Genomic DNA, 40,378 nt, shown 5'->3' on the forward strand with positions numbered 1-40,378 from the left:
CGGTGAAGTGTTACGACGGGGCCTACCGGCAGATCATCGTGCAGAACGCGGACGAGCACGGCCTCGAACCGGGCGACTTCGCCACGGTCGAGGTGACGGGCCACCAGACGATGTACGCCTTCGGCGATCCCGTCTGAGCGCGGCTATCAGCGGTCGCCGAGCAGGCGATCGGCGTCGCGGTCCTCCTTCCACTCGCCGATCTCTTTCGGGTCGACGTGGACGAAGACGTCGTCCACCTCGGACATCGCGCGGATGTCGCGGACGACCGCGGACTCGATCTCGTGGGCCTCGAAGAGCGTGAGGTTCCCCTCGACTTCGATGTGGAGGCTGACGTCGACCTCGGGGCCGACGTAGTGGGCGACGACGTCGTGTGCGCCCCGCACCCGGTCGTGGCGGAGCGCGCGTTCGAGGATCTCGCGGCGCAGCTTCTCGGGCGGGGCGGCGCCGACGAGGTAGTTGACGTTGTCGCGGACGATCTCGTAGCCCGTGTAGAGGATGCCGAGGGAGACGAGACCGGCGGCGATCGGATCGAGGAGCGGGTAGCCCGCCGCGGCGCCGACGACGCCGACGAGCGCGGCGGCCGCCGTGAGGATGTCGTTGCGGTTGTCGAGCGCGGCGGCGACCAGCGCCGGGGAGTCGTGCGCCTCGCCGACCCGACGACAGTAGCGATAGAGGCCGTACTTGACGCCGGCGGAGGTGAGGAGCACGGCGACGCCGGCCGTACCCGCCGACCCGCCCGAGGCGCCGGTGAGCACCGCCGTCGTGGCGTTGTAGAGGACGCCCGCGCCGGCGGCGAACACGCCGACGGCGACGAACAGCGAGACGAACGGCTCGATGCGCTCGTGTCCGTGCGGATGCTCGAAGTCGGCGGGCCGCGTCGTGAGGTAGAGGCCGCCGAGGACGACGAGGCTGTAGAGGGCGTCGGCCGCGCTGTTGACCGCCTCGGAACCGACGGCGAGGCTCCCCGTGTACCGCCAGACGGCGCCCTTGGCGAGGACGAGGGCGACGTTCGCGGCGAGCACGACCACGCCCGCCCGCCGCATCGCGGTCTTCCGATCCATCCGTCGGGGGTTGACCGTCGCGGAGTAAGTGCGTTGCGAAAGTTCGACTCAGTCGAAATCGAGAGCGACCGCGGCGTCCGGGTCGGGCACGCGCGCGTCCGGTTGGGCGGCGAACGCCTCGTGGAGTGCGTCGTACGTCTCGGCGAGCCCCTCGACGACGACCTTCGTGTCGGAGACGACCGGCATGAAGTTCGTGTCGCCCTCGAAGCGCGGGACGACGTGCGTGTGGAGGTGGTCGTCGATGCTTCCGCCGGCGGCGCCGCCGCCGATGTTCAGCCCGGCGTTGTAGGCGTCGGGCTCGAAGGCGGCGTCGAGGGCGTCGAACGCGCGCTGTTTCAACCGAGCGTGATCGAGGAGGGTCGCGTCGTCGAGCGCCGCGAAGTCGCCGCCGTGCGCGCGGGGGATGACCATCAGGTGGCCGGGGTTGTACGGCGCGTTGTTGAGGAGGGCGAACGCGCGGTCGCTCTCGGCGACGACGAGGTTCTCGCGGGCGTCGTCGCGGTCCGGGAGTTCGCAGAAGACGCACTCCTCGACGGCCGGGTTCTTGTCGTCGCGTTTCACCCACTCGATCCGCCACGGAGCGAACACCTGTTCCATACGGGCACGCTCGGCGGGCGGCGGGAGGTAGTTTTCGGAAAGCCGGGCACGGCGGAACAGGGCGGTTACGCGCGCTGAATAGAGAGGACGGGGTTTTTGTGTGCGTAGCGTATCGGATGCGACGAGGGTGGTTCCGATGGCAAGCAAAACTCCTCGTTCCGACGGTATGGCGGAAACGTGCGCGAACTGCGGTGAAGAGACGCCTCACGCTGTCTCCGTCGAACTCAAGACCGAGTCCGACAAGGAAGAGAACGCCGAGTTCTCGCGCGAACCGTACCGCGTTTCGAAGTGTCGCGTCTGCGGTGCGAAGTCGTCTACCCGGATGAACAACGCGTAACGCGACGCGACGATCCGTCGTCGATCCCCCTCACGATTTATCGACGGCGTCAGCGCTTCCCCCCGTTCGGACGATCGACCAGCGGCGCTTATCGGTCGGTCGTGATCTCGTAGCCGTCCTCGGTGACGATGATCGTGTGCTCGGCCTGCGAGACGAGTTCGCCGTCCGACTCGTGGAGCACCGGGTACGAGCGGAGGACGCCCTGCGTCTCGAGACGCTGGACCGCCATGTCCGCGCGCGGCGCGTCGAGCCACCGTTTGGCGAACGGGAGTTCCCGGTACTCCTCGCGGACCGTCTCCAGGACCTGACGGGCCCCGCGATCGCGCACCGAACGGTCGTCGACGAGGGAGTAGATCTCCGTCTTCGACCCCTCGGTGACCTTCCCGGAGCCCGTGGTCGCGAACGGCTCGATGGCGAGGACGTCGCCGGCCTCGAGCGTCGTCCCGCGGTCCGTCCCGCGGTTCGGCACGCTCGGGTCCGTGTGGGCGTCCCACGGTTCGAGGCCGTGCCCGGAGAGGTTCACGATCGGCTGATAGCCGTAGGCGGTGACGACGTCCGCGACCTCCGCGCCGATCTCGCCCGTGTGCGCGCCCGCCTCCACGACGTCGAGGCCGGCGTCGAGCGCCTCCTCGGCCGCCTCCTTCAGCTCGGGGTTGCCCGAGAGATCGACCGTGCGCGCGGCGTCCGCGATGTAGCCGTCGACGTGGACGCCGACGTCGAGGCAGACGATCTCCTCGCCGAACGCCGTCTCGTCGTCGCCGTGGGGCGAGGCGTGGCTCGCCTCCTCGTCGACGCTGATGTTCACCGGGAACGCGGGCTTCCCGCCGAGTTCCACGATGCGCGCCTCGGCGAACTCGGCGACGTCCAGTTGGCTCGCGCCGACCTCGACGCGCTCTGCGGCCTCGTCGAGCACCTGCGCGAGGATCTCGCCCGCCTCGTGATACTTCTCGTACGCCTCGCTTCCGGGCTCCACGGTGTCGGTCATGCTCGGGGCTTCGCGCGCCCGTCTTTTTACGGTGTCGGGTGGGCGCGCTCGGCGGCTCACCGCCCGTGCGGGCCGCGTGTCCACCGCGAGCGCCCGTCAGCGTCTCGAACTCGCGCCCACGCTCGTCGCTCGCTCCGCCGTCCGGAGCGCTCTCGGCGCGTCCGTCCTCCCCGCGACGCCCGGGCGTTCGCGGGGCGGCCCGGATCGGCGACGAGATATATACCCGTACGGTGTCCTATTAGTAACCGATTAACCCCGCACCCGGCTACTGACGGTCGAGCACCCGGGAAGCGGGGCAGTCCCGGCCCGACGCGGACGGCTCCACCCACACACCCCCGACCACACCATGCGCACGCCACCACGGTTCAGCGACGACGTAGAACCACACCACGACCGACTCAGCGTCCCCGACGACGCGTCCGTCTACGTCGTCGGCGACGTTCACGGGAGCCGCGAGGCGCTCGAACGCCTCCTCGACGAGCTCGCCCTCGCCGCGGACGACCGGGTCGTCTTCGTCGGCGACCTCGTCCGCAAGGGCCCGGACAGCCCCGGCGTGATCGACCTCGTACGCGGCGACGACCGGCTCGTGAGCGTGCGCGGGAACAACGAGCAGAAGATCGTCCGCGGCGACGAGGACCCCGACTGGCTCCGCGAGGGAGATCACGACTACTTCGCGTCGCTCCCGGTGGCGATCTCCTTCGACGACGCGCTCGTCGTCCACGGCGGCGTCGACCCCGAACGGCCGCTCGCGGCCCACACGCTCGAGGAGCTGTTGACGATGCGCGCGCCGCGCGGCGACGGGTACGACGGCCCGTTCTGGTACGACGACTACGAGGGGCCCCACCGGGTCTTCTTCGGGCACACGGTCCACGCCGAACCCGTCGTCCGCGAGCACGCCGTCGGGCTCGACACCGGCTGCGTCTACGGCGGCGCGCTCACCGCCTACGACTATCGAGGCGATCGGTTCGTCGCGGTCGACCCCGAGACGACCCACGAGGAGCGCAGCGAGTCGAAGATCGTCACCCCCGCGTAATCTCGCCCCTACTCCTCGCCCCGCGTCATCATCGCCCCCGCGTCGATCCGAGCGCGGGAGCGACCCGCGAGCGTGGCGGGAGAGACGGAAACAGCAGTCCTTTTACGCGTTCGCTTGAACGCTCCGAACGAGATGAGCTACGAGTACGAGCAGATCGAGGTCCCCGAGGACGGGGAGAAGATCACGTACGACGAGGACGCCGACGAGCTCGACGTCCCCGAGAATCCGATCATTCCCATCCTGCACGGGGACGGTATCGGCCGCGACGTCGGTCCGGCGACGCAGAAGGTCCTCACCGCGGCGGCGGAGGCGACCGGTCACGAGATCAACTGGATGCGCGTCTACGCCGGACAGGCGGCCCGCGACCGATACGGAGAGGACGTCAACCTCCCCGACGACACGGTGCAGGCCATCCGCGAGCACCGCGTCGCCATCAAGGGCCCGCTCACGACGCCCGTCGGCGCCGGCTACCGCTCGCTGAACGTCGCGCTCCGGCAGACGCTCGACCTCTTCGCCAACGTCCGCCCGACCTACTACCTCGACGGCGTCCCCTCCCCGATGAAGGCGCCCGAGGAGATGGACATGGTGACGTTCCGCGAGAACACGGAGGACGTCTACGCCGGCATCGAGTGGGAGGCCGGCACCGAGGACGTCGAGCAGGTCCGGGACTTCGTCGAGGACGAGATGGGCTTCGACGACGTCATGCACGAGGGCCCGATCGGCATCGGCATCAAGCCGATCACGGAGAAGGGCTCGAAGCGCCTCGTCCGAGAGGCCATCGACTACGCCATCGAGAACGACCGCGATAAGGTCACGCTCGTCCACAAGGGGAACATCATGAAGTTCACAGAGGGCCAGTTCGGCGAGTGGGGCATGGAGGTCGCCGAGGAGGAGTACCCCGACGAGGAGGTCTTCGCCGCGCCCGACTCGCTCTGGGAGGAGCAGGACGAAGTCGACATCCCGGAGGACGCCGTCATGGTCGAAGAGCGCCTCGCCGACGCGATGCTCCAGTGGATGCAGCTCCGCACGGACGAGTTCGACATCCTGGCGATGCCGAACCTCAACGGCGACTACCTCTCCGACGCCGCGGGCGCCCAGATCGGCGGCCTCGGCATCGCGCCCGGCGCGAACTTCGGCAAGGGGCGCTGTCTCGCCGAACCCGTGCACGGGAGCGCCCCCAAGCGCGCCGGTCAAGACCAGGCGAACCCGTCCGCGATGATCCTCTCCGGTCGTCTCATGTTCGAGTACATGGGCTGGGAGGACGCCGGGAAGCTCGTCCGCGACGCCGTCGAGGCGTCCATCGACGCCGGTGAAGTCACCTACGACCTCGAACGCCAGATCGAGGACGGCGTGAAGCTCTCCACGACCGAGTTCGCGGAGAACGTCGTCGAGAACATCGACGATCTGTCGTAATCCGGATCGTTTGACGGTCGGAGCGCGGACGCGTTCCGACAGTATCGAAGACCTCGCCTGAACGGCGCGTTCTTCTCCGCGGAAAATCTCCGATTTTCCGCTCACCGCCGAACTCACCCGTGAGTTCAGTGGTATCCACGATCTCGCGTAAGCGAGTCGTGGGGTAGTCGGGCCCCGCCCGACGCAATCGAAGACCTCGCGTACGCGAGCGTTCGCCACCGATTCTCTCCGTTCTTCCGACCGCGAAAGCGACGACCGCGGCGTTTGCCACCGGCTTCTTTGTCGTCGCGTCCCTACACTCGCGCATGGCTGACGACGATCCGTTCGCGGACATCCCGGGTATCGAGGAGGACCTCGCGCGCGCCGAGGAGGTGCTGTCGGTGCGCGTCGAGCGACGCACGTACGACAAGCCGGTCACGATCGTCGAGGGGTTCGACGAGGACTCGACGGACCTCGGCGACGTCGCCACGAAGCTGAAAAAGCAGGTGGGGGCGGGCGGGACGGTGAGCGACGGCGCGGTCGAGATCCAAGGCGATCACGCCGATCGCGTGCCCGACCTGCTCGAAGAGATGGGGTTCACCGTGGAGTGACGAGGGGTCGAGCGAGACGGGTGCCGGCGAAGACACCGCTCTGGAGGAGCGCCCGTGCGCGCGGTCCGCAGTGCGGTGTGGGGAGCGCTCGCGGCGGGGACGAGTTTTTACGCGATGGCGCGCGAGGGTGTGGTATGTACGCGGTCGTCGGGTGCAGCGAGTGTTCGATGCTCTGGGTGGTCGAGGGGCGACCGGAGCGCACGGAGTGTCCGCGCTGCGGGACGAGTAAGGCGCACGCGAAGCGCAAGCAGTTCGTGACGACGGACGACCGCGAGCACGCCGCGGAGGTGCGCGCGTCGATGCTGGCGACCCGCTCCGGGCACGGCGAGTCGTTCGCGGATCTCGACTCCTACGCGGCGATGGGCGACCGCGCCGACGACGACGTGGTGGGCGACGACGAATACCTCGAAGCGAGGGGCGTCGACCCCGCGACGACGCGCGCGGCGGACGAGCGAGCGGGGTCGTCGGGAGGGTCGGTCTCGCGGACCGAGCGGGTTCGGGAGGCCGTCCGCGAACTCGACGACCCGACGTCGGACGCCGTCGCCGCGTACTGCGCGGAGCACGGCGTGAGCGAGTCGTACGCCCGCGAGGCGCTGGATCGGCTCGCACGCCGCGGCGAGGCCTCCGAGTCGGGCGGCACCTACCGCCTCCTCTGAGCCGCGCTCGTACCGGCGGCTGAGCGGGCATCACCGGCGGCGTCAGGTGGCGTACCCGATGCCCACGCACGTCGGGTTCGCGGTCGTGCTCGTCGCCGGCGGGTGCGCGGTCGCACTCGGTCACCGGACGCACTCGATCCCCGACGCAAGCGCGCTCCGCGGGGCGTGACGCGTCGTGCGCGCCGTCGGCGCCTTCAGCGACCAAGCTCCTCGTGCGCGCTCGAGAGGTGACGGGAGGCGAGCGCGGCGAGCAGGGAGAGTTCGCCGGCGAGCGCGCCCGCGGCGATGACCTCGGCGAGTTCGTCGGCGTTCGACCCCGCGGGGTCGCCGCCGCCCCGAACCCCGAGGACGTCGAGGGCTTCGGCCTGTGTCGGGAGCTTCGTCCCGCCGCCGACGGTGCCGACTTCGAGCGACGCGAGGTTGACCGAGGCGTAGAGTTCGTCCTCGCGCGCCTCGACGGTCGTGATGCAGTTCGAGCCCTCGACGACTTGCGCGGCGTCCTGACCCGTGGCGAGGAAGACGGCCGCGACGACGTTCGCGGCGTGAGCGTTGAAGCCGAGGCTCCCCGCTTTCGCGCTTCCGACGAGGTTCTTCCGGGTGTTCACCTCGGCGACGGCCTCGGGCGCGACGCCGAAGCGTTCCTCGACGACGTCGCGTGGGATGCGCACGTCGGCGGTGACGGTCCGACCCCGACCCTCGACGGCGTTGATCGCGGCCGGCTTCTTGTCCGAGCAGAGGTTCCCCGAGAGCGCGACGAGGCTCGCGGGCGTCTCCGACTCGACGACCTCGCAGGCCGCGCGAGTGGCGATGGTGACCATGTTCATCCCCATCGCGTCCGCGGTGTCGTAGGCGAAGCGGAGGTAGACGTTGTCGCCGACGACGTAGTGCGTGATCTCGTCGAGCGTGCCGTGACTCGTCGTCGCCTCTGCGGCCTCGCGGAGTTCGGCGACGTTGTCCTCGACCCAGCGGGCGACCTCGGCGCCCTCGGTGACGTCGGCGACGCGGAAGACCGGCGCGCGCGTCATCCCGCGCTTCGTCACGCGGGCGTTCGCGCCGCCCGCGGCGGTGATCGCGGAGCACCCGCGGTTGATCGAGGCGACGAGCGCGCCCTCGGTCGTGGCGAGCGGGAGGCGGTAGTCGTCGCTCGCGGCGTCGCCGTCGACGGCGAGCGGCCCCGCGACGCCGAGCGGGAGCTGCGTGCCGCCGACGAGGTTCTCGACGTTCGCGTCGGCCGCGCGCTCAGGATCGAAGGCGTAGTCGGCGGTGGCGTCGAGGGCCGCGCCGGTCTCGCGTTCGAGGACGCGACGGCGGGCCGCGGCGGCGGTCGCGGCGTCCGCGTGATCGTCGAGTTCGTAGAGCCGGATGTCGCCGGCCCGCACCCGCTCCGCGAGCGCGGCGGCGTCAGCGTCGTCGGTCATGCCCGACGGTGTGCGAGCCACACGCCTATGCGTATCGGTGCGTACTTCCCCCGGCCGTCGATAGGACCGGTATGGGTCGCCCGGACGTCACCACCGTCTTCCGCGCGGTGCTCGGTTGTTTCGCCGCCGCGCCCGTCGGCTACGCGCTCGCCGCGCCGTTCGCCCCGCCGGACCCGTTCACCGCCATCACGTACGGTCTCGCGGGCGCGGCGCTCGCCGGCGCGTGCGGGGCCGTCGTCGCCGTCCGTCGCGCGCTCGCCCCGGAGCGGCTCGCGCGGGCGCTCGTCGTCTTCTACCTCGCGGCGTTCGCGGCGCTCGTCGCCATCCAGACGCTCGCGCGGGCGACGGTCGGCTGGGTCGAGGGCCCGTGGGCGGGCTTCGCAGCGCTCCTCGTCGGCGCCCTGCTCGCCTACGCGCTCGCGTTCCGCCGGCGGGCGTGAGGAAGCCGGGTTTCCGAACGTTCTTGCCGCCGCCGGCCCCCTGATCGCGTATGCACGCGGACGCGGACGTCGTCCTGACCGGTGGCGAGGTCCACACGCTCGGGGAGTCGGACGAGACGCACGACGCCGTCGCGGTGCGGGGCGGCCGGATCGCGCGACTGGACAGCGACTACGAGATGCAGTTCAGCGTCGGCGTCGAGACGGACGTGATCGACCTCGACGGCCGCGTCGTGCTCCCGGGGTTCGTCGACGTCGACGCCGCAGTCGGTGGCGGTGGGACGCGTCGCTCGCTCCGCGCGGCCGCACGCCGGACGACCGAGCGCGGCGTGACGACCGTCCACGATCGCGTCGAGGGGGAGAGGGCGGCCGCGTACCGCGAACTGGACGCGGACGGAACGCTCCCACTCCGCGTCGCGTTCGACTACGGGTACGAGGCGCTCGACGCCGTAGAGACGCTGGGCGCGCGCACCGGCCACGGGAGCGATCGGGCGTGGACGGGCGCGCTCGCGGTCCCGGCGGTCGGCGACGACGAAGGGGAGATCACGCCGGCGATCCGCCGCGACGTCCTGCGCCGCGCCGACGAGGCCGGCTTCCGGATCGCGGCGCGAGCCGCCGACTCGGCGAGCGTGGCGAGCCTCCTCGACGATTACGAGCGCGCGACCGCGGACCCGGGCGGGGCGCGCCACCGCGTCGTCGGCGTCGAGGCCGTCACGCCCGCGATAGCGACGCGACTCGCCGAGACCGGCGTCGTGACGGTCGTCCCGCCGGGGTCGGAAGCCATCGACACGCTCTTCAGCGCCGACGCGCGCGTCGCGTTCGGCGGAAGCCGAAGTGCGGGCGAAGGCGAGAGCGACGACGGGCGGGGGAAGGATAGCGAGAGAGCGAGCGAGCGCGGCGCGTACGATCCGCTCGCGGCCGCCGACGCGGCGGTGGAGCGCGGCGTGGGGACGACGGATGCGCTCCGCGCGGCGACCGACGGGGGCGCGTACGCGGGCGGCGACGAGGCGCGCTACGGGACGCTCGCGGTCGGCGGGGCGGCCGACCTCGTCGTCCTCGATCGCTCGCCGTGGGCGGCGGAGTCGATCGCCGACGTCGGCGTGGCGATGACGGTCGTGGACGGCGAGGTCGTCCACGACGCGCGCCAGTAATTCTTTGGCGGGTGTAGCCGTCGTGTGAGCGCCGCCCCCGCACTCCTGATCGTCCTCGCGTTCGCGCTCGCCGTCGCGGGCGCCCTCCTCCTCTACGTTCTCGTCGGGGCCGAGAGCAGCGAAGGCCCGAGGAGGGACCGCGAGGTCGCGGAGGCGGAGACCCGCGAACGCGTCGAGCGCCGTCGGAACGACCGAAAAGAGGACTGGGCGGTTGGTTCGTTCTTCGGGACGCCGCTGACGTGAAGAGATATCTCCTTCAATACGGGCTTGAAGACGAATCTTTTTCACATAAGAATCTCTATGGCGCTAGCAAGACAGCACCCCACTATGGTCCAGATGGAGACGACAGAAGTCGATAGCGAACTGAGCTTGTTCAAATACGGCAACCTCGAAGCGCTCCCGTCCGACTACCGCGACCTCTCGGAGACGGAACGCAGACAGCGCATCGCGGCGGCGCGCGAGGTGCTGGGCGACGATGTCCTCGTCCTCGGACACAACTACCAGCGCCGCGAAATCGTCGAGCACGCCGACCACGTCGGCGACTCCTACCAGCTGAGCGAGTACGCCGCCGACTCCGACGCCGAGCACGTCGTCTTCTGCGGGGTGACGTTCATGGCGGAGAGCGCGGACCTCCTCACGGACGACGAGCAGACCATCCTCCTCCCCTCGATGGAGGCCTCGTGCCCGATGGCGGGGATGGCCGAGGCCCTCCAGGTCGACGCCGCGTGGGAGCGCATCGAGCGCGCGACCGAGGGCGACGTCGTCCCGATCACCTACATGAACTCCTACGCGGACCTGAAGGCGTTCTGTGCCGAGCACGGCGGCCTCGTCTGCACGTCCTCGAACGCGGACGCCGCCTTCGAGTGGGCGCTCTCCCGGGGCGACACCGTGGTGTTCCTCCCGGACAAGCACCTCGGGCGGAACACCGCGAACGCGATGGGCCTCGACTCCGTCGTCGAGTTCGACCCGTGGGCCGACGCGTCGAGCGGCGACCTCGGCGACGCCGACGCCGTCCTCTGGGACGGCTACTGCCAGGTCCACGAGCGCTTCACCGCCGACCACGTCGCGGACGCCCGCGACGCCCACCCGGACGCGACCGTGGTCGTCCACCCCGAGTGTCGCCCCGAGGTCGTCGCCGCCGCCGACGAGACGGGGAGCACCGCGACCATCAGCGAGACCGTCGCGGATGCCGACCGCGAGGAGACGGTGGTCGTCGGCACCGAGATCCACCTCGTCGAGCACCTCGACCGGTGGCACGAGACGGACGTCGTCGCGCTCTGCGGTGACGCCTGCATGGACTGCAACGCGATGCGACAGGTCGACCCGAACTACCTCACGTGGATACTGGAGGGGCTCGCGGACGGCGTCGAGCGCAACGTCGTCAGCGTCGACCCCGACGTCGCGCGCAGCGCCGAAGTCGCCCTCGACCGGATGCTCGAACTATGACGCGGGTGCTCGTCCTCGGGAGCGGTATCGCGGGGTGTAGCGCCGCGCTCGCCGCTGCCGAGAACGGCGCGGAGGTCGTGCTCGCGACGAAGGCAACGCGGCCGGCGGAGACGACGACGCACTGGGCGCAGGGCGGAATCGCCGTCTCGCGGGGCGACCCCGAGGCGTTCGCCGCCGACGTCCTCGACGCGGGCGACGGCCGCTGTGACCCGCACGCCGTCGAGACGCTCGTCGCCGAGGCCGACGACGCCGTCGAGGCGGTGCTCGTCGAGACGCTCGACGTCCCCTTCGCGGACGACTACGGGCGCGAGGCCGCCCACTCCGCCGACCGCATCCGACACGTCGGCGCGGAGACGGGGCGACACATCCTCGCGCCGTTCCTCGCGCACCTCGACGACCACCCGAGCGTGACGATGCGCGAGGACACGGCGGCGCTCGAGTTGCTCACGGAGGAGGGGCGCGTTCGCGGCGCGCTCCTCGACGGCCCGGACGGGTCGAAGGCGGCCGAGCTCGCGGACGCGACGGTGCTCGCGACCGGCGGCGTCGGCGCGTGCTTCCCGCGCTCGACGAACCCCGACACCGCGACCGGCGACGGCCTCGCGATGGCGGCGCGCGCCGGCGCGGACCTCGCGGACCTCGCGTACGTCCAGTTCCACCCGACGGCGACGGTCGGCGAGGAGCCCGTGCTCGTCAGCGAGGCGGTGCGCGGCGCGGGCGCGGTGTTGCGAAACGCCGACGGCGAGCGCTTCATGCCCGCCGTCCACGAGGACGCCGAGCTCGCGCCGCGGGACGTGGTCGCGCGCGCCGTCTCGGACGAGCGCGAGCGCACCGGCGGCGTCGTCCTCGATACGACGCCCGTCGACTTCGCGAGCGCGTTCCCGGCGCTCCGCGAGCGCGTCAGCGACGCCGGCCACGACCCCGGCTCGATTCCGGTCGCGCCCGCCGAGCACTTCCTCTGCGGCGGCGTCGCCGTCAACGACCGGGGCCGCACGAGCCTCGACCGCCTCTACGCCGTCGGCGAGGTGTCGCGAACCGGCGTCCACGGCGCGAACCGCCTCGCCTCCACGAGCCTCCTCGAGGGCCTCGTCTGGGGCCGACGCGCGGGACGCGACGCCGCGACCCGCGAGCGCGTCACCGGCGACCCCGAGATACCGAGTCGCCCCGAGCGCGACCCCGCGCTCCCCGACGGCTTCGTCGACGGGAAGCTCACGCGCCTGCGTCGCGTGCTCGGCGAGCACGTCGGCCTCCGACGCGACCCCGACGGCCTCGGGCGGGCGTGCGCGGCGCTCCGCCGACTGAAGGGCGAGACGGACGCCTACGCGCGGACGCGCCCGTCGCGCGAGGTTGCGGAGCTCCGGAACGCCGCGACGGCCGGCCTCCTGCTCGCGCGCGCCGCCCGCGAGGCCGAGCCGGCGGGCTGTCACGCGCTGGAGGGGGTCCCGTGCCGGTGACGCGCGCGGACGCCGAGCGCTGGCTCCGCGCGGACCTCGGCCACGACGACGTGACGAACGATCTCCCGGGCGAGTCGACCGCGCGCCTCGTCGCGAAGGGATGCGGCGTCGTCGCGGGCGTGGACGCCGCCGAGCGCGTGTTCGACGTCGAGGTGGAGACCGTGGCGGAGGCCGAACGCGCCGCCGGCGCGGGCGCGGACGTCGTCCTCGTGGACAACGCGACGCCCGAGACGGTGCGCGAGACGCGCGAACGCCTCGAGCCGTCCGTGCTCGTGGAGGCGAGCGGGGGCATCGGCGTCGCGGACGTGCCGGCGTACGCGGCGGCGGGCGCGGACGTGATTTCGATGGGCGCTCACGCACTCCGCGCCGCCGCTCGACTGCTCCCCTCCTACTCGAGGAGGTCGGTGCCCGTCATCTCGTCGGGCGTCGGGACGTCGCAGTGTTCGAGCAAGGTCGGCGCGACGTCGCGCAGCGAACCGCCCTCGCGGACCTCGCGGCCGCCGTCGTCGCCGTCGGGCGCGAGGTAGACGAACGGAACGGGGTTGAACGTGTGCGCGGTGTGGGGGTCCTCCGGAGTACCCATGTCGTCGGCGTTCCCGTGGTCGGCGGTGAGGTGGACGTGCGCGCCCGCTTCCCGGAGCGCGGGGACGAGGCGGCCGACCTGCTCGTCGACGGCCTCGACGGCCTCGACGGCGGCGTCGAAGTCGCCAGTGTGCCCGACCATGTCCGCGTTCGCGTAGTTGAGGACGAGGAGGTCGGGATCCTCGGCCTCGACGGTCTCGATCGCGGTGTCCGTCACCTCGGGCGCGCTCATCTCGGGCTGGAGGTCGTACGTCGGGACGTCCGGGCTCTCGACGATCCGTCGCATCTCGCCCTCGAACTCGACTTCGCGCCCGCCGTTGAGGAAGTAGGTGACGTGGGCGTACTTCTCGGACTCCGCGATGCGCAACTGGGTCCGACCGGCCGCCGAGACGACTTCGCCGAGCGTGTGCACGGGCTGTCGCGGTTCGAAGGCGACCGGGAGATCGAACGTCTGGTCGTACTCCGTCATCGTCGAGACGCGGACCCCGGGAGGGTGGGTCTCGAAGCCCCAGTCGTCGGGGCGGATGTCCGCGAGGAGGCGGGTGAGCTGGCGGGCGCGATCGGAGCGGAAGTTGAAGAACACCACCGAATCGCCGTCGGAGAGGCGGTCGCCGCCCCGAACGACGGTGGGTTCGACGAACTCGTCGGTGTCGCCGCGGTCGTAGGAGTCGGTGACGGCTTCGACGGCCGTCTCGACCCGGTGGTCGGCCTCGCGGTGGACGATGGCGTCGTAGACCCGCTTCGTGCGCTCCCAGTTCTGGTCGCGGTCCATCGCGTAGTACCGGCCGGAGACCGTGGCGACGTCGCCCGTCCCGTAGCTCTCGACGACCCCCTCCAAGGTGTGGAGGTAGCCCTCGCCGCCCTTCGGCGAGGTGTCGCGGCCGTCCGTGAAGGCGTGCGTCGTCGCCTCGACGCCGTAGTCGGCGGCGGCCTCGATGAGCGCGTGCAGGTGTTCGTGGTCCGCGTGGACGCCGCCGTCGGAAACGAGGCCCATGAAGTGGACGCGCCCGCCGTGCTCGTCCGCGTAGTCGAACGCGCCGCGGATCGCGTCGTTCGCGGCGAGTTCGCCCGCCTCGACGGCGTCGTTGATCCGCGTGTACTCCTGCAGGACGACGCGCCCCGAGCCGATGGTGAGGTGGCCGACCTCCGAGTTCCCCATCTGGTCGTCCGGGAGGCCGACGTCCCGGCCGTGCGTCGTGAGCGTCCCGGACGCGCCCGCGGCGGTGTAGCGGTCGACGTTCGGCGTGTCCGCGGCCTTCACCGCGTCGAGTCTGTCGTGGTCGCCGAGTCCCCAGCCGTCCAGGATGACGAGTGCCGCTCGCATACGCTACCCTCGACCCCGACGCGTAACTAGGCTTTGGGATGTGCGGTCGCCTGACGGCGCGCGGACGCGACCGACGCGACTCGCGCCTCCGGCGGCGGTGTCGTCGGAGTCGACGAACCGAACGGCCCGTCGGGGGATCGCACCGCCGAGTTCAAGCGCGTCCGCGTCCACCCGCGAGTATGACCCTCGACCCCGTCCACTTCGCGGGCATCCCGGAGCTCGTCCGCGGCGTGGGTGGCGACGTCGACGAGGCCGAACACCGCGCTGACGCCGAGGCGGTGTGGGAGACGTACTTCGATCCGCTGTACGACGACGGGGCGGTCCTCAGACCCATCGGCGACCAGGGACGGTATCTCGCCGACCTGACCGAGGCGGGCGCGAGCGACCCGGCGTTCGACGCCGTCCACGGGCTGGACTCCGGGACGATCAACCCCCGGGCGTTCAAGAACGGCCTCGTCCTCGACGTCGCGCAGGCGGCGCTCGGCGCGGATCCCGGGAACACGGCGCTCCACCGCGAGCGCACCGTGATCGCCACCGTTCACGCGCGCGACCGGACGGTGACCCTCCCGGAGTTCGAGGAGACGCCGTGGACGCGACAGGACGAGGGGCACTGGCGCGGGAAGGCCATCGAGGCCCCGCACGTCGAGCGCCACGAGCGCGCCGTCGTCCACGCCCTCTCGCTCTACCTTGCGGAGAGCGAGCACGCCCACGAGCACTTCGAGGCGGTCTCCGACTTCCTCCTGCTCGACGGCCCGCTCTATCCGAAGGTCGTGACGAACTGGCTCGACCGCGACGAGGAGTTGGCCACGCTCCCCGCCGAGGACGGGCTGACGCGGCGCGTCATCCGGAACTACCTCGGCCTCGTCGAGCGCGCGGTCGAGACGGACACCGTCCTCGGGGGGTTCGTGAAGAACGTCTCCGCGCGCGGGGTCGTCCGCGCGCTCGACGCCAAGACGCACGCGCCGTGGCTCGACGACGCCGAGCTGTTCGGCCAGCTGCTCGAACGACGCGACGACGCGGGCGAGCGCGTCACGGACGATCTCGCGTACACGAACTGGTTCCTCTCCCGGGCGGGGTACGATCGGGAGTTCTCGACGCTCGGCGAGCGCCTCGATCTCGACCTCGAACTCGACGCGGAGGCCTACGAGGTGGCGTTCTGCGTCCTCCACGACCCGCGGACCGACACCGTCTACAAGGCCGAGCTGCCCCGGATATTCGCCGAGGACGAGGCGACGCGCGAACGCGTCACCGACCAGTTGGTGCGGGACGTCGCGGCGGCGGGCGGGCCGCCCGCGGCGGTCGGACGCGCGGACGAGCTCGCGCGGATCAGCGTCCGTGAGAAACGACACCTCGTGGACGCGATGGCCGACGCGATGGACACCGAGCCCCGCGAGGGGTACGACGTGGATCGCTGGGGGATCGACGCCTAGCGCGGGTGGTCGCGCTCGACGGTGATGGAGACCTCGTCGGGGTCGACCCCGATGCGCGCGAACTGCGTGCGGACGTGCTCGCGGGCGGCGGAGAGCGCCTGATCCCGGGTGTCGAAGCCGCGCGGCATCGGCGACTCGAAGGCGACGTTGACGTCCTCGCCGTCGACCTGCTGGACGAGACCGCCGCTCTCGACGGCGTAGAACTCGTCGCAGACCCAGACGTAGGGCGCGTCCTCGTCGGGCGCGCCCTTGAACGACGGGGCGTCCTCGCCGCGCTCGTACACCGTGCCGGTGAGTGTGGTGCCCGCCGCCGAGCCGCGCACGAGTAGCATGCCCTCCTCTAGGGGACGCACGACGAAAAACCGTGTGGCGGGCGCGGATGCACGCGACGAAAAGACGTTTAGGGGCGGGCGGTGTTTCGCGTGACATGACCGACGAGGACCTCGGGAGCTTCGCCGACTTCGGGGGGAGCGGCGGCGACGGCGACGGCGACGGCGACGACGCGTCGACCGGCGCGCCGGACCGGACGGGCGCGGACGTCGACGCGGGACGCGGGTACGAACGCACCGAGACCGCCGACGCGGCGAGCGAGGCGGAGGACGCCTTCGAGCGCGTCGCGTACGAGGGCGCGAACGGGGACGGCATCGGCGTCCTCGCCGTCTCCGAGGGGCTGCGCATCGGCGAGCGCGAGGACGAGACGCGCCTCCGGGCGTACGTCACGAGCGCGAACCGCTCGAACGTCCGCCTCGGGCGCTACCTCGTCGCGCCCTACCCGGACGGCGAATCGCTGTTCTGCAAGATCGTCGGCCTCGAGTACGGCCAGCGCTTCCACGGCGACGACGCGAACGAGATCCACGCCCGGCGGGCGATGGGCGAGCGCGGGATCGACGAGGACGACTACACGTTCATCGCGGACCTCGAACCCGTGAGCGTCCTCTACCGCGACGGCGGCGAACTGCGCCGGCGGATGCCCGATCGCGTGCCGAAACCCGAGACGATCGTGCGCGAGGCGGACGACGACGAGGAGATCAAGACGGCGCTGAAGATTCCGGACGACGGGGTGTTCCTCGGCCACCTCGCGGTCGGCGGGGAGAAGGTCCGGACGGGCGCGACGCCGCCGACGATCGACTACCGCGTCACGGACGACTACGCGACGGGCGACCCGCTCGCCTTCCGCCACACGCTCGTCGCCGGCGGGACGGGATCGGGGAAGACCCACACCGCGAAGAACGTCCTCCGGCAGTACCTCTCCGCGGAGCGCACCTACCCGGTGGAGGCCGGGAGCGACCGGGAGGTGCGGGCCGCGGTCGTCCAGTTCGACCCGCAGGACGAGTACGCCCAGATGCACGACGACAACCCGGCGGCCGACGCCGAAGACGAACGCCGCTGGGAGCGCGAGGGCGTCGCCTACGGCGGGCACGACGACACCGTCGCGTTCGTCCCGACGGTGGGGAACGCGACGTACACCGCCGCGCACCACGACGCCGAACAGATCCCCTTCACCGTCCCGTTCAGCATGGTGCGGAGTCGGCCGTGGCTGGCCGCCTCCGCGGGCCTCAACGACAACCAGTATCCCGCACTCCAGACCCTCCTGTCGCGCTTCTTCGAGCAGTACGGGGACGGCGGCACGTACGCCGAGTTCTGTTCGTTCCTCGACGATCCCGCGCTCAAAGAGGAACTCGACGAGTCCGGGCGGATCCACGAAGCGACCTACGAGGCCGTCTTCCGACGCGTCCGCGGGATGCCGGACGGCGTCTTCGATCAGGACGCGCGTCCGATCACGGACCTCGTCGAACAGTTCGTGAAGCCCGGACGCCTCTCCGTCGTCCCCACGTACCACGTCAGCGACTCGCGGGCGACGGAGACCGTCGTCCTCGCGCTCGCCAGCCTCCTCGTCGACGAGAAGCTCTCCAGCGACCCGCGATTCCCCCGGATCGCCGACACGCCGCTGCTCGTCGGGATGGACGAGGCCCACAACTTCCTCGCGGACGCCGACACCGTTCAGGCCCGCCAAGTCGTCGGGAAGTTCACGGACGCCGCCAAACAGGGGCGAAAGGAGCGACTGGGGCTCTTCCTCATCACGCAGGACCCCCAGGATGTCGCGGAGAGCGTCTTCAAGCAGGTGAACACGAAAGTCGTCCTCAATCTCGGCGACGAGGACGCCATCAAGAGCGTCAACATCCCCCCGGCGCTCGCCGAGAAAGTGCCCTACATGGAGACGGGCCAGATGGTCGTCTACTCGCCGGACAACTCAGAGCCCGTCGAGCTCCTCGGACTCCCCACGTGCCTGACGCGCCACGGCCGCGGGTGACGCGCAGCGACGGCCCCCACTCTTTTGCCGGGCGCGGTCGAACCCCGGGACATGACGCGAATCCTCGTTCCGATCGACGGTTCCGAGCAGTCCGATGCCGCCCTCGAATACGCCCTCGATGAGTTCCAGAGCGACGACATCACCGTCATCAACATCATCGACCCCATCGAGGCCGGCTACACCGCCCAGGCCACCGTTCCCGGCTACTCAGAGGAGTGGTACGAGCAGTCCGAGGAGGAGGCCCAAGCGCTCTTCGAGGACGCCCGGGACGCCGCCGACGAGTACGGCGTCACCCTCGACACCGTCACCGAGGTCGGGCGGCCCTCGCGGACCATCGTCGACTACGCCGAGGAGAACGACTACGACCACATCGTCATGGGGAGCCACGGCCGCAGCGGCGTCACGCGCGTTCTCCTCGGGAGCGTCGCCGAGAGCGTCGTCCGGCGCTCTAACGTCCCCGTCACGATCGTGCGCTAGGACGTTTTGCTGCGCTCGGCGCGCTACGCGCGCCGTCGCTGGCAAAAGCTACGACAAAAGCCTTGGTCGGGGCCGGTGGCCCCGCCTCGGCCTCGCGGCGTCACCACAGTGAATCGCGGCACGAGCGGGCTCTAACGAGCCGGTCGCGTGCGAACGCGAGTCATCGGAGTGCGGTTCGTCGGCGCTCGTCGTCGGGGAGCCGTCGGTCTGCGTGCCATCTGTCCGCACGTCTGTGTAGCTGGTCTGACGACGCCCGGAGCTAATCAGTCGCCGATCGGGCCTCGAAAGCTGAAGGGGGAGGCGACTGAAGGATGGTGGCGCACTGGCTGACGAAAGCGCTCAGTCGTCGTGCCGCCTCACGATCGAGCGAGATGATGACTCCGCGTCGGTCCTCTCGTGGGAAGTGGAGTACGACGCCCGAGTCGTGGACTTCGGTCGTCGCGGTCGTCTCACCGAGCCGCTCGTAATCGTCCTCCCTCACGAGTGCGCGCGCCTCTCGCGTCCGCTCGACGATGTTCGGTACGGAGTCCCGCAGGCGCTCAGTCGCCAAGTCGTCCCGAACGTAGATCGTCGTCCAATCGTCTTCGTCGTAGTAGAACATCGTCCGATACGTGTCCCCCGCCTGTTCCTCGACGAACTGATGTAACCTCCGACGATCTCCCCTCACAGAGAACAGTTCACATGGCTCACAGTTCAAGGTGGTGGCTACATCGGACGGTCAGCCGGCGTCGCGCGCCAGCGGTAGTCCCGGGCGGACGCTCATCACGCCGATCACCCGCGGGCGGAGCGAGCGTGATCGAAGCGATCTCCGCGCGGTTTCGCCACGAGGCCGAGGCGGGGCCACCGGCTCCGACGAGGGGTTTTGACGGCGCTTTTACCAGCGAGCGAGGCGAACGCGGCACGAGGTCCTAGAAGATGTTCGCCTGTCGGTAGACGCTGATCCCGCTGTTCGTGATCTCGTAGGGTTTGGTCTCGCGGGAGTGGTTGGCGTCGCGGATCTTCTGGATCTCGACGGCGAGGCGCGTCTCGCGGAAGTCCTCGGGACGGACGTAGCGGAGGACGACGACGCCGTCGGTGAGGTACTCGATGATGCCGTGGCGGGAGGCGAAGGGGTTGTCCTGGTTGGCCTCGCTCGTGAGGAAGGTGGTGACGCCGGCGTTCTTGAGGGCCTTCGTGAAGTCGTAGATCTCGGTCCGTCGAGTGGCCTGGTCGTCGTACATCATCTCCAGGAGGGAGACGGAGTCGAGGACGAGGCGTTCGGCGCCGAATTCCTCGACGAGCTGGGGGAGTTCGTTGCGGATGCTGGAGAGGCTGTTCGCCATCTCGATGGGGTCGAGGTCGACGACGGCGAGGTCGCCGTTCTCGACGTGTTCCTCGAAGGGCCACCCCTTCTCGCCGGCGCTCTGGACGACGCGCTCGTAGCTCTCCTCTAGGGTGATGTACGCGCCCTTCTGACCGTTCTCGATGCCGTGCTGGAGGAACTGGAGGCCGAAGGTGGTCTTGCCCGTCCCGGCGCCGCCGATGGTGACGAGGAGACTGCGTTCGGGGATCCCTCCCTGAACCATCTCATCGAGGCCGTCGACGCCGAACTCGATGCGCGGAATGTCGGACTCGAACGCCTCGTCGGCGAAGTCGTCGCTCCCCCCACCGCCGCCACCGCCGCCGAAGCCGAACTCGCCGGGGTCGGGCTCGTCGCTGGCGTCGAAGCCGAAGCCGCCGCCTCCACCACCGCCGCCACCGCCGCTGAAGGCGTCGGCGAACTCGTCCCCGCCGTCGTCGCTGCCGTCGCTCCCACCGCTGTCGAAGGCGTCTTCGAAATCGTCGGGGCTCTCGCCGTCGAAGGCGTCGGCGAACTCGTCCCCGCCGTCGTCCTCACCTGACACAGCGCGCTCCCCCGTGCGTTATCGCGGCGTCCACCATTGCGTACTCGGACAGTCGCGGACGGCAAGAAGGTTCCCCCCGCGGCGTCGCACACGTGTGTCTTTTTCAGTGGGCGCCCCCTCGGCGTTCGTATGCGCGTCGGGATCGTCGCTCAGCGGGGAAACGCCCGTGCGGCCTACCTCGCCGCGGACATCGGCGAGATGCTCGCAGCGCGGGACGCGGAGACATGGTACGACACGGAGACAGCGGACGCCATCGACGTCGCGGGGACGCCCGTCGAGGAGTTCGACCGGTGCGACCTCGTGGTGAGCATCGGGGGCGACGGCACGTTCCTCTTCGCCGCCCGCGGCGCAGGTTCGACGCCGATCCTCGGGGTGAACCTCGGCGAGGTCGGCTTCCTGAACGCGGTGTCGCCGGACGACGCGGTCGCAGCGGTCCACGAGGAGGTCGAGCGCGTCGCCGAGCTGGGCACGGTCCGCGCCCGCGAGGTCCCGCGAGTACAGGCCGAGGGGGGACAGGAGTGGTCGCTGACGCCGGCGCTGAACGAGGTGGTCGTGCAGGGCCCGAAACGCGGACACGGCCAGGGCGTCGAGATGGAGGTGCGCGTCGACGGATCGCTCTACACGGCGGGGCACGCGGACGGTCTGCTCGTGGCGACGCCGACAGGGTCGACGGCGTACAACATGAGCGAGGACGGCCCGCTCGTCCAGCCCGGCGTCCCGGGATTCATCGTGAACGACATGTGCGCGACGGACACGATGCCGCCGCTCGTCGTTCCGTTGGACGCCGAGATCACGGTGCGCGTCGACGGCGCGGACGAGGTCGTGGTGTCCGCGGACGGCGCGAGCCGCTATCACGTCGAGATCCCGGAGATCATCACGCTGACGCGCGCCGACGAGCCCGCGCGCGTCGCCGGCCCCGAGAGCGACTTCTTCCAAGCACTGAACAAATTGGAGTAGCGCGAACGGAGGGAGCGGTACGGACGGGGAGCCGCGGGCCGCTATCCGTCGATTGGGTCGGCGGCGACCCAGCCGCGGTCGAAGGCCTCGCGGACGCGCGTGGCGAACGACGGATCGGTGTGGTCGATGACGGCGAAGGCCTCGTCGGGCGCGATGGGATTGGGGAGGTCGAGGCGGACCTCGACACCGTCGACGATGGTGACGTCCCCGTGGACGGAGTCGCCGACGCGCGCCTCGAAGTTCTCGTACGCTTCGAGCCGGGAAAGCTTCGGATCGTCGGCGACATCCTCAAGCAGCGTCGGCGAGACGAGGAATCGGATCGTGACGCCGCGTTCGAGCGCGTCGACGAGGTGGTCGCCGATGCGGTTCGAGGCCGCGTCGACGTCGATGCTGGTCGGAACGGTGTGCGAGACGTTATAGATCGATTCGTCGGCGTCGTCGATCTGTTCGACGAGGCGCTCGACCGCGTCGTCCGCCCCGACTTCGGCGGTCCAGTACCCCTCGTCGGGCTCCGGCGGCTCGGTGAGCTCACCCCGGAGCTCGTCGGCGACGGCCGCGTACTGGTCGGCTTCGGCGTCGAGCTCGCGTTCGCGGGCGGCGAGGAGCCGATCGAGCGCGGCATCGGGGTCGACGGCGACGTACTTCTTCGGCCGGCTGGCGTCCTGTGAGCGCGCGAGCTGTCGGGACTCGATGCTCCCGAGGACGTCGTAGATCCGCCCCATCGGCACGTCGCTCACCTCGGACAACTCCCGGGCAGTTGTCGGTCCGGCGTCGACGAGCGCGTGATAGGCCTCGGCCTCGTATTTCGAGAGTCCGAGATCCGTCAGATCCGGCATGCGAGAACACTAGGTCGGGTCGTGGTTAAACGTATCGAGTGTTTCGTTTGCGGGACGCCGGGATAACGCACCGCTCCGGCCGGTCGGACTCGTGTCGGACGGCGCACCGCGGCGGCGACTCGCACGCGGGCGCGGCGCGGGTCAGACGTGCTCCGCGACGAGCGCCGTCAGCTCCTCGGGGTCGGTCGCGGGGCCGTGTACCTCGCCGTCGATGGCGACGAACGCGGCGCCGTCCTCGATGCCGTCCGCGTCCGGGACGACGACCTTCTCGTGGTCGGCGACGCGGAGCGCCGCGCGGTGGAGGTCGGTTCCGGGCGCATCGCCCACGCGGACCGTGAGGGGGCGTTCGACGGCCCGCGAGGCGGCCGCGGCGTAATCCGCGACCTGTACGCCCATCCGGTCGGCCGCACCGGCGAACGCGCCGATGGCGTCGCGGGCGGCGTCGCGGTACGTGTCGTCGCCCGTGAGCGCCGAGAGGTCGAGGAGGCCGTGGGCCATCGTCGCGTTGTCGTCGATCGGGTGGAGCGGCTTATCGAGCAGGCCGACCGCCTCCTCGGGACCGTCGCGGAACGCTGCGTCCTGAAGCGTCCGGACGGCGTGATCGGCGACCGCCGTGGCGACGTCCAGGTAGTCCGGGTCGACGGTCTGCGCGCCGCGGGCGAACGCGACCGCGAGCGCCGCGTGGTCGGTGAGGATGCCGCGGGGCGCGTCCGGGTCGTCGTAGCGCGCGACGACGCCGTCCTCGACGAGCGTCTCGGCGAGGTAGTCGAGGGTGCGCTCGGCGTAGCGCCGCGCCGTCCGGTCGTCCGTGTACGCGTAATACGTGAGGAGCGCGTCGGCCGCGCGGGCGTTGTGTCCGGCGTACGCGGTCGCGTCGACGCCGGGTTCGTCGTCCGCGGCGCGTTCCGAGGGGGGGCGCTCGAAGTAGTCGCCGGGGTGTTGGCTGCCCGCGAAGGCCTCGCCCGTCCAGAGCGTCGACGTGAGGTACTCGACGGCGTTCGACGCCGGCCCCTCGTACGTGTCACGCCCCGTGTAGAGGTAGGCGTTTGCGAACGCGCGGAGGAGGCCGGCGTTCGTCGCCAGCAGTTTCTCGCGCTGGGGATCGCTCCAGTCGCGGGCGTGCGCGAAGCGGTAGAATCCCCCGTCGTAGTCGTCCGCGAGGTTCCGGCTCACGGCCTCCAAGGTCCGGAGGGCCTGTTGGCGCTCGCGCTTCAGCGCGAAATCGATCGTCCGCGGGAGCGGGAACTTCTGGTTCGTCGCCCACCCGCCGAAGCGTTCGTCGTACTGCTCGCCGAGTTGGCCGGCGACGAGCGCCTCGATGTCCGCGGTGACGGGACCGGCGGGCGGCGCCTGTCCGCGGAGCGCGCGCGGGACGCGACCCGCCTCCGCGCCCTTCTCCGCCCACGTCTCGCGGACGCGGTCGAGGACGCCCCGAAGGCTCTCGGGTTCGAGATAGGTCGCGCCGGCGATGAGGTCGCCCGTCGGCGTGAGGAACACCGTCGAGGGGAACCCGCCCATGTTGTACCGCTCGCGGACGCGCGGATGGCGATCGGCGTCCGCGCGGACGGGCACGAACTCCTCGTTGACGTTCGCGGCGACCGTCGGCACCGAGAAGGCACCGCCGTCCATCTCCCGACAGCGCGCCGACCACGACGCGACGAGCGAGAGCAACACGGGCTTATCGGACGCCTCGGCCTCGTCGAACGCCGCCGGCCCCCAGGGCCGCCACTCCACTTTCGTCCGTTCGGCGGACTCGTCCATACCGACGGGTCGCGCGGCCCGCGGGAAAGCGCTTCGGAGACGGCGACGGGCGGAGACCCGAGCGTCGCGGCGCGACGCCTCGAAAAGCCCATAACGCGCGAGCGGCCTAGTCCGTGACGAGATGGCAAAGCGCCTCATCGCGGGACTCCTGTTGATCCCGCTCGCGGACGCGCTCCTCCTCGTGGCGTCGAGCGCGTTCCTCGACTGGCGGCTCATCGTCGCCCTCGTCGTGCTCACCGGCCTCCTCGGGATGCTGGCCGTGCGCGCCGAGGGCCGACACACCCTGCGGCGCATCCAGCGCTCGCTCGCGCGGGGCGAGCCGCCGACGGACGAACTCGTCGACGGCGGCCTCCTCGTCGCCGCCGGCGCGTTCCTCCTCACGCCCGGGTTCGTCACCGACGTCGTCGGCTTCCTCCTCGTCTTCCCGCCGACGCGCCGCCTCGTTCGGGGCGTCGTCAAATCCCGATTCGTCGTTCCGAAGATGGACGAGATGACCGGCGGGTTCGCCACCGGCAACGTCTACACGTTCGGCTTCCCGAGCGGCGACGGCGGGATGGGACCGATGGGCGGGAGCGGTCCCGGACCGGGGGGCTCCGGCGGTCCGAGCGGACGCCGCGACGGCGACACGGTCGACATCGACGAGGAGGCCTACGACGTGGAGTTCGACGACGAGGACGGCCGGACGACGGACTGAGCGGATCGCCCGACGGCGTGGCAAGGCGTCCCTGGGCTCCCCCGAAAGGAAACCCTTAACCTTCTCACCCGGCAACGAAGTGATGGACGAAGCGGACCCGGGCTAGTAGCTCAACTAGGTAGAGCGCCACTCTGATAAGGTGGAGGCTTGCGGTTCAAATCCGCACTGGCCCACTCGTTTTTCTGACGTGTCGCCAGCCGTCTCCGATACGTCTCCGTCGCTCCCGAACTGAACCGAACCGTTGACCCTCGCGGACGCCCAAGCCCGACCATGAGCGAACGGTACTCGCGGTGGACGCTGGCCACGTTGGCCGTCGTGGGAATCCTCGGACCGGGGATAGCGCACTACTACCTCAACCGCGCGGGCTATCCGCTGGTGGCGGACGTCGTCTTCGTCGCCGGCTATCTCGGCGTGGCGTTCCTCCTCTGGCACGGGTGGCTCCGCCACGTCGACATCGGGGCGAACTGAGCCGGCGCGGAGGGGAGCGTTTACGGCCGTCGCCCCACATCGACCGTACATGGCGAGCGAACAGGAGTCGGGGGAGTGGCCGCTGAAGCGCCTGCTGAGCGAGGTCGTCGGGTCGGGGCCGAAATCGGCGGAGGACATGACGCGCGCGCAGGCGACGGGGGCGTTCGAGCGCGTCCTGCGCGGGGAGCCGGATCCGACGACGCTCGGGGCGTTCTGGCTGGCGAATCGGTGGAAGAAGAACACGCCGACGGAGCTCGCGGCGTACCGCGACGTGATGGCGCGCGACTCCGTGGCCTCGATGGCCCCCGAGTGCGACCCCGTGGACTGCGGGGCGAACTACGACGGGAAGGGACGAACGGCGCTACTCGGCGTCGCGGCGGGCCTCGTCGCGGCCGGCGCGGGCACGCCCGTCGTCGTCCACTCGGGTGACCGCGTCCCGTCGGGCGAGGGCGTCGCGTACAAACACGTCCTCGACGAGCTCGGCGTGGAGACGGACCTCGATCCCGCCGCCTCGGCGGCGATGACGGACGACGTGGGCTTTGGCTTCTACTACCAGCCGAACTTCAACCCGGGCGTCCACGGCCTGCTCGACCGTCGGAAGCAGATGGGCGTCCGCACGTTCGTCAACACCGTCGAGACGCTGGCGAACCCCGCGAGGGCGGACGTCCACCTCGGGAGTTTCTACCACCTCTCGTTCGCCAAGAAGCTCACCGAGACCGTCGCGACGAGCGAGACCGCGGAGTTCTCGCGGGTACTCCTCTTCCAGGGGTTGGAGGGGTACGACGACGTCCGTCCGGGCTCGACGACGGTCGCGGAGTGGGACGGCGACGCCCTTGAGGACTTCACCATCGAGACCGAGGCGTACGGGATGGCGGTCGAGAACGCGGACCTCGAAGTCGCGGACGTCGCCGCGGACTCAGCGCGCATCACGGCGGGCGTGCTCGCGGGCGAGCGGACGGACGCCTTCGCGGACGCCGTCGCGCTCAACGCCGCGCTGCGCCTCTACGCGGCCGAGGACGTCGCGGACATCGAGGAGGGGATCGCCGTCGCGCGCGAGACCATCGAGACGGGCGCGGCCGCCGAGACCCTCGCGGACCTGCGGGCGTTCTCGCCCTGACGCCTCGACCGAACGACCGGCCGCGCGTCGCCGCGCGGATCGCACCGGTGGCGTTTTCCGTTCTTGCACCCATCCCCGAGTATGAGCGAGCTGACGGCGACGCTGCACACGAGCGAGGGCGACATCGAGATCGAGCTCTACCCGGAGAAGGTTCCGACGACGGTCGGGAACTTCGTCGGGCTCTCGAACGGGAAGATCGCGTGGGAGGACCCCGAGACGGGCGAGGTCGTCGAGAACGAGGCGTACTACGAGGACGTGCCGTTCCACCGGATCATCAGCGACTTCATGATCCAGACGGGCGACCGGACCGGGACGGGGCGGGGCGGCCCGGGCTATCAGTTCGACGACGAGTTCCACGAGGACCTCCGCCACGACGACGCCGGCACCGTCTCGATGGCGAACTCCGGGCCGAACACGAACGGCTCGCAGTTCTTCATCACGCTCGACGCCCAACCGCACCTCGACGACCGGCACGCGGTCTTCGGGCAGGTGATCGACGGGATGGACGTCGTCGAGGAGATCGGGAGCGTCCCGACGGACCGCAACGACGAGCCCAGAGAGGACGTCACGCTGGAGTCCGTCTCGATGAACGGCGACACGCGCGACGTCGACTACTCGGGTCTCGGCGTTTAGAGCGGCGTCCAGAGCGAACCGCTCAAGCGCCCGCGACACGAGAAAGGGACATGAGCGACTCGGACGGACTCGACCCCGCGGTGATCGGCGAGGGGGACGCCCCGCCGATCGAGGAGGCACCGTACAAGGTGCTCTTCGAGGCGAACAAGTGCTTCGGCGCGGGGAAGTGCGCCGCCGTCTCCGAGAACTGGGAGATGGACCTCACGAGCGGGATGGCGCGTCCCGTGGCCTTCTTCTTCGGCGAGGATGACCTCGCGCACAACGTCGCCGCCGCCGAGGCCTGCCCGGCGAAGAAGGGCCGCGGCGTCATCCACGTCGTCAACCGCCGGACGGACGAGGAGGTCGCGCCCGATCCCGAGGGCGACGGCACGATCTCCGTCGACTGGTGACGTAAACGAAAACGGTTTGCGCCGGCCGCGTGAAGGGACGGCCGCGAGAGTGGCCGAGTGGCCAAAGGCGGCGGGCTTAAGACCCGCTCCCGTAGGGGTACGTGGGTTCGAATCCCACCTCTCGCATTCCTGCGAGCGACGCGAGCAGTGAATCGAGACTGTGAGATTCGAATCAGTGAGTGAAGCGAAGCGGAACGACCGTGGTTCGAATCCCACCTCTCGCACTCCGACGACCGGAGGGGGGTCGTGAGTCGAGACGAGGGATTCGCGGCCCAGCGAGTTGCAGCGCGAACGGAGGGAGTGACCGTCTCACGTTGGTTCGAACCCCACCGCTCGCACTCTGATGAGCGACGCGTCGAGTCGACGACGCGCCCCCGACGGCGCGCCACGACCGTCGACCGGGCCGTCGTCTCCCGCTTTGGGGATCACGTTCTTGTAGGAGGGGGGTGAAGTCGGAGTGTATGTACGATCGGATTCTAGTGCCGACGGACGGGAGCCCGGAGAGCGAGGACGCGATCGACGAGGCGATGGAGCTCGCCGAGCTGACGGGCGCGACGGTCGTCGCGCTGTACGCCGTCGACACCCGCGACTACACGGCGCTACCCGAGGCGAAGTGGACCACGCTGCAGGACGAACTGTACGCGGAGGGCGAGGAAGCGGTCGCGGCGGTCGCCGAGCGGGGCGACGAGGAGGGCATCCCGGTCGAGAAGATCGTCGCGGAGGGATCGCCCCACGAGGTCATCCTCGACACCGTGACGGATGAGGACTGCGACGCGATCGTGATGGGGACGCACGGCCGCTCTGGCGTCGAGCGCTTCCTCCTCGGGAGCGTGACGGAGCGCGTCCTCCGACACGCCGAGGTCCCGGTGATGGTCGTCCGGGTCGGGGAGTGACGCTCAGCCGACGAGGAGCCACGCGAGCGCGATAGCGACCCCGGCGCCGCCGAGGTTCGCGCCCGCGTGGACGGCGGCGCGGGGACGGTCGCCGTCCTCCCAGAGGCGCACGGTCTCGACGGCGAACGAGGAGAACGTGGTGAACGAGCCGCAGGCGCCGGTCCCGAGGAGGAGGACGAGATCGTCGCCCGCGCCGGCGGCGGTGAGCGCGGCGAGACAGAAGCTCCCGACGACGTTGACGACGAGCGTGCTCGCGGGATAGGCGTCGGCGGTGACGAGTTCGCCGACGAGCGTGCGGAGGAGCGCGCCGAGCGCGCCGCCGACTCCGACGAGGTAGGCGGGGTCGGTGAGTGGGGTCACGCGGACTCACCCCGGGTGCTGCGACGGGCGAGCGCGCGGCCGGCGGCGACGGCGGCGAAGCCGAGCGCGTAGGTGGCGACGACGTTGCCGACGAGGACGAGCGGCGGGGACTGCGCGCTCTGGAGGGCGAACGTACTGTACGTGGTGAGCGACGAGAGGAAGCCCGTGGAGACGGCGAGGCGCGTCTCGGGGGAGAGTGACCCCGCGTAGCGGGACTCGTAGAGGACGAACCCGAGGAGGAAGGCCCCACCGACGTTGGCGAGCAGCGTGCCGCCGAGACCGGGGACGGCGAGGCTCACGGCGTACCGACAGTTCGCGCCGGCGAACCCGCCGAGGGCGACCAGCGCGAGGACTTCGATGCGTGCGAGGAGCGGGCCGGAAGTGAGGGTGCCGGTGGACATGGCTGTGTGAGAAGGCGTCATCAGCCGGCGGACCCGGCGGTTCGGGCGGACGCCATCGCCGCGGTCACGTCGACGGTCGTCGGGCACCTACTTACGCCCGGCGGAGTAGCGCAACGCCCATTTCCGTCGCGGCCGTTCCCCCCGTATGAGCGACGGAGACATCCGAGCGGCGTTCGCGGCCCACCCGACGTTCGAGGACGCGGGCGACGGCGCGTACGCGCCGACGACGAACGACTGGGACGCGACGGTGGTCGTAGAGGACGGGGCGGTGACGGTGACGGTGCGCGTCCCGACGCTGTTGGCGTCGGTAACGGAACGCGAGGACGTGGCGCCGGTGGTCGAGGACGGGTGGTTCGAGACGCTGGCGCTCCGCCTCGACGACGCGACGAACGTGACGCGCGCCGAAGCGCGGGGCGACCCGACGGTCGAGCGCGACGACGGCGACGTCGTCTTCGAGGCGACGATCGACGCGCGCCCGGAGAACGCCGGGGACGACGCGCTCGCCGTCGTGAACTACGTCGAAGGGACGTGGTTCGAGGGGATCATCCCGGGCTACGATTACCGCGAGGGCGTCCAGGACCTCCGGGATCGAGCGGCCGGGAACGCGCAAGCCGATCAGCTCTGAGCGGAGAGAGGCCGAGGCTAGGGGATCACTCGACGCGCTCGTCGAGCACCGACTCGACGCGCTCGCGGACGTCGTGGACGGGCCGTTCGGCGTCGATCCGAACGAAGCGCTCGGGATCGGCGGCGATCAGGGCCTCGTAGTTCTCGCGGACGCGTTCGAGGAACGCGACCTGCTCGAACTTGTTCGTCGCGCCGGCGCGTTCGGCGGCGACCTCGGGATCGACGTCGAAGTAGAGCGTGAGATCGGGGGGGCGAGTCCACGGCGCGTGAATTCGGCGGACGAAATCGACCGGGTCGTCGACGACGCCGTCGAGGGCGACGCCCTGATAGGCGTAGCGCGAATCGGAGTAGCGATCGGAGACGACGACGTCGCCGCGCTCCAGCGCGGGGCGGACGGTCCGCGAGAGGTGGGCGGCGTGGTCGGCCGTGTAGAGGAACGCCTCGGCGAGCGGATCGGCGTCGTCGTCGCGGACGGAGCGAAGGACGGCCTCGCCGTACCACGAGTCGGTGGGTTCGCGGGTGAACGCGTAGTCGCCACGGGCCTCCCGGAGCGCCCCCCACGCGGTCGTCTTGCCGCTCCCGTCGATCCCTTCGAGCGTGACGAGCATACGCGTCGTTCCCGACGGGCCGGTTTAGGCGTGCCGTCTCGGCCGCCGGCCGACGAGCCGGGGTATCGGTGTGAAACGGAGGTAGTTTTAGGGCGGTGTCGTGCGAACGCTCGGGACATGAAGGTCCTCGTCACGGGCGGCACGGGATTCATCGGGACGCACCTCTGCCGCGAACTCGACGAACGCGGCCACGACGTGACCGCGCTCTCGCGCTCGCCGGGCGACGCGCGGATCGCCGACGGCGTCGAGACCGCGACCGGCGACGTGACGGCGTACGACTCCATCGCGGGCGCCTTCGAGGGCCAAGACGCCGTCGTCAACCTCGTGGCGCTCTCGCCGCTGTTCAAACCGCGGGGCGGCGACGAGCGGCACTTCGCGGTCCACGTCGAGGGGACGCGGAACGTCGTGAACGCCGCCGAGGAGCACGGCGTCGGGAAGATCGTGCAGCTGTCGGCGCTCGGAGCGGACCCCGACGGGGAGACGGCGTACATCCGCGCGAAGGGGCGAGCCGAGGAGGTGGTGCGCGACTCGGAGCTCGCGTGGACGATCTTCCGGCCCTCGGTCGTGTTCGGGGACGGCGGGGAGTTCGTCTCGTTCACGGAGACGCTGACCACGCCGTACGTGACGGCGCTGCCCGGGGGCGGGAAGACGCGCTTCCAGCCGCTCTGGGTCGGCGATCTGGTGGCCATGATCGCGGACGGACTCGACGACGAGCACGACGGCGCAACCTACGAGGTGGGCGGCCCGGAAGTGCTGACGCTCGCGGACGTGGCGAGAGCCGTCTACCGGGCGAGAGGGCAGTCGCTGACGGTGCTCTCGGTACCGATGAGGTTGGCGGGAATCGGGATGTCGCTCGCCGATCCGCTCCCGTTCGTCCCCTTCGGCGACGACCAGTACCGCTCGCTGCGCTTCGACAACACCGTCGCGGAGAACGACGTGACGGCGTTCGGACGCGATCCCGAGGACCTGACGCGACTCGAAGAGTACCTCGAAGAGGGACACTAGGCCCGCGGCGGTGCGTGGCGTGCCGTCACGACGGGGGCCAAGCGGTGTGCGACGAAGCCGCTGGCGCCAGTTAGCCCGTGAGACTCCCGGTATCGTCGCGTATCGCCCGACAGTCGGACGACCGTCACACCAACACTTATCCGTCTGATCGCACTCGATACGGCAACGGCCACCAGCATGAAACTCGCAATGATCGGCTTCGGACAAGCCGGTGGGAAGATACTCGATGCGTTCCTCGAGCACGACCAGCAGGCGGGGAGCAACATCGTCCGGGCGGCCGTGGCGGTCAACACGGCGAAGGCCGACCTGATGGGATTGGAGCACGTCCCGGAGGAGAACCGGGTGCTCATCGGCCAGTCGCGGGTGAAGGGCCACGGCGTCGGCGCGGACAACGAACTCGGAGCCGAGATCGCCGAGGAGGACATCGACGAGATCCAGGGGTCGATCGACGACATCCCCGTCCACGAGATCGACGCGTTCCTCATCATCACCGGCCTCGGTGGCGGCACCGGCTCCGGCGGGTCGCCCGTCCTGGCGCGCCACATCAAACGCATCTACACCGAACCCGTCTACGGGCTCGGCGTCCTCCCCGCAGGCGACGAGGGCGGCATCTACACGCTGAACGCCGCGCGGTCGTTCCAGACGCTCGTGCGCGAGGTCGACAACCTCCTCGTCTTCGACAACGACGCGTGGCGCAAGACCGGCGAGTCGATGCAGGGGGGCTACGCGCAGATCAATGAGGAGATCGTCAAACGCTTCGGCATCCTCTTCGGCGCGGGCGAGGTCGAGCAGGGCGGCGAGGTCGCGGAGAGCGTCGTCGACTCCTCCGAGATCATCAACACGCTCGCGGGCGGTGGGGTCTCGACGGTCGGGTACGCGGCGGAGAGCGTCGCGGACGAGAAGGGGGGCGGTGGCATCCTCTCGCGGTTCACCGGCTCGAACGAGGAGAGCTCGCTGGACTCGGCGAACACGACGAACCGGATCACGTCGCTCGTCCGGAAGGCCGCGCTCGGGCGGCTCACTCTCCCCTGCGAGATCGACGGCGCGGAGCGGGCGCTGCTCGTCACCGCCGGCCCCTCGAAGTTCCTCAACCGGAAGGGGATCGAGCGCGGGCGCAAGTGGCTCGAAGAGCAGACCGGCTCGATGGAGGTGCGCGGCGGCGACTACCCCGTCGAGGCCTCCGACAACGTCGCGGCCGTCGTCCTGCTCAGCGGCGTGACGAACGTCCCGCGGATCAAGGAGCTCCAACAGGTCGCCATCGAGGCCCAGGAGAACATCGGCGAGATCGAATCGGAGAGCGAACAGAACTTACAGGAGCTCGTCGAAGACGACGACGATGAACTCGAGCCGCTGTTCTAAGCTCGCGCTCGCGGCGCTCGTGCTCCTCGCGACGGCCGCCGGCGGCGCGCTCGCCGTCGACGCGAGCGGCGACGTGCCCCAGAGCGCCGAGGTCGGCGCGAAACAGGAGACGCAGTTCGCGTTCACGGATCCCTTCTCCGGGCAGTACAACGAGTGGACGCTTCGCGGCGAGACGGAGCTGACGGACGTGACGTGGGTCGTGACGACGTACGACAACACCGGCGCGCAGGTCGACAAGCGGGTGTTGAACGGCCGGTCGTTCGATTACGATCTGGAGGCGAGCGAGGGCGTCACGCGCGTGACCGTCGACCTGACGGGCACGACGCCGCCGGTCGAGCGCTGGAGCTACGAGCCGGCGCAATCGATCACGTACGCGGCGTTCACGCAGGCCCAACCCGGCGGCTCGGCGACGGTGATCGAGACGTGGGACGACGTCCGGCCGTACACGGAGGCGAGTCAGAGCGCCCGGACGGAGATCGAGCAGTCCGAGAGCGCGGTCGAGAGCGCCGCGGCGTCGGGCGCGGGGATCGGTGACGCCCGCGACCTCCTGCAGAACGCGAAGTCCGCGTACAACGCGGGGAACTTCGACAACGCGGTCTCGCTGGCGAACCAGGCGGAGTCGCGGGCCGACGCGGCCTCCTCCTCCCAGCGGACCCAGCGCTGGGCGCTCATCGGCGGCGGTGTCGTCGTGCTCCTCGTGATCCTCGGGGGGATCGTCTGGTGGTACCTGAATCAGCGCGACACCTACGACCGCCTCGGCTGAAGTCACACGGCTTTTTCGCCTCGGCCGGGTAGCGGGTGACGATGCGGACGCTCGTCCCGTTCGACGCGACAGATCCGAAGACGCGTCTCGACGCGCTGTTCTCGCCCGCGGAGCGCCGCGAGCTGGCGGCGGTGATGCTCGCGGACGTCCTCGACGCGGTGCGCGCGGCGGGTGGCGAGCCGCTCGTCGTCGCCACCGAGGACGTCGCGTGCGACGCGCCGGTCGCGGTGGACGAGCGGGGGCTGAGCGACGCCGTGAACGCGCGCCTCGATCCGGGGACGGCGGTCGTGATGGCGGACCTCGCGCTGGCGACGCCGCGCGTCCTCCGGTCCCTCTTCGCGGCGTCGGGCGACGTCGTCCTCGCGCCCGGCCTCGGCGGCGGGACGAACGCGCTCGTCGTCCGCGACGACGGCTTCGCGGTCGACTACCACGGCGCGTCGTACCGCGACCACCTGCGGAACGCCGCGGCGGCGGGCTGTTCGGTGCGGGAGTTCGACGCGGCGCGCCTCGCCCTCGACGTCGACGAGCGCGCGGACCTCGCGGACGTGTTGTCGCGCGGCGAGGGGCGGACGCCCGGGTGGCTCAGAGACGCGGGCGTCGCGCTCGCCGACGGCGCTGGGCGGACGAACGTCACCCGGAGGGAGTGACTCGGTCGCGAGCGACGCGCTCGGTGATGGACGTGTCGCGGCGGGCTGTCAGTACCGCCGTGACGCCGCGCACGCCGGGGACGCCGCAGTATCGGAGGCATGGCACCGGTGTCGGTCGACGCGGGGCGGCTCAGCCGAGGTCGAAGCGCTCCGCGGCCTGTTCCATGTCCTTGTCGCCGCGCCCGGAGAGGTTCACGAGGAGCGTGTCGTGCTCGCCCGCCTCGGCGAGGCGCTTGGCGAGCGCGAGCCCGTGACTCGATTCGAGGGCGGGGATGATCCCCTCGTACTCCGCGAGGTCGCGGAAGGCGGCGAGCGCCTCGTCGTCCGGGATCCCGGTGTATTCGGCGCGCCCGACGGCGCGGAACATGGCGTGCTCGGGGCCGACCCCGGGGTAATCGAGACCGGCGGAGACGGAGTGGACCTCAACGTCGTCGTCGATGACGCGCGTCTTCATGCCGTGGATGACGCCGTCTTCGCCGGCGGCGAGCGGCGCGGCGTGACGCTTCGAGGCCGCGCCCTCGCCGCCGCCCTCCGCGCCGTGGAACTCGACGTCGTCGTCGCGGAAGGCGTCGAAGAGGCCCATGGCGTTCGATCCGCCGCCGACGCAGGCGACGGCGGCGTCGGGGAGGCCGCCGGTGCGCTCGCGGAACTGCTCGCGGGCCTCGTCGCCGATGACGCGCTGGAAGTCCCGGACCATCCGCGGGAAGGGGTCGGGGCCGACGACGCTCCCGACGAGATAGTGGGTGTCCTCGACGTTCGCCGCGAAGTCCTCCAGGGCGGCGTCGACGGCGTCCGCGAGGCCGGCGTCGCCGCGCGTGACCTCGTTGACCTCGGCGCCCATCAGACGCATGCGGAAGACGTTCATCTTCTGACGCTCGATGTCCTTCTCGCCCATGTAGATCTCCGTGTCGAGGCCGAGGAGCGCGCCGACCATCGCCGTCGCGGTACCGTGCTGACCCGCGCCCGTCTCCGCGATGAGGCGGTCCTTGCCGGCGTGGTGGGCGAGGAGGCCCTGTCCGAGGGCGTTGTTGATCTTGTGGGCGCCGCCGTGGAGGAGGTCCTCGCGCTTGAGGTAGATCTCGGCGCCGTACTCCGCGGAGAGGCGCTCGGCGTAGTAGAGCGGCGTCGGACGGCCCGCGAAGTCGCGGAGGAACAGGTCGAGGTCCGCGCGGAAGTCGTCGTCGTCTCTCAGGTCGTCGTAGGTCGCCGCGAGCTGTTCGAGGGGCGCTTCGAGCGGATCGGGGACGTGGCGGCCGCCGTAGCCGTCGAACGTGCCGGACATACGCGAGGGATTCGCCCCGACCGATATAAAGCGTGCGCCGCTCGTAGCGGGACGCGTCGCCCCTGTAGCAACGTTTTTCGGCACGGACGCAGTAGCGCCGGGCGTGTTCCCGGGTATCGAGGCGTACGACGTCGACGTGACGGTCGCGGAGCGCGACGTGCGGGACGCGCTCGCGGTCCGTCCGGACGACGTCGCGGCGGCGGACGAGCTCTCCTTCGCGCGGAACGTCTTCCTCCCGCTGACGACGGCGTGTCGCTACACGTGTACCTACTGCACCTACTACGATCCGCCCGGACAGGCGACGCTCATGACGCCCGAGGAGATCCGCGAGACGTGTCGGCGCGGCGCGGCCGCGGGCTGTACGGAGGCGCTCTTCACCTTCGGCGACGATCCGGACGATCGGTACACGGAGATCCACGACGAGCTCGACGACCTCGGTCACGACTCGATCCACACGTATCTCCGCGAGGCCTGCGAGATCGCCCTGGAGGAGGGGCTCCTCCCGCACAGCAATCCGGGCGATCAGACCTACGAGGAGATGGGGGCGGTCGCGGACGTCAACGCCTCGATGGGCGTGATGCTGGAGACAACCGCCGAGGTGCGGGCGCACGGCGGGCCGCGCTCGAAGGTGCCGGGTCAGCGCCTGAACACCATCGCCAACGCGGGGAAACACGGGATCCCGTTCACGACGGGGATCCTCGTCGGCCTCGGCGAGACGTGGCGCGACCGGGCGGAGAGCCTGCTGGCGATCCGCGAGCTCGACCGGCGGTACGGCCACGTCCAGGAGGTGATCGTCCAGCCCGTCACGGACAACGAGCGCTGGCAGGAGGGGTCGCCGTCGACGGCGACGATGCGTCGCGCGGTGGCGATGGCGCGCGCCGTCCTCCCGGAGGGCGTCTCCGTGCAGGTACCGCCGAACCTCATGGACGCCCGCGACGTCGTCGACTGCGGGATCGACGATCTCGGCGGGGTGTCGCCGGTGACGGACGACCACGTCAACCCCGAGTACGCGTGGCCGGCGCTGCGCGAGCTGGAGGACGTCGCCGACCACGCGGGCGTCCCGCTGCGCGAGCGCCTCCCGACGTACGAGCGCTACCTCGACGAGGCGTGGCTCTCGGAGCGCGTGCTGGCCGCCCTCGACGCCCCGGACGAGGCCGGCGAACGCTACCGGGCCGTCCGCGCCGACCCGTAAGGGCTCGCAATTGTTGCCGGTAGCTGTGATGGGTGCGTTTGTCTTAAGCGACGGGTGGCGTTGCGTTCGGTCGCTTTGAGGCGTGTTTTGCCGCGAACGAGCCGTCGTGGGTGCGGGCGGAATACAGTGAAACCCGGGAGCCGGGGCACCGCTTGCGGACATAGGTACAAAGAGGGTGGCGCACATCTAGGGGTAACACAGTGAGTCTGAACACGACCGAACAGTGGAAACAGGAGAAACATCCCCTCGATGTCGTCGCGGACCTCCGCGAGTACGCAGAGGAGGAGCTCGGTTTCGACGAGATCGAGGAGCGGGCGGGGGACGGCGAGTGGGAGCGCCTGAAGTGGGCAGGGACCTACACGCAAAAGCAGGAGGGGTACTTCATGATGCGGACGAAGGTCCCCGGCGGCCACCTCACACCCGAGCAGGCCGAGGTCATCGGCGAGGTCGCCGACGAGTACGCGGTCCAGCCCGAGGAGGAGTACGACGAGGTCAACGACGACTACTGGGGCGACGCCTACCTCGACATCACGACGCGACAGGACATCCAGATGCACTGGATCCGCGTCGAGGACATCCCGGAGATCTGGGACAAGTACGACGAGGTCGGCCTCACCACGATCCAGGGATGCGGTGACTCCGCGCGCAACGTCCTCGGCTGTCCCGCCGCGGGCCTCGACGAGCACGAGTGCTTCGACGCCCAGCCGGTCATCGACGCCGTCAGCGACTACTTCACCGGCAACCGCGAGTTCGGCAACCTCCCGCGGAAGTTCAAGATGACGATCACGGGCTGCAAGCACGACTGCGCGCAGTCCCAGATCAACGACGTCGGGCTCGTTCCCGCGAAGAAGGAGCTCGACGGCGAGGGCGCCGGCTACACGTACGGCTTCCACCTCCGCGTCGGCGGCGGCCTCTCGGACGGCCCGCGGATGGCCTCGAACCTCGACGTCTTCGTCCGCCCGGAGGACGCCGTCGAGCTCTGCCGCGCCATCGCGCAGACGTTCAAGGAGCTCGGCGACCGGCACAACCGCGGCGTCTGCCGGATGCGCTACCTCGTCCAGCAGATGGGCCCGGAGAACTTCGAGCAGGCGGTCCGCGAGCGCTGCGACGTGGAGCTCCCCGAGAGCGGGATCGACCTCACGGAGGGGTACGTCGGCGACCACGTCGGCGTCCACGACCAGAAGCAGGAGGGACTGCAGTACGTCGGCTTCAACGTCATCTCCGGTCGCGTCGGTGGCGACGAGTTCGTCGAGGCCGCACGAGCGGCGAAGGAGTACGGCACCGAGGACTCGACCATTCGCCTCGCCACCGACCAGAACTTCCTCATCACGCACGTCCCCGAGGAGAACGTCGAGGACCTCGTGAACGAGGCGTTCGCCGAGGACTACCAGCCCGACCCCGGCCCGTTCTCCCGCGGCGCGGTCGCCTGCACGGGCACCGAATACTGCAAGTACGCGATCATCGAGACGAAGGCCCGCACGAAGCAGTGGGCGCGCCAGCTCGACGAGCGGATCGAGACGCCCGACGACCTCGACGTCGTCCGCATGCACATGTCCGGGTGCTCGGCCTCGTGCGCGCAGCCCCAGATCGCCGACGTCGGCTTCCGCGGCGAGACCGTGAAGGTCGAGACCGCGGACAACTCAGACGACGACATCGTCGAGGGCATGGACTTCGGCCTCGGGGGAAGCCTCGGCGCCGACAACGCCTTCATCGACTGGGTGGAGACCGCCGTCCCCGCCGGGAGCGTCACCGACGCCCTGGAGGAACTGTTCGCCGTCTACACCGAGGAGCGCACGGAGGGCGAGCGCTTCTACGAGTGGACGCGCCGCGTCGACAACGACCGCCTGCGCACCGTGATGCAGCGTGCCGACGGCCCCGTCTCGACGGGGGTGGCGCACGGTGACTGAACGCCCCCAACCGGGCGTTCCAAGCGCCGGATCGTCGAACGCGAGCGACGGCGGGAACGAGGGCGAGGCCTGCGGGAGCGACTGTGGCTGCTCGACGGGTGCCGGCCAGAGCCGGAGCGCGAACGCGGACGTCCGCGCGGACGGTGGAGCCGTCAACGTCGACGAGAACGGTCAGCTCGGCGACCTGGAGTTCACCGAGCCCTCGACGGGCAAGAGCCAGGACGTCGACTCTCCGGGCGCGGAGCCCGACAAGCGCGTCGGCGTCCCGGAGGGCGTCGATCTCGACACCCCCGAGTACTCGATCCGCTCGGAGATGAACGACATCGAGACGCCCGACGAGAAGACGTGGTTCACGGAGCTGGACGAGGCGGTCATCGACGCCGACCGCTGTATCCAGTGTGGGACCTGCGTCGCCGCCTGTCCTTCCGACTCCATCGGCGTCGGCGACGACGGCCACCCCGAGCTCGTCAAGATGTGTACGGGCTGCTCGATGTGTTGGGACTTCTGTCCGCGCGGCGGTCTGCGCTACGAGCGCCAGTGGAAGATCACCGGCGGCGACGACAACGTCAGCGGCGCTGGTGACCCCATCACGGAGTTCACGGCACAGGTTCGCGACGACTGGCACGAGGACGCCCAGGACGGCGGCGTCGTCACCGCCGTCCTCTCCACGCTGCTGGAGGAGGGCGAGATCGACGGTGCGCTCGTCGCCACCGAGTCCGAAGAGGACCCGTGGAAGGCCGAGTCCTTCCTCGCCACGAGCCACGAGGACCTCGTCGAGAACGCCGGCTCGTTCTACAACCAGACGATGGCGCTCGGCAACCTCGACCTCGGGCGGTGGGAGCACAAGCTCCCCGAGAAGGACCCCGAGGACCTCAGCCTCGCGCTCGTCGGCACGCCCTGCGAGATCGAGGGCGTCCGCGCCCTCCAGGACTTCGACTGGTCGAAGGGCGCACAGACGGAGCTCCTCGGGGCCGTCGACTACCGCATCTCGCTGATGTGCACGAAGAACTTCAACTACGAGCGCCTCATCGGTGAGCAGCTCGCCGAGAAGCGCGACATCTACCCCGAGGACATCGGGAAGATGGACGTCATCGAGGGGGAGATGCGCGTCTACGGAAACGACGGCGAGCAGATCATCGCCGAGGACGTCGGCGAGTTCCACGACGCCACCCTCAAGGGCTGTGACGAGTGCGCGGACTTCACCGGCATGACCTCCGACATCACCGTCGGATCCGTCGGCTCCGCGGACGGCTACTCCTCCGTCATCGTCCGCACCGAGGAAGGCATGGAGGCGTGGGAACTCACCGAGCACGCCCTCGAACACCGCGACCTCGACTCGCGCAAGGCGGTCGGGAAGCTCCAGGGCTGGGACAAGAAGAAGGCCTTCGAGTCGCTCGAACGCCCCTTCGATCCGGACGCGCCGCGCTTCATCGACTACACCGACCACGCGGAGTACTACGGCACGCAGGTCGCACCCCACGACCGCGGGCACTGAACCGGCCGGCGGTCCGCCCCGCCGCCGCCTGATCGGTTCGCTCCGCTCACACCACTCTCCTGCGGTTTTACGGCGCTCGCGCGCGATCGATTCTCGCATGCCGCTCTTGCAGTTCGACACGACGCTGGCGCTCGACGCGACGGAGACCGAAGCGTTCGCGGCGTTCGTCCGCGAGACGTACGCGGACGTGATGCGGACGGGAACGGACCACGTCGCGGTGACGGTCCGCACGCACGCGGATGCGGCGCTCTCTATCGGGCGCGGCGTCGACGGTCCGCTGCTCTTCCTGGACGCCGAGGTTCGGCGCGGTGTACGTGTTTAGCCCCAGATCGGTTTCGGTAGTCTCTCGTAGGGGCCGTGAAACAAATAACGTAGATCGATGCAACAGGCGAGTGAGTGCACCCT

At 70.3% G+C, this 40,378-nt stretch carries 44 protein-coding genes, 2 tRNA genes, 1 pseudogene and 1 riboswitch (1 of these 48 only partly in view); of the genes and pseudogenes, 33 read left to right on the forward strand and 14 right to left on the reverse strand.

Annotated features, from left to right (window positions below; translation table 11 throughout):
• Positions 1-137, forward strand: the 3' end of a protein-coding gene (locus J2754_RS08575; protein WP_188876738.1) for a tRNA (N(6)-L-threonylcarbamoyladenosine(37)-C(2))-methylthiotransferase. It extends 1,111 nt beyond the left edge of the window; 137 of the gene's 1,248 nt are visible here — the last part of the coding sequence; the start codon falls outside the window, past its left edge; its stop codon occupies positions 135-137.
• Positions 138-146: 9 nt separating this feature from the next.
• Here the strand turns inward: J2754_RS08575 and J2754_RS08580 are convergent, their stop codons facing one another.
• Positions 147-1,061, reverse strand: coding sequence for a cation diffusion facilitator family transporter (locus tag J2754_RS08580; RefSeq protein ID WP_188876737.1), 915 nt, complete (start codon positions 1,059-1,061; stop codon positions 147-149).
• Positions 1,062-1,109: 48 nt separating this feature from the next.
• Positions 1,110-1,658 carry an HIT family protein gene (locus J2754_RS08585; protein ID WP_188876736.1) on the reverse strand — a complete coding sequence of 183 codons (549 nt, stop codon included), beginning with the start codon at positions 1,656-1,658 and terminating at the stop codon, positions 1,110-1,112.
• A gap of 136 nt (positions 1,659-1,794) precedes the next feature.
• Here J2754_RS08585 and J2754_RS16130 point away from each other — a divergent pair, with 136 nt between their 5' ends.
• On the forward strand, positions 1,795-1,995 hold the full coding sequence (locus J2754_RS16130) for a DUF7835 family putative zinc beta-ribbon protein (protein ID WP_229772756.1): 201 nt from the start codon (positions 1,795-1,797) through the stop codon (positions 1,993-1,995).
• Between the two features lie 88 nt (positions 1,996-2,083).
• Here J2754_RS16130 and map read toward each other — a convergent pair whose 3' ends face one another.
• Complete coding sequence (map, locus tag J2754_RS08590; RefSeq protein WP_188876735.1) at positions 2,084-2,980, reverse strand: type II methionyl aminopeptidase; 897 nt, start codon at positions 2,978-2,980, stop codon at positions 2,084-2,086.
• 346 nt (positions 2,981-3,326) lie between these two features.
• Here map and J2754_RS08595 point away from each other — a divergent pair, with 346 nt between their 5' ends.
• From J2754_RS08595 to J2754_RS08610, 4 genes are all read left to right on the forward strand, one after another.
• The gene (locus tag J2754_RS08595; RefSeq protein ID WP_211087188.1) at positions 3,327-4,013 is read left to right on the forward strand and encodes a metallophosphoesterase family protein; all 687 of its coding nucleotides are present in this window, start codon (positions 3,327-3,329) and stop codon (positions 4,011-4,013) included.
• Between the two features lie 132 nt (positions 4,014-4,145).
• Entirely contained in the window at positions 4,146-5,426 is a 1,281-nt protein-coding gene (icd, locus tag J2754_RS08600) for an isocitrate dehydrogenase (NADP(+)) (RefSeq protein WP_211087189.1), read from the forward strand.
• Positions 5,427-5,731: 305 nt separating this feature from the next.
• Entirely contained in the window at positions 5,732-6,016 is a 285-nt protein-coding gene (locus tag J2754_RS08605; protein ID WP_211087190.1) for an SUI1 family translation initiation factor, read from the forward strand.
• 134 nt (positions 6,017-6,150) lie between these two features.
• The gene (locus J2754_RS08610; protein WP_211087191.1) at positions 6,151-6,672 is read left to right on the forward strand and encodes a DUF5817 domain-containing protein; all 522 of its coding nucleotides are present in this window, start codon (positions 6,151-6,153) and stop codon (positions 6,670-6,672) included.
• A 194-nt stretch (positions 6,673-6,866) separates the two neighbouring features.
• Here J2754_RS08610 and hmgA read toward each other — a convergent pair whose 3' ends face one another.
• Positions 6,867-8,090, reverse strand: a complete 1,224-nt coding sequence (gene hmgA / locus J2754_RS08615; protein ID WP_188876725.1) for a hydroxymethylglutaryl-CoA reductase (NADPH) — start codon at positions 8,088-8,090, stop codon at positions 6,867-6,869.
• A 71-nt stretch (positions 8,091-8,161) separates the two neighbouring features.
• Here hmgA and J2754_RS08620 point away from each other — a divergent pair, with 71 nt between their 5' ends.
• From J2754_RS08620 to J2754_RS08645, 6 genes and pseudogenes are all read left to right on the forward strand, one after another.
• Positions 8,162-8,530, forward strand: a complete 369-nt coding sequence (locus tag J2754_RS08620; RefSeq protein WP_188876723.1) for a hypothetical protein — start codon at positions 8,162-8,164, stop codon at positions 8,528-8,530.
• Between the two features lie 50 nt (positions 8,531-8,580).
• A complete protein-coding gene (locus tag J2754_RS08625) occupies positions 8,581-9,678 on the forward strand; it encodes an amidohydrolase family protein (protein ID WP_188876721.1) in 1,098 nt (365 codons plus the stop codon).
• Positions 9,679-9,702: 24 nt separating this feature from the next.
• A complete protein-coding gene (locus J2754_RS08630) occupies positions 9,703-9,921 on the forward strand; it encodes a DUF8143 family protein (protein WP_188876719.1) in 219 nt (72 codons plus the stop codon).
• A 93-nt stretch (positions 9,922-10,014) separates the two neighbouring features.
• Positions 10,015-11,124: a quinolinate synthase NadA gene (gene nadA, locus J2754_RS08635; protein WP_211087207.1), complete on the forward strand. Its 1,110-nt coding sequence runs from the start codon at positions 10,015-10,017 to the stop codon at positions 11,122-11,124.
• Entirely contained in the window at positions 11,121-12,575 is a 1,455-nt protein-coding gene (locus J2754_RS08640; protein WP_211087192.1) for an L-aspartate oxidase, read from the forward strand. The genes nadA and J2754_RS08640 overlap by 4 nt, the downstream gene beginning before the upstream one ends.
• Positions 12,572-12,959, forward strand: a pseudogene (locus tag J2754_RS08645) (hypothetical protein); the annotation flags it as partial. The gene J2754_RS08640 and the pseudogene J2754_RS08645, both read left to right, overlap by 4 nt.
• Before the next feature lie 4 nt (positions 12,960-12,963).
• Here J2754_RS08645 and gpmI read toward each other — a convergent pair.
• On the reverse strand, positions 12,964-14,481 hold the full coding sequence (gene gpmI / locus J2754_RS08650; RefSeq protein ID WP_188876715.1) for a 2,3-bisphosphoglycerate-independent phosphoglycerate mutase: 1,518 nt from the start codon (positions 14,479-14,481) through the stop codon (positions 12,964-12,966).
• Positions 14,482-14,660: 179 nt separating this feature from the next.
• Here gpmI and J2754_RS08655 point away from each other — a divergent pair, with 179 nt between their 5' ends.
• A complete protein-coding gene (locus tag J2754_RS08655) occupies positions 14,661-15,911 on the forward strand; it encodes a DNA double-strand break repair nuclease NurA (RefSeq protein WP_188876713.1) in 1,251 nt (416 codons plus the stop codon).
• On the opposite strand, the gene J2754_RS08660 is transcribed toward J2754_RS08655, so the two are convergent.
• Complete coding sequence (locus J2754_RS08660; RefSeq protein ID WP_188876711.1) at positions 15,908-16,243, reverse strand: DUF7113 family protein; 336 nt, start codon at positions 16,241-16,243, stop codon at positions 15,908-15,910. The two genes, J2754_RS08655 and J2754_RS08660, sit on opposite strands and share 4 nt — an antisense overlap.
• Before the next feature lie 95 nt (positions 16,244-16,338).
• Here J2754_RS08660 and J2754_RS08665 point away from each other — a divergent pair, with 95 nt between their 5' ends.
• A complete protein-coding gene (locus J2754_RS08665) occupies positions 16,339-18,222 on the forward strand; it encodes an ATP-binding protein (RefSeq protein WP_188876709.1) in 1,884 nt (627 codons plus the stop codon).
• A 51-nt stretch (positions 18,223-18,273) separates the two neighbouring features.
• Complete coding sequence (locus J2754_RS08670; protein ID WP_188876707.1) at positions 18,274-18,699, forward strand: universal stress protein; 426 nt, start codon at positions 18,274-18,276, stop codon at positions 18,697-18,699.
• 259 nt (positions 18,700-18,958) lie between these two features.
• Here the strand turns inward: J2754_RS08670 and J2754_RS08675 are convergent, their stop codons facing one another.
• Together J2754_RS08675 and J2754_RS08680 are read right to left on the reverse strand one after the other, a co-directional pair.
• Positions 18,959-19,366, reverse strand: a complete 408-nt coding sequence (locus J2754_RS08675; RefSeq protein WP_188876705.1) for a DUF7522 family protein — start codon at positions 19,364-19,366, stop codon at positions 18,959-18,961.
• A 241-nt stretch (positions 19,367-19,607) separates the two neighbouring features.
• On the reverse strand, positions 19,608-20,582 hold the full coding sequence (locus tag J2754_RS08680) for a KaiC domain-containing protein (RefSeq protein WP_188876703.1): 975 nt from the start codon (positions 20,580-20,582) through the stop codon (positions 19,608-19,610).
• 129 nt (positions 20,583-20,711) lie between these two features.
• Between J2754_RS08680 and J2754_RS08685 the strand changes: the two genes are divergently transcribed.
• Positions 20,712-21,539: an NAD(+)/NADH kinase gene (locus tag J2754_RS08685; protein WP_188876701.1), complete on the forward strand. Its 828-nt coding sequence runs from the start codon at positions 20,712-20,714 to the stop codon at positions 21,537-21,539.
• Between the two features lie 41 nt (positions 21,540-21,580).
• On the opposite strand, the gene J2754_RS08690 is transcribed toward J2754_RS08685, so the two are convergent.
• Together J2754_RS08690 and J2754_RS08695 are read right to left on the reverse strand one after the other, a co-directional pair.
• Entirely contained in the window at positions 21,581-22,375 is a 795-nt protein-coding gene (locus J2754_RS08690; RefSeq protein ID WP_211087193.1) for a TrmB family transcriptional regulator, read from the reverse strand.
• 141 nt (positions 22,376-22,516) lie between these two features.
• Positions 22,517-24,136, reverse strand: coding sequence for a DUF255 domain-containing protein (locus J2754_RS08695; RefSeq protein ID WP_211087194.1), 1,620 nt, complete (start codon positions 24,134-24,136; stop codon positions 22,517-22,519).
• Positions 24,137-24,257: 121 nt separating this feature from the next.
• On the opposite strand from J2754_RS08695, the gene J2754_RS08700 reads away from it, so the two are divergent.
• From J2754_RS08700 to J2754_RS08735, 8 genes are all read left to right on the forward strand, one after another.
• Positions 24,258-24,830 (forward strand): FxsA family protein, encoded by a 573-nt coding sequence (locus J2754_RS08700; RefSeq protein WP_211087195.1) that lies wholly within the window; start codon positions 24,258-24,260, stop codon positions 24,828-24,830.
• Positions 24,831-24,929: 99 nt separating this feature from the next.
• Positions 24,930-25,003: transfer RNA gene (locus J2754_RS08705), tRNA-Ile, on the forward strand.
• A 97-nt stretch (positions 25,004-25,100) separates the two neighbouring features.
• Positions 25,101-25,298: a DUF7996 family protein gene (locus J2754_RS08710; RefSeq protein ID WP_211087196.1), complete on the forward strand. Its 198-nt coding sequence runs from the start codon at positions 25,101-25,103 to the stop codon at positions 25,296-25,298.
• A gap of 49 nt (positions 25,299-25,347) precedes the next feature.
• On the forward strand, positions 25,348-26,415 hold the full coding sequence (locus tag J2754_RS08715; protein WP_188876692.1) for an anthranilate phosphoribosyltransferase: 1,068 nt from the start codon (positions 25,348-25,350) through the stop codon (positions 26,413-26,415).
• Between the two features lie 81 nt (positions 26,416-26,496).
• Positions 26,497-27,048: a peptidylprolyl isomerase gene (locus J2754_RS08720; RefSeq protein WP_188876690.1), complete on the forward strand. Its 552-nt coding sequence runs from the start codon at positions 26,497-26,499 to the stop codon at positions 27,046-27,048.
• A gap of 50 nt (positions 27,049-27,098) precedes the next feature.
• Positions 27,099-27,437, forward strand: a complete 339-nt coding sequence (locus J2754_RS08725; protein WP_188876688.1) for a ferredoxin — start codon at positions 27,099-27,101, stop codon at positions 27,435-27,437.
• A 43-nt stretch (positions 27,438-27,480) separates the two neighbouring features.
• A tRNA-Leu gene (locus tag J2754_RS08730) sits at positions 27,481-27,563 on the forward strand.
• A 335-nt stretch (positions 27,564-27,898) separates the two neighbouring features.
• A complete protein-coding gene (locus tag J2754_RS08735) occupies positions 27,899-28,330 on the forward strand; it encodes a universal stress protein (RefSeq protein WP_188876686.1) in 432 nt (143 codons plus the stop codon).
• A gap of 3 nt (positions 28,331-28,333) precedes the next feature.
• On the opposite strand, the gene J2754_RS08740 is transcribed toward J2754_RS08735, so the two are convergent.
• Together J2754_RS08740 and J2754_RS08745 are read right to left on the reverse strand one after the other, a co-directional pair.
• The gene (locus J2754_RS08740) at positions 28,334-28,690 is read right to left on the reverse strand and encodes a fluoride efflux transporter FluC (protein WP_188876684.1); all 357 of its coding nucleotides are present in this window, start codon (positions 28,688-28,690) and stop codon (positions 28,334-28,336) included.
• Complete coding sequence (locus tag J2754_RS08745) at positions 28,687-29,091, reverse strand: CrcB family protein (RefSeq protein WP_188876682.1); 405 nt, start codon at positions 29,089-29,091, stop codon at positions 28,687-28,689. The genes J2754_RS08740 and J2754_RS08745 overlap by 4 nt, the downstream gene beginning before the upstream one ends.
• A gap of 4 nt (positions 29,092-29,095) precedes the next feature.
• Positions 29,096-29,160: riboswitch (Fluoride riboswitch) on the reverse strand.
• Between the two features lie 76 nt (positions 29,161-29,236).
• On the opposite strand from J2754_RS08745, the gene J2754_RS08750 reads away from it, so the two are divergent.
• Positions 29,237-29,716 carry a DUF5813 family protein gene (locus tag J2754_RS08750; protein ID WP_211087197.1) on the forward strand — a complete coding sequence of 160 codons (480 nt, stop codon included), beginning with the start codon at positions 29,237-29,239 and terminating at the stop codon, positions 29,714-29,716.
• Between the two features lie 25 nt (positions 29,717-29,741).
• Here J2754_RS08750 and tmk read toward each other — a convergent pair whose 3' ends face one another.
• Complete coding sequence (gene tmk, locus J2754_RS08755; protein ID WP_211087198.1) at positions 29,742-30,323, reverse strand: dTMP kinase; 582 nt, start codon at positions 30,321-30,323, stop codon at positions 29,742-29,744.
• A 117-nt stretch (positions 30,324-30,440) separates the two neighbouring features.
• Here tmk and J2754_RS08760 point away from each other — a divergent pair, with 117 nt between their 5' ends.
• The 4 genes from J2754_RS08760 to cofC all read left to right on the forward strand — a co-directional run bounded on the left by J2754_RS08760 (position 30,441) and on the right by cofC (position 34,097).
• Positions 30,441-31,328, forward strand: a complete 888-nt coding sequence (locus J2754_RS08760) for a complex I NDUFA9 subunit family protein (protein ID WP_211087199.1) — start codon at positions 30,441-30,443, stop codon at positions 31,326-31,328.
• A gap of 177 nt (positions 31,329-31,505) precedes the next feature.
• Complete coding sequence (locus tag J2754_RS08765; protein WP_188876674.1) at positions 31,506-32,687, forward strand: tubulin/FtsZ family protein; 1,182 nt, start codon at positions 31,506-31,508, stop codon at positions 32,685-32,687.
• On the forward strand, positions 32,665-33,450 hold the full coding sequence (locus tag J2754_RS08770) for a DUF4398 domain-containing protein (protein WP_211087200.1): 786 nt from the start codon (positions 32,665-32,667) through the stop codon (positions 33,448-33,450). Before J2754_RS08765 ends, J2754_RS08770 begins: the two co-directional genes overlap by 23 nt.
• Positions 33,451-33,491: 41 nt before the next feature.
• Positions 33,492-34,097, forward strand: coding sequence for a 2-phospho-L-lactate guanylyltransferase (cofC, locus tag J2754_RS08775; RefSeq protein WP_211087201.1), 606 nt, complete (start codon positions 33,492-33,494; stop codon positions 34,095-34,097).
• Positions 34,098-34,227: 130 nt separating this feature from the next.
• Here the strand turns inward: cofC and trpB are convergent, their stop codons facing one another.
• A complete protein-coding gene (gene trpB / locus J2754_RS08780) occupies positions 34,228-35,379 on the reverse strand; it encodes a tryptophan synthase subunit beta (RefSeq protein ID WP_211087202.1) in 1,152 nt (383 codons plus the stop codon).
• Between the two features lie 103 nt (positions 35,380-35,482).
• Between trpB and cofG the strand changes: the two genes are divergently transcribed.
• The 4 genes from cofG (at position 35,483) to J2754_RS08800 (ending at position 40,295) form a co-directional block, all read left to right on the forward strand.
• Positions 35,483-36,571, forward strand: coding sequence for a 7,8-didemethyl-8-hydroxy-5-deazariboflavin synthase subunit CofG (gene cofG / locus J2754_RS08785; protein WP_211087203.1), 1,089 nt, complete (start codon positions 35,483-35,485; stop codon positions 36,569-36,571).
• 206 nt (positions 36,572-36,777) lie between these two features.
• Positions 36,778-38,478 carry a nitrite/sulfite reductase gene (locus J2754_RS08790; RefSeq protein ID WP_211087208.1) on the forward strand — a complete coding sequence of 567 codons (1,701 nt, stop codon included), beginning with the start codon at positions 36,778-36,780 and terminating at the stop codon, positions 38,476-38,478.
• Entirely contained in the window at positions 38,471-39,973 is a 1,503-nt protein-coding gene (locus tag J2754_RS08795; protein WP_188876665.1) for a Coenzyme F420 hydrogenase/dehydrogenase, beta subunit C-terminal domain, read from the forward strand. The genes J2754_RS08790 and J2754_RS08795 overlap by 8 nt, the downstream gene beginning before the upstream one ends.
• 97 nt (positions 39,974-40,070) lie before the next feature.
• A complete protein-coding gene (locus J2754_RS08800; protein ID WP_211087204.1) occupies positions 40,071-40,295 on the forward strand; it encodes a hypothetical protein in 225 nt (74 codons plus the stop codon).
• Positions 40,296-40,378 lie beyond the last annotated feature (83 nt).

It is taken from the genome of Halarchaeum nitratireducens, assembly GCF_017874695.1.
In the GTDB taxonomy this organism is placed as follows: Archaea; Halobacteriota; Halobacteria; order Halobacteriales; family Halobacteriaceae; genus Halarchaeum; species Halarchaeum nitratireducens.

Excerpts from the sequence above, each read along its gene's own strand:
- J2754_RS08580 (WP_188876737.1), bottom strand. The coding sequence starts at position 1,061 with ATGGATCGGAAGACCGCGATGCGGCGGGCGGGCGTGGTCGTGCTCGCC.
- J2754_RS08585 (WP_188876736.1), bottom strand. The coding sequence starts at position 1,658 with ATGGAACAGGTGTTCGCTCCGTGGCGGATCGAGTGGGTGAAACGCGAC.
- J2754_RS16130 (WP_229772756.1), top strand. The coding sequence starts at position 1,795 with ATGGCAAGCAAAACTCCTCGTTCCGACGGTATGGCGGAAACGTGCGCG.
- map (WP_188876735.1), bottom strand. The coding sequence starts at position 2,980 with ATGACCGACACCGTGGAGCCCGGAAGCGAGGCGTACGAGAAGTATCAC.
- J2754_RS08595 (WP_211087188.1), top strand. The coding sequence starts at position 3,327 with ATGCGCACGCCACCACGGTTCAGCGACGACGTAGAACCACACCACGAC.
- icd (WP_211087189.1), top strand. The coding sequence starts at position 4,146 with ATGAGCTACGAGTACGAGCAGATCGAGGTCCCCGAGGACGGGGAGAAG.
- J2754_RS08605 (WP_211087190.1), top strand. The coding sequence starts at position 5,732 with ATGGCTGACGACGATCCGTTCGCGGACATCCCGGGTATCGAGGAGGAC.
- J2754_RS08610 (WP_211087191.1), top strand. The coding sequence starts at position 6,151 with ATGTACGCGGTCGTCGGGTGCAGCGAGTGTTCGATGCTCTGGGTGGTC.
- hmgA (WP_188876725.1), bottom strand. The coding sequence starts at position 8,090 with ATGACCGACGACGCTGACGCCGCCGCGCTCGCGGAGCGGGTGCGGGCC.
- J2754_RS08620 (WP_188876723.1), top strand. The coding sequence starts at position 8,162 with ATGGGTCGCCCGGACGTCACCACCGTCTTCCGCGCGGTGCTCGGTTGT.
- J2754_RS08625 (WP_188876721.1), top strand. The coding sequence starts at position 8,581 with ATGCACGCGGACGCGGACGTCGTCCTGACCGGTGGCGAGGTCCACACG.
- nadA (WP_211087207.1), top strand. The coding sequence starts at position 10,015 with ATGGAGACGACAGAAGTCGATAGCGAACTGAGCTTGTTCAAATACGGC.
- J2754_RS08640 (WP_211087192.1), top strand. The coding sequence starts at position 11,121 with ATGACGCGGGTGCTCGTCCTCGGGAGCGGTATCGCGGGGTGTAGCGCC.
- gpmI (WP_188876715.1), bottom strand. The coding sequence starts at position 14,481 with ATGCGAGCGGCACTCGTCATCCTGGACGGCTGGGGACTCGGCGACCAC.
- J2754_RS08655 (WP_188876713.1), top strand. The coding sequence starts at position 14,661 with ATGACCCTCGACCCCGTCCACTTCGCGGGCATCCCGGAGCTCGTCCGC.
- J2754_RS08660 (WP_188876711.1), bottom strand. The coding sequence starts at position 16,243 with ATGCTACTCGTGCGCGGCTCGGCGGCGGGCACCACACTCACCGGCACG.
- J2754_RS08665 (WP_188876709.1), top strand. The coding sequence starts at position 16,339 with ATGACCGACGAGGACCTCGGGAGCTTCGCCGACTTCGGGGGGAGCGGC.
- J2754_RS08670 (WP_188876707.1), top strand. The coding sequence starts at position 18,274 with ATGACGCGAATCCTCGTTCCGATCGACGGTTCCGAGCAGTCCGATGCC.
- J2754_RS08685 (WP_188876701.1), top strand. The coding sequence starts at position 20,712 with ATGCGCGTCGGGATCGTCGCTCAGCGGGGAAACGCCCGTGCGGCCTAC.
- J2754_RS08690 (WP_211087193.1), bottom strand. The coding sequence starts at position 22,375 with ATGCCGGATCTGACGGATCTCGGACTCTCGAAATACGAGGCCGAGGCC.
- J2754_RS08695 (WP_211087194.1), bottom strand. The coding sequence starts at position 24,136 with ATGGACGAGTCCGCCGAACGGACGAAAGTGGAGTGGCGGCCCTGGGGG.
- J2754_RS08700 (WP_211087195.1), top strand. The coding sequence starts at position 24,258 with ATGGCAAAGCGCCTCATCGCGGGACTCCTGTTGATCCCGCTCGCGGAC.
- J2754_RS08710 (WP_211087196.1), top strand. The coding sequence starts at position 25,101 with ATGAGCGAACGGTACTCGCGGTGGACGCTGGCCACGTTGGCCGTCGTG.
- J2754_RS08715 (WP_188876692.1), top strand. The coding sequence starts at position 25,348 with ATGGCGAGCGAACAGGAGTCGGGGGAGTGGCCGCTGAAGCGCCTGCTG.
- J2754_RS08720 (WP_188876690.1), top strand. The coding sequence starts at position 26,497 with ATGAGCGAGCTGACGGCGACGCTGCACACGAGCGAGGGCGACATCGAG.
- J2754_RS08725 (WP_188876688.1), top strand. The coding sequence starts at position 27,099 with ATGAGCGACTCGGACGGACTCGACCCCGCGGTGATCGGCGAGGGGGAC.
- J2754_RS08735 (WP_188876686.1), top strand. The coding sequence starts at position 27,899 with ATGTACGATCGGATTCTAGTGCCGACGGACGGGAGCCCGGAGAGCGAG.
- J2754_RS08745 (WP_188876682.1), bottom strand. The coding sequence starts at position 29,091 with ATGTCCACCGGCACCCTCACTTCCGGCCCGCTCCTCGCACGCATCGAA.
- J2754_RS08750 (WP_211087197.1), top strand. The coding sequence starts at position 29,237 with ATGAGCGACGGAGACATCCGAGCGGCGTTCGCGGCCCACCCGACGTTC.
- tmk (WP_211087198.1), bottom strand. The coding sequence starts at position 30,323 with ATGCTCGTCACGCTCGAAGGGATCGACGGGAGCGGCAAGACGACCGCG.
- J2754_RS08760 (WP_211087199.1), top strand. The coding sequence starts at position 30,441 with ATGAAGGTCCTCGTCACGGGCGGCACGGGATTCATCGGGACGCACCTC.
- J2754_RS08765 (WP_188876674.1), top strand. The coding sequence starts at position 31,506 with ATGAAACTCGCAATGATCGGCTTCGGACAAGCCGGTGGGAAGATACTC.
- J2754_RS08770 (WP_211087200.1), top strand. The coding sequence starts at position 32,665 with ATGAACTCGAGCCGCTGTTCTAAGCTCGCGCTCGCGGCGCTCGTGCTC.
- cofC (WP_211087201.1), top strand. The coding sequence starts at position 33,492 with ATGCGGACGCTCGTCCCGTTCGACGCGACAGATCCGAAGACGCGTCTC.
- trpB (WP_211087202.1), bottom strand. The coding sequence starts at position 35,379 with ATGTCCGGCACGTTCGACGGCTACGGCGGCCGCCACGTCCCCGATCCG.
- J2754_RS08800 (WP_211087204.1), top strand. The coding sequence starts at position 40,071 with ATGCCGCTCTTGCAGTTCGACACGACGCTGGCGCTCGACGCGACGGAG.